The organism is Amycolatopsis sp. CA-128772 (genome assembly GCF_002904295.1).
GTDB lineage: Bacteria > Actinomycetota > Actinomycetes > Mycobacteriales > Pseudonocardiaceae > Amycolatopsis.
The window spans coordinates 55,138-112,808 of sequence record NZ_PPHG01000069.1 but is presented as its reverse complement, the minus strand read 5'-3'; the positions used below and the strand labels follow the sequence as shown (position 1 = coordinate 112,808).

Below are 57,671 nucleotides of genomic sequence, written 5' to 3'. Positions count from 1 at the left end.
GCGCTGGCGCACCACCACGGCCCGCGTGCTGGACGCCCGCCGCGGCGAGAAGGTCCTGGACCTCGCCGCCGGCACCGGCGTGTCCACCGTCGAGTACGCCCGCGGCGGCGCCTGGTGCCTGGCCGCGGACTTCTCGTTCGGCATGCTGCGCGCCGGCAAGCACCGGAACGTGCCGATGGTTGCGGCCGACGCGCTCAACCTGCCGTTCGCCGACGAGAGCTTCGACGCCGTGACGATCTCCCTCGCGCTGCGCAACTTCGTCGACACGAAGGCCGCGCTCACCGAGATCGCCCGGGTGGTCAAGCCGGGCGGCCGGCTGGTGATCTGCGAGGTCTCGACGCCGCCGTTCGCCCCGATCCGGTTCGTCCACCGGCGGTTCATGCTGAAGCTGCTCACCTGGGTCGGCAAGCGGACGTCGTCCAACCCCGAGGCCTACTCCTACCTGGCCGAATCCATGCTCGCGTGGCCCGACCAGCGCACGCTCGGCGAGATCATCGCGAGCGCGGGCTGGACCGACGTCGAGTGGTTGAACCTCACATTCGGCGTCGTGGCGATCCACCGCGCGCGAAAGCCCGCCTAAACTCGCGCGTATGAGTCGTCGCACCGCAGACCAGGACGCCGAAGTCATCGTCGTCGGCGCCGGACCCGCCGGGTCCACCGTGGCCACCTACCTGGCCCGCGCGGGCGTCGACGTGCTGCTGCTGGAGAAGACCGAGTTCCCGCGCGAGAAGGTCTGCGGCGACGGCCTGACCCCGCGCGGCGTCAAGCAGCTCATCGACCTTGGCATCGACACGAGCGAGGACGCCGGCTGGGTGCACAGCCGCGGCCTGCGGATCCTCACCGGCGACCTCACGCTGGAGCTCGACTGGCCGGACCTGACCAGCTACCCGCCGTACGGCGTTTCCCGCACCCGCCACGACTTCGACGACCTCCTCGCGAAGCTCGCCGTCAAGGCCGGCGCGCGGCTGTACGAGCGCACCACGGTCACCAGCGCGATCACGAACGCGAGCGGGCGCGTGGTCGGCGTCGAGGCGAAGGTCGGCCCGGAGCGGACGCCGGTGAAGTACTACGCGCCGCTGGTCCTGGCCTGCGACGGCGTCTCCGCGCGGCTCGCGCTGAGCGTCGGCATCCAGAAGAACGAGAAGCGCCCGATGGGTGTCGCGGTGCGCCAGTACTACAAGAGCCCGCGTCACGACGACCCGTTCATCGAGGGCCACCTCGAGCTGTGGGACCGCTCCGACCCGCGCGACCCGAAGCTGCTGCCGGGCTACGGCTGGGCGTTCCCGCTCGGCGACGGCACGGTCAACGTCGGCCTCGGCATGCTCTCGACGTCGGCGTCGTTCCGGAACACCGACTACCGCGCGCTGCTGCGCCAGTGGCTCGACGGGACGCCGGAGGAGTGGGGCTACCGCGAGGAGAACGCGATCGGCAAGGTCGGCGGCGCCGGCCTCCCGATGGGCTTCAACCGCACCCCGCACTACCGCGACGGCCTCCTGCTGCTCGGCGACGCGGGCGGCATGGTCAGCCCGTTCAACGGCGAAGGCATCTCGGCGGCGATGGAGTCCGCGCAGATCGCCGCGGAGGTCGTCGTGCAGGCGCTGGCGCGGCGTGAAGGGCCTTCGCGGGAGCGGGCACTGGAGGCGTACCCGCGCGCGGTCGGCGAGCTGATGGGCGGCTACTACCAGCTGGGCAACGTCTTCGCGAAGATCATCGGCAAGCCGAAGATCATGCACGCGTGCACCAAGTACGGCCTGCGCATCACCAAGCTCCTGCCGCTGGTCTACAAGGGCCTCTCCGGCTGCTACGACGCCAAGGGCGGCGACGGCATCGACCGCCTCATCGCAGCCCTCGCCCGCGCCACCCCCACCCCCCGCTGACCCCGGCTCTCAAACGCCCCCAATGTGGCGTTGGGTGCGTCAGATGCACCCAATGCCACATCGGGGCCGCTTCTGCGCGCGGACACACGGGTGGCCTAGCAAGTTGGCCGTGCGGTCAGTGGGATAGATCACAGGTCAGCGCCCGTTTTGTCCGGCCGGAACGCGATCTTGGACGCCTTTCGCGCAGGTCGCGCGCGCGGTGTTGCCGAGCCGTGACAACGATGGCGCCGGAACTTAGGCGACCCTTATAACACGGGGTACTAGGGACAAGAGTGTGAGTCGCGTCCTAGACTCCCCCCATGCTTTGTGAATCCCTTCACATCCGCGACGAGTGGCTTGTGAACTATTTCACAAGCTCGCAGTGTTGTCCCTCCCGGTCCAGCCACGGGCCGTAAGGAGACCCTGACCCTCGGCGGTGTGACCCAGGTCCCTTAGGGTGCCGACGAGGCCCAGCGGTTCCCCACCACAAGCTCAACCGCAGCGGCGCGGAAAGGATGGCGAAGACCCCGTGCTGACGTTGCTGACCCGGACCGACACGGTGCAGCTGGCGCAAGAGGCCCCGAGCCTGAAGCCCTACCTGCCCATCGTGATCTTGTTCGTCCTGGCGCTCGGTTTCGCCGTGCTGTCGGTCCTGCTCGGACCGCTCGTCGGCCCCAGCCGGTACAACAGGGCCAAGCTGGCCGCCTACGAATGCGGCATCGAGCCGTCCCCGCAGCCGCTCGTCGGCGCCGGGCGGATGCCGGTCGCGTACTACATCACCGCGATGCTGTTCATCCTGTTCGACATCGAGATGGTCTTCCTCTACCCGTTCGCCGTGCAGGCGGACGCGCTGGGCACCTTCGGCCTGGTGGAGATCCTGCTGTTCATCGCGACGGTCGGCTTCGCGTACGCCTACGTGTGGCGGCGCGGCGGCCTGGATTGGAACTAGACCCATGGGCCTCGAAGAGAAACTCCCCAACGGCATCCTGCTGGCCAGCCTCGAAGGTCTCGTCAACTGGGCGCGGAAGAACTCGATGTGGCCGGCCACCTTCGGCCTCGCCTGCTGCGCGATCGAGATGATGACCGTCGGCGGTTCCCGCTACGACATCGCTCGCTTCGGCATGGAGCGCTTCAGCGCGACACCGCGGCAGGCCGACCTGATGATCGTCGCCGGGCGCGTCACGCAGAAGATGGCCCCGGTCCTGCGCCAGATCTACGACCAGATGGCCGAGCCCAAGTGGGTGCTCGCCATGGGCGTCTGCGCCTCCTCCGGCGGCATGTTCAACAACTACGCCGTGGTGCAGGGCGTGGACCACATCGTGCCGGTCGACATGTACCTGCCCGGCTGCCCGCCGCGGCCGGAGATGCTGCTGGACGCGATCCTCAAGCTGCACGCCAAGATCCAGGACGAGCCGATCAACGCCCGCCGCGCCGCCATCCGCGCGGCCAGCGGGGCCCGGACCGAGCTCGTCGCGTCGTCGATCAAGTACGCGAAGAAGTAGAGCGATGACTGAGAACCCCCAACCCGGCGAAGAGCAGTCGAGCGCCGAGCGAGCGGAAACCGGCCTGACGGCGAAGGGACCGGGCTCGGCCGAAGCGGTCGTGACCGGCCGCGAACGCCAGGGCATGTTCGGCGTCCAGGGCAGCGGCGACACCTCCGGCTACGGCGGCGTCCGGCTCCCGGCCTACAGCCCGGCGCCGGCCGAGCGCCCGTACGGCGGCTGGTTCGACCAGTTCGCCGACGAGTTCTACGCCGCGCTGGCCGAGCGCAAGATCCCGGCCGAGGCGATCCTGCAGACGACGGTCGACCGCGGCGAGATCACCTTCTACGTCGCCCGCGAGCACCTGCCCGCGATCGCCAAGACCCTGCGCGACGACGGCGGTCTCCGCTTCGAGCTGCTGTCGTCGGTGTCCGGTGTGGACTACGGCGTCGACGTCCCGCAGCGGCTGCACGCGGTCTACCACTTCACGTCGCTGACCTACCGGCGCCGGATCCGGCTCGAGGTCACCCTCGACGTCGAGGACGCGCACGTGCCGTCGCTGGTGGAGACCTACCCGACCGCCGACTGGCAGGAGCGGGAGACCTGGGACATGTTCGGGATCGTCTTCGACGGTCACCCGGCGCTGACCCGGATCCTGATGCCGGACGACTGGGACGGCCACCCCCAGCGCAAGGACTACCCGCTCGGCGGGATCCCGGTCGAATACAAGGGCGCGGAGATCCCGCCGCCGGACCAGCGGAGGTCGTACTCGTGAGCACCGAGAACCTGTCCGACGTCACGACCGGCACCAGCACCACCGAAACCGGCAGCGACAGCACGGACAACGCGAACTACGCCGACTCCCGCGACACCACCGAAGGCCGCGTCTACACGGTCTCCGGCGGCGACTGGGACGACGTCATCGCCGACGCCCAGCACGACGAGCGCATGGTCATCAACATGGGCCCGCAGCACCCGTCGACGCACGGCGTGCTCCGGCTCGTGCTGGAGATGGAGGGCGAGACCGTCACGCAGCTGCGGTCGGTCATCGGCTACCTGCACACCGGCATCGAGAAGAACTGCGAGTACCGGACCTGGACCCAGGGCGTCACCTTCGTGACGCGGATGGACTACCTGGCCCCGCTTTCGACGGAGATGGCGTACTGCCTCGGCGTCGAGAAGCTGCTCCGGATCGAGGCCCCGCGGCGCGCGCAGCTGCTGCGCGTGCTGCTGCTGGAGATCAACCGGATCGGCTCGCACCTGGTCTACATCGCCACCGGCGGCATGGAGCTCGGCGCCACCACCGCGATGACGCTCGGCTTCCGCGAGCGCGAAGAGGTGCTGCACCTGCTGGAGCACCTGACCGGCCTGCGGATGAACCACGCGTTCATCCGCCCCGGCGGCCTCGCGCAGGACATGCCGGCCGACTACCGCGAGAAGGTCACCGACTTCGTCAAGACGATGAAGCAGCGCCTTCCGTTGTACGACAAGCTGTTCACCGGGCAGCCGATCTGGCGCAACCGGCTCAAGGGCGTCGGGTACCTGCCGGTCGACGCGTGCCTCGCGCTCGGCGTCACCGGCCCGGTGCTGCGGTCCGCCGGTCTCCCGTGGGACCTGCGCAAGACCGAGCCGTACTCCTGCTACGACGAGTTCGACTTCGACGTGCCCGTGGACAACGGCGCCGACTGCTGGTCGCGCTACCTGATCCGGGTGCACGAGATGCACGAGAGCCTCAAGATCATCGAGCAGTGCCTGGAGAAGCTCGAGCCGGGCCCGGTCATGGTCGAGGACAAGAAGGTCGCGTGGCCGGCGCAGCTGTCGATCGGCAGCGACGGCATGGGCAACTCGCTCGAGCACGTCAAGAAGATCATGGGCCAGTCCATGGAGTCCCTGATCCACCACTTCAAGCTGGTCACCGAGGGCTTCAAGGTGCCGGCCGGCCAGGTCTACACGTCGGTCGAGTCGCCGCGCGGCGAGCTGGGCGTGCACCTGGTGTCCGACGGCGGCACCCGGCCGCTGCGGGTCCACGTGCGCGAACCGAGCTTCGTGAACCTGCAGTCGATGCCCGCCATGGCCGAGGGCGGCCTGGTCGCCGACGTGATCGCCGCCATCGCCTCGATCGACCCCGTCATGGGGGGAGTGGACCGATGACCACAGCAGTGCCCGAGCCGGGCCCGAACTACTCCGCGACGACGCACGCCGCGGCCGGGCCCGACACCGACGTCGTCGCCATCGCGCCGGATCCGGAAGTGGCCGCCGGCATCATCACGGAGACGCCCCTCGAGGACATCTTCGACGCCGACATCCACGCCAAGGCGCAGAACCTGATCGCGCGCTACCCGATGTCCCGGTCGGCGCTGCTGCCGCTGCTGCACCTCGTGCAGTCGGTGCAGGGGTACGTCAGCCAGGAGGGCATCGCGTTCTGCGCGCAGCAGCTCGACCTGTCCGACGCCGAGGTCAGCGCGGTCGCGACGTTCTACACGATGTACAAGCGCCGCCCGTGCGGCGAGCACCTCGTGAGCGTCTGCACCAACACGCTGTGCGCGGCCATGGGCGGCGACGCGATCTACAAGAAGCTCCAGACGCACCTGGGTTCCGAAGCCGAACCGCTGGGGCACAACGAGACCGCGGGCACGCCGAACGAGCCGGGCTCGATCACCCTCGAGCACGCCGAGTGCCTCGCGGCCTGCGACCTCGCCCCGGTCATCCAGGTCAACTACGAGTACTTCGACAACCAGACCGAGGAGAAGGCCGTCGCGCTGGTCGACGCGCTGCAGGCGGGCAAGAAGCCGGCCCCGACGCGCGGGGCGCCGCTGACGAACTTCAAGGGCGCCGAACTGCAGCTCGCCGGGTTCTTCCCGGAGGACGAGCGGACCTACCGCGCGGACGTCGACGGCCCGTCGCAGGCCGTCGAGACGCTGCGGGGCGCGCAGCTCGCGCAGGACCGCGGCTGGGTCGCCCCGGTGGCGTCCGATGTGCCCTTGCCAGAAGTGGAGAAGAAGTAATGGCCGACCCCATTACCCCCGTCCTCACGAAGCGCTGGCTGTCGCCGAACTCCTGGCAGATCGGCCAGTACGAGGCCCTCGAGGGCTACACCGCCGTCCGCAAGGCACTGGCCGGGACGCCGGAGCAGCTCGTCCAGCTGGTCAAGGACTCCGGGCTGCGCGGCCGCGGCGGCGCGGGCTTCCCGGCCGGCATCAAGTGGTCCTTCATGCCGCCGAACTTCGACAAGCCGCACTACCTGGTGATCAACGCCGACGAAGGCGAACCGGGTACCTGTAAGGACATCCCGCTGATGATGGCGGACCCGCACTCGCTCATCGAAGGCTGCATCATCGCCTCGTACGCGATGCGGTCCAACCACTGCTTCATCTACGTCCGCGGCGAGGCACTGCACTGCATCCGGCGCCTCAACGCGGCCGTGCGCGAAGCCGAAGCGGCGGGCTACCTGGGCGAGAACATCCTCGGCTCGGGCTTCGACCTCAAGATCACCGTCCACGCCGGCGCGGGCGCGTACATCTGCGGCGAGGAAACGGCGCTGCTCGACTCCCTCGAGGGACGTCGTGGCCAGCCCCGGCTCAAGCCGCCGTTCCCGGCCGCCGCGGGTCTCTACGCCGCGCCGACCACGGTGAACAACGTCGAGACCATCGCCAGCGCGCCCTACATCGTCAACGCCGGCTCCAGCTGGTTCCGCGAGATGGGCCGCGAGAAGTCGCCCGGCCCGAAGATCTACTCGATCTCCGGCCACGTCGAGAAGCCCGGCCAGTACGAGTGCCCGCTCGGCACCACGCTGCGCGAGCTGCTCGACATGGCGGGCGGCATGAAGGACGGCATCCCGCTCAAGTTCTGGACCCCGGGCGGCTCCTCCACCCCGATGTTCACCGCCGAGCACCTCGACGTTCCCCTGGACTTCGAAGGCGCGGCGGAGGCCGGGTCGATGCTGGGCACCACCGCCGTCCAGGTCTTCAACGAGACCGTGTCGGTGCCGTGGGCCGTGATGAAGTGGACCCAGTTCTACGAGCACGAGTCCTGCGGCAAGTGCACGCCGTGCCGCGAAGGCACGTACTGGCTGGCGCAGATCCTCGAGCGCATGGTCGAGGGCCACGGCACCGAGGAGGACATCGACACCCTCCTCGACGTCTGCGACAACATCCTCGGCCGGTCCTTCTGCGCCCTCGGCGACGGCGCGGTGTCGCCGATCACCAGCGGCATCAAGTACTTCCGCGAGGAGTTCCTCGCGCTGTGCGAGAAGAACCGGCACGAACAGACCAAGCCCGAACTCGTGGGAGCGCAGGCATGACGATCGCCCCCGACAAATCCGAAACCACCGAGACGCCGGTCCCCGAAGGCCACGTCAAGCTGGTCATCGACGGCGAAGAGGTCATCGCCCCCAAGGGCGAGCTGATCATCCGCACGGCCGAACGCCTCGGCACGGTCATCCCGCGGTTCTGCGACCACCCGCTCCTCGACCCGGCGGGCGCCTGCCGCCAGTGCCTGGTCGAGGTCGAGATGGGCGGCCGGCCGATGCCCAAGCCGCAGGCGTCCTGCACGATGACCGTCGCCGACGGCATGGTCGTCAAGACGCAGCTGACGTCCGGCGTCGCGGACAAGGCCCAGCAGGGTGTGATGGAGCTGCTGCTCATCAACCACCCGCTGGACTGCCCGATCTGCGACAAGGGCGGCGAGTGCCCGCTGCAGAACCAGGCGCTGGCCCACGGCCGCACCGAGTCCCGGTTCGTCGACACCAAGCGGACGTTCCCGAAGCCGCTGCCGATCTCGACGCAGGTGCTGCTGGACCGCGAACGCTGCGTGCTCTGCCAGCGCTGCACCCGGTTCTCCCGCGAGATCGCCGGCGACCCGTTCATCGAGCTCCTCGAACGCGGCGCCCACCAGCAGATCGGCACCGCGGAGACGGCGGACGTGCTCGACCTCGCGTCGCGGACGACGTCCGGCCAGCCGTTCCAGAGCTACTTCTCCGGCAACGTCATCCAGATCTGCCCGGTCGGGGCCCTGACGAGCGCGGCCTACCGCTTCCGGTCGCGCCCGTTCGATCTGGTGTCCTCGCCGAGCGTCTGCGAGCACTGCTCGTCCGGCTGCGCCGAGCGCACCGACTTCCGGCGCGGCAAGGTCCAGCGCAAGCTGGCCGGCGACGACCCGGAAGTCAACGAAGAGTGGATCTGCGACAAGGGCCGCTTCGCCTTCCGCTACACCGGCGCCGAGGACCGCATCCGGCGGCCGCTGGTCCGCAACCGCGAGACCGGTGCGCTGGAAGAGGCGTCCTGGACCGACGCGCTGCGGATCGCCGCGGCGGGCCTCACCGAGGCCCGTGGCAACGGTGGTATCGGCGTCCTGCCCGGTGGCCGGCTGACCGTCGAGGACGCCTACGCGTACTCGAAGTTCGCCCGCGTCGCCCTGCAGACGAACGACGTCGACTTCCGCGCCCGCCCGCACTCGGCCGAGGAACTGGCCTTCATCACCTCGCACGTCGTGGGCGTGACCCCGGAGTCCGGCGTCACCTTCGGCGAGATCGAGCGGGCCCGCACGGTCCTGTGCGTCGCGTTCGAGCCCGAGGACGAGGCTCCGATCGTGTTCCTGCGGCTGCGCAAGGCGGCCCGCCGGAACCGCACCCGGGTCGTCCACCTGGGACAGTGGACGACGTCGTCGGTGCGCAAGACGTTCGGTGAGCTGCTCGCCTGCGTTCCCGGCCAGGAGGCCGCGGCCGTCGAGGGCATCGCCAAGCACGCGCCGGACCTCGACGAGGCCCTGCGCGGCGAAGGCGCCGTGGTCCTGGTCGGCGAGCGCGCCGCCGCGGTCCCCGGCCTGTTCGCCGCCCTGCACGACCTGGTCGAGCGCACCGGCGTCCGGCTCGCGTGGATCCCGCGCCGCGCCGGTGACCGGGGCGCGCTGGAAGCCGGCTGCGTCCCGTCGCTGCTGCCCGGCGGACGCCGGGTCGGCGACGACGCCGCCCGCGTCGCCGTGGAAAACGCCTGGGGCGTCCCGCTCCCGGCCACCCCGGGCCGCGACACGACCGACATCCTGCTGGCCGCTTCGGCCCGCGAGCTCGGCGGCCTGGTCGTCGGCGGGGTCGACCCGTACGACCTGCCGGACCCGGACCTCGCGCTGCGCGCGCTGGACACCGCCGGGTTCGTGGTCAGCCTCGAACTGCGGCACAGCGCGGTGACCGAGCGCGCGGACGTGGTGCTCCCGGTGGCCGCGTCGGACGAGAAGTCCGGCAGCTACCTCAACTGGGAGGGCCGCACCCGCCCGTTCGACACGACGATCGAAGGCACCGGCGCCCTGCCGGACTGCCGGGTGCTCGACACGCTCGCCGTCGAGATGGACGCGGACCTGTTCACGCAGACACCGGCCGCCGCCCGCGGGGACTTCGAGAAGCTGGGCCAGGCTTCGGCGCTGCGCTGGAGCCACGTCGCCGCCGAGGTCGCGCCGCCCGCGACGCCGGGCGACGGCCAGGCGGTCCTGTCGACCTGGCGCCAGCTGATCGACAACGGATCCCTGCAGGACGGCGAGCCGCACCTCAAGGGCACCCAGCGCACGCCGGTCGCGCGGCTGTCCGCGACGACCGCGGCCGGGCTGGGCGTCACGGTCACGGTGAGCACCGAACGCGGTGCGATCACGCTCCCGGTGGAGATCGCCGACCTGCCCGACGGCGTCGTGTGGCTGCCGGGCAATTCGGACGGCTCCGCCGTGTTCAAGACGCTCGGTGCCGGCCACGGCGCTGTGGTGAACCTCGCTGGGGGTGAACAGTGACACCGTTGCTGACCGAAGCCGCTGTGGGCAGCGTGCCCGACGCGGCGACGCGGGCGGCGCTGCTGGCCGACGACCCGTTGTGGCTGATCCTGCTCAAGTGCGTGGTCATCCTGCTGATCGGGCCGATCCTGACGATCTTCCTGATCGTCTGGGAGCGCAAGGCGGTCGGCCGGATGCAGAACCGGCCCGGCCCCAACCGGGTCGGCCCGGGTGGCTACCTGCAGTCCCTGGCGGACGCGATCAAGCTGCCGTTCAAGGAACAGATCATCCCGGACACCGCCGACCGCAAGGTGTACTTCCTCGCCCCGGTCGTCTGTGTGGTGCCGTCGCTGATCGCGCTGTCGGCCATCCCGTTCGGGCCGGTCGTGTCGATCTTCGGCGAACGGACCGTCCTCCAGCTGCTCGACCTGCCGGTCAGCGCGCTGGTGATCCTGGCCTGCTCCTCGATCGGCGTCTACGGCATCGTGCTCGCCGGCTGGTCGTCCGGTTCGCCGTACCCGCTGCTCGGCGGCATGCGCAGCGCGGCGCAGGTGATCTCCTACGAGATCGCGATGGGCCTGTCGATCGTCGCGGTGATCCTGCAGGCCGGGTCGCTGAACCTGGCCGACATCGTCGCCCGGCAGCAGCCGGCGTGGTTCCTCTACCTGGTCCCGAGCTTCGTGATCTACCTGATCTCGATGGTCGGCGAGACCAACCGGGCGCCGTTCGACCTCCCGGAGGCCGAGTCGGAGCTGGTCGGCGGGTTCCACACCGAGTACAGCTCGATGAAGTTCGCGATGTTCTTCCTCGCCGAGTACGTCAACATGGTGATCGTGTCGGCGTTCGCGACGACGCTGTTCCTCGGCGGCTGGATGGCCCCGTGGCCGCTGTCGCTGATCGGGAACAACGTGCTCAACACCGGCTGGTGGCCGGTGCTGTGGTTCTTCGCGAAGATGTTCGTCCTGCTGTTCGGGTTCATCTGGCTGCGCGGCACGCTGCCCCGCCTGCGCTACGACCAGTTCATGCGGCTGGGCTGGAAGGTCCTGGTCCCGCTGAACCTCGTCTGGATCGTCATGGTGACCTTCGCGAAGGTCATCACCTGGAACACCGCGACCATCATCATCGCCGCGGTCGCCATCTTCATCGTCGTCGCGCTGTTCTTCTACGTCCGCGCGTCGGGCCGCGAAGAGGAGAGCGAGTCGATCCCGGTCACCGGCGGCGGCTTCCCGGTCCCGCCGCTGGACCTCAAGGTTCCGCAGACCACCCCGCGTCAGAAGGCCCTGGCCAAGGCCGAGGCGAAGGCGGCCCGCCGCAAGCCGGCGGCCGTCGGTACCGCAAAGGAAGGAGCGCAAGATGGGGTTTCTTGATCCCGTCAAGGGCTTCGGCGTCACCTTCGGGATGATGTTCAAGAAGGTCGCCACCGAGGAGTACCCGGAGGCCGGCGCGCCGGCCGCGCCGCGGTACCACGGCCGGCACCAGCTGAACCGGCACCCGGACGGCCTCGAGAAGTGCGTCGGCTGCGAGCTGTGCGCGTGGGCGTGCCCAGCGGACGCGATCTTCGTCGAGGGCGGTGACAACACCGAGGAAGCCCGGTTCTCCCCGGGCGAGCGGTACGGCGCGGACTACCAGATCAACTACCTGCGCTGCATCGGCTGCGGCCTCTGCATCGAGGCGTGCCCGACCCGGTCGCTGACGATGATCAACTTCTACGAGCTGGCCGACGACGACCGCCAGCGGCTGATCTACACGAAGGAGGACCTGCTCGCCCCGCTGCTGCCCGGCATGGAGCAGCCGCCGCACCCGATGCGGCTCGGCGAAAACGAGCAGGACTACTACGTCAACGGTCCGCAGCTCGAAGCACGCTTCTCAGCTGAGAGCTCATCAACACAGCTGGCTCGCGGGGAGGGCGTCAAGTGATCACCGCTCTCCTGGCCGCCGCGCCGAACGCGTCGGCGGGTGTCTCCACCGGCGAGGCGATCGCGTTCTGGGTCCTCGGCCCGGTCTCGCTCCTCGGCGCGCTCGGCATGATCTTCTCCCGCAACGCCGTCCACTCGGCGCTGTGGCTGGTGCTGACCATGCTGAGCCTGGGCGCGCTGTACATGATCCAGTCGGCGCCGTTTCTGGGCTTCACGCAGATCATCGTCTACACCGGCGCGATCATGATGCTGTTCCTGTTCGTGCTGATGCTGGTCGGCCGGGAGAGCTCGGACTCGGTCGTCGAAGTCCTGCGTGGCCAGCGGCTGGCCGCGACGGTGCTCGGCATCGGGATGGCGGCGCTGCTGGCCACCGGCATCTACCGGGCGCTGGAGAACGTCACCCCGGCCGTCCCGCTCGACTCGACGACGTCGGCGGGCGGCGGTCCCAAGGGCCTCGGCAAGCTGATCTTCACCGACTACCTGTTCCCGTTCGAACTGACGTCGGCGCTGCTCATCACCGCCGCGATCGGCGCGATGGTGCTGGCCTTCACCGACCGGCACGGCAAGGGCGGCAAGCTGTCGCAGCGGGAACTGGTCCTGCTGCGCTTCCGCGGCGAGCACGACCGGCCGTCGCCGCTGCCCGGCCCGGGTGTCTTCGCCACCGCCAACTCGGTGGCGACGCCGGCGCTGCTGCCGGACGGCTCGGTCGCGCCGGAGTCGCTGTCGGCGATCATCGAGTCCACCTCGGCGATCGAGCTGGCGAAGGAACGCAAGCTCGTCTCGGACCAGGGTCCGCACCCGGACGCGCACGCGCTGGTCGGCACCGAAGCTCCGGAGACCAAGGGGGAGAAGGAATGACCCCGACGTACTACCTGCTGCTGTCGGCGCTGCTGTTCGCGCTCGGCGCGGTCGGCGTGCTGGTGCGGCGCAACGCGATCGTCGTGTTCATGTGCATCGAGCTGATGCTCAACGCGGTGAACCTGTCGCTGGTCACCTTCGCCCGGATCAACGGCGGGCTCGACGGCCAGATCATGGCGTTCTTCGTCATGGTCGTCGCGGCCGCCGAGGTCGTGGTCGGCCTGGCGATCATCATGGCCATCTTCCGCACCCGGCGCTCGGCTTCGGTCGACGACACCAACCTGCTGAAGTACTAGGAGACCCCCGAGTGACCGCATCATCGTGGCTGCTGGTGGCCCTCCCCGGTCTCGGCGCGCTGATCCTGCTGCTGGCGGGTAAGCGGGCCAAGGCATGGGGGCATCTGCTCGGCTCGGCCACCGTCACGCTGGCCTTCGTCTACGGCCTGATCCTGTTCTTCACCGCGAACACCGGCACCACGACGGACACCAAGCTGTACTCGTGGATCCCGGCCGGCGCGCTGCAGATCGACTTCGGCCTGCGGATCGACGCGCTGTCGCTGACGTTCGTGCTGCTCATCACCGGCGTCGGCATGCTGATCCACTTCTACTCGATCGGCTACATGTCCGACGACGAAGGCCGGTACCGCTTCTTCGCGTACCTGAACCTCTTCGTCGCGTCGATGCTGATCCTGGTGCTGGGCAACAGCTTCGTGACGCTGTACATGGGCTGGGAGGGCGTGGGTCTCGCGTCCTACCTGCTGATCGGCTGGTACCAGGGCCGCCCGTCCGCCGCGACCGCGGCGAAGAAGGCGTTCTTGATGAACCGCGTCGGGGACGTCGGGCTCGCGCTGGCGATCTTCATCATGTTCAAGTACGCGGGTTCGACCGGCTACGCCGAAGTGTTCAAGGCGGTCGGCGACGGCAAGTTCTCGCCGGGTGCGATCACCGCGATGGCGATCCTGCTCCTGCTGGGTGCCTGCGGTAAGTCCGGCCAGTTCCCGCTGCAGGCGTGGCTCCCGGACGCGATGGAGGGCCCGACCCCGGTGTCGGCCCTGATCCACGCGGCGACGATGGTGACCGCGGGTGTCTACCTGGTGGCCCGGTCGAAGGACATCTTCAACGCCACCGAGGACGGCAGGCTGATCGTCACCCTGGTCGGCGCGGTGACGCTGCTCCTGGGGTGCATCATCGGCTGCGCCTACGACGACATCAAGAAGGTCCTCGCGTACTCGACGGTCAGCCAGATCGGCTACATGATGCTGGCGGTCGGCCTCGGCCCGGGCGTCTACGCGCTGGGCATCATGCACCTGGTCGCGCACGGCTTCTTCAAGGCCGGGCTGTTCCTCGGGGCCGGTTCGGTCATGCACGCGATGAACGACGAAGTCGACATGCGCAAGTTCGGCGGCCTCTTCAAGAAGCTGCCGATCACCTTCGTCACCTTCGGTCTCGGCTACCTCGCGCTGATCGGCTTCCCGCTCCTGTCGGGCTTCTACACGAAGGACGCCATCATCGAGGCGGCCTTCGGCCAGGAAGCCTGGCGTGGCTGGGTGTTCGGTCTCGCCACGCTGATCGGCGCGGGCCTCACCGCGTTCTACATGACCCGGCTGATGATGATGACCTTCTTCGGCAAGGCGCGGTGGGAGAACCTCAAGTCCGCCGACGGGCACGACTTCCACCCGCACGAGGCCAAGCCGATCATGTGGGTCCCGATGGCCATCCTGGCCGTCGGCTCGGTCGGCGCCGGCGCGTTCTTCGCGATCGGCAACCGGTTCGCGACCTGGCTCACGCCCTCCGTCGGCGAGCTGGCGGAGCACCACGAACACGGGGTGCTCGCCGCGAGCCTCGTCCCGTGGCTGACGGTCGGGCTCTCGCTGGTGGGTGCGCTCATCGCGGTCCTGATCTTCCGTCGTGACGTCCCGGTCGAACAGCCCCAGCGGGTCTCGTTCGTCACCCGGGCCGCGCGCAAGGACCTGTACGGCAACGCCCTCAACGAGACGCTGGTCGCCCGCCCGGGCACCTGGCTCTCGCGGGCGCTGGTGTTCGTCGACAACCGCGGCGTCGACGGCGCGGTCAACGGCCTGGCCGCCGGACTCGGCGGCGGGTCCGGCCGGTTGCGGCGGCTGCAGACCGGCTTCGTCCGGTCGTACGCGCTGTCGATGCTGGGCGGCACGTTCCTGCTTCTGGCGGCTCTCCTGCTGGTGAGGTTCTCCTGATGACCTGGTTGCTCATCCTCATCCTGGTGCCGCTCGCCGGCTCCCTGGTGCTGGCGTTCCTCAAGGGGAACGACCGCGCCGCGGTGCTGGCCGCGCTCGGGTTCTCGATCCTCGAGTTCGTGCTGGTGATCCCGTTCTGGCTCAGCTACCACGCGGCCGGCCCCCGGCTGCAGATGACGTCGAGCTTCGACTGGATCCCGACGTTCGGCGTGCACATCGCGTTCGGCACCGACGGCATCGCGCTGATCATGATCGCGGTGATCGCGCTGCTGGTGCCGATCGTCGTCGGCGGCCTCGGCACGATGGACAAGCTCCCGCCGGGGCGCAGCGCGGGCGGGTTCCTGTCGCTGATCCTGCTGCAGGAGGCGCTCACGATCGGCGTGTTCGCCGCGACCGACGTCTTCCTGTTCTACGTGCTGTTCGAGATCATGCTGATCCCGATGTACTTCCTGATCGGTGGCTACGGCGGCGCGAACCGGCAGTACGCGGCGGTGAAGTTCTTCCTGTACTCGTTCCTCGGCGGCCTGATCATGCTGGCCTCGGCGATCGGGGCGTACTCGCTGGCGGCGGACAAGCTCGGCAAGGGCACGTTCGACTGGGCCACGCTGGTGACGGTGGTGCGCGAGGCGCCGCTGTCCACGCAGATCTGGCTGTTCCTCGGGTTCTTCCTGGCGTTCGCGATCAAGGCGCCGCTGGTGCCGTTCCACACCTGGCTGCCGGACGCGGCGGGGGAGGCGCCGATCGGCGTCGCCGTCCTGCTGGTCGGCATCCTGGACAAGGTCGGCACGTTCGGCTTCCTGCGCTACTGCCTGCCGATGTTCCCGGACGCGAGCAAGACGCTGGCGCCGCTGGTGCTGGTGCTCTCGGTGATCGGTGTCCTCTATGGATCCATCCTCGCCGCGGGGCAGCGGGACATGAAGCGGTTCATCGCCTACGTCTCGATCGCCCACTTCGGCTTCATCTCGCTGGGCATCTTCACGTTCAACGAGCAGGCGATGATCGGCTCGGCGACGTACATGCTGAACCACAGCCTGGCGACCGGCATGCTGATCGTGGTGATCGGTCTGGTGATCGCCCGCGGCGGGTCGTCGAAGATCTCCGACTACGGCGGCATGGCGAAGGTGACCCCGCTGCTGGCCGGGCTGTTCCTGCTCGCCGGCCTGTCGACGCTTTCGCTGCCGGGCACCAACTCCTTCGTCTCGGAGTTCCTGGTGCTCATCGGGTCCTTTGTGGACCAGCCGGTGTACACGATCCTCGCCACGGTGGGCATGGTCCTGGCCGCGGCGTACGTCCTGTGGCTCTACCAGCGGGTCTTCCAGGGCCCGGTCCGCGGTGACGCGCTCGTCGGCGTCGGCGGGGGCCCGGGCACGGCGATCGCGCCGGAACTGGGCGCCAAGAAGGCCATCCGCGACCTCGACGGTCGTGAGATCGCGATCCTCGCGCCGCTGGTCGTGCTGATCATCGTCCTCGGCTTCTACCCGAAGCCGGTGCTCGACACAGTCACCCCGACGGTGCAGCAGACGCTGTCCGCGGTCCAGGGAGGCAAGTAAAAGTGCTCGACATCCTCCTGACCCAGGCGGAGCCCCCGATCGCGACGCCGTCGGTCGACTACCCGGCGGTGCTGCCGGTGCTGATCGTCTTCGGCGCGGCGTGCGTCAGCGTGCTGGTCGAGGCGTTCGCGGCGAAGCGCTCGCGGTTCGGTATCCAGGTGGTCCTGAGCCTGGCGTCGATCGTCGCGGCCGGCGTCAGCCTGGTCATCTACGCGACGGGCAGCGCGCCGGCGGGCGGCGTGACGACGTTCAGCGGCGCGATCTCGATCGACCGCCCGGCCCTGTTCCTCTGGGGCACGCTGCTGGCGCTGGCGGTCGGCGCGGTGCTGCTGATTTCGGACCGCGTGGTCGAGCCGGGCGGCGCGCTGGTCGCCCAGGCGAGCATCCGCCCGGGCACGGTCCAGGACCGCGCCCAGACGGCGACGGTGATGCAGACCGAGGTGTTCCCGCTGACGCTGTTCGCCCTCGGCGGCATGATGGCCTTCACCGCGGCGAACGACCTGCTGACGATGTTCATCGCGCTGGAGGTGCTGTCCCTCCCGCTGTACCTGATGTGCGGCCTCGCGCGTCGCCGCCGTCTCCTGTCCCAGGAGGCGGCGGTCAAGTACTTCCTGCTGGGCGCGTTCTCGTCGGCGTTCTTCCTGTACGGGTTGGCCCTGCTGTACGGCTACGCGAACTCGGTGAAGCTGGGCGACATCGCGGCCGCGGCGGCCGGTTCGGACCGTTCGGACACGCTCCTGTTCGCGGGCCTCGGCCTCCTGGTGGTCGGCCTGCTGTTCAAGGGTTCGGTCGGCCCGTTCCACACCTGGACCCCGGACGTGTACCAGGGAGCCCCGACGCCGGTGACGGCGTTCATGGCGGCGTGCACGAAGGTGGCGGCGTTCGGCGGCATCCTGCGGGTGCTGTCGGTGGCGTTCTCGTCGACGTCGTGGGAGTGGCGCGGAGTCCTCTGGGGTGTGGCGATCATCTCGATGGTGATCGGTGCGGTGCTGGGCCTGACCCAGACGGACGTGAAGCGCATGGTGGCGTACTCGTCGATCGCCCACGCGGGCTTCCTGCTGGTGGGCGCGATCGCGATGACTCGCGATGGCTTGTCGAGCACGCTCTTCTACCTGCTGGCGTACGGCTTCACGACGCTGGCGGCGTTCGGCGTGATCAGCCTGGTCCGCGATTCCTCGGGCGAGGCGACGCACCTGTCGGCGTGGGCGGGTCTCGCCAAGCGCTCGCCGTTGCTGGCGGGCGTCTTCACGTTCCTGCTGCTGGCGTTGGCGGGCATTCCGTTGACGTCCGGTTTCGTCGGCAAGTTCGTGGTGTTCTCGGCAGCGCTGTCCGACGGAATGGCGCCGCTGGTGGTGGTGGCCCTGGTGTTCAGCGCGGTGGCGGCGTTCTTCTACCTCCGCGTGATCGTGCTGATGTACTTCTCCGAGCCGGCGGCGGACGGACCCTCGGTTTCGGTCCCGGGCTTCGGCACGGGAACGGCGATCTTCCTGGGTACCGCGGTGACGTTGGTGCTGGGCCTGGCTCCGGCGTTCGCTCTGGGCTGGGCGAGTTCGGGCGGTTTCGCTTTCTGAGGTTTTCCCTTCGGCCGCCACCCTGGTTTTATCGGGGGTGGCGGCCGAGTTTTTGGCTCAGTTGCCGCGGAGCACCGGGCAGGACACTGATGTAGCCGTCGTCGAGCGCGATCCCTACGCGGCCTTCTTCGAGGTCCAGGTAGCTGACGGTGGTGTCGTGGGCGTGAAGCTGCCCGATGCCGAGGTGGGGTCGCTGGAGAAGGGCGTCGAGCTCCTGCACTTCGCGGCTGCGGTCTTCGTCGAAGATGTCGCTTTCTTTGGCCTGGAACTCTTCCTGCGGCACCGAGAAGGGCTTGATGCCGGCCGGCTTGCAGGGCGGAAGCTTCGAGACGAGGGCGTCGGCGGGGTGGGTGTCGACGCTCTCGAGTTCGACGTAGTCCGCGCGGCAGACAAGGCTGACGGCGGTACGGCTGCGTTTTGCGATCAGGACGCCGATTTGCCCGGCGGTGTTTCGTGCGTGAGCGACGAATTGTTCGCCGGGGTGGTCGATGAGGTGGAGGACGTCTTCGAATTCGGGGGTGAAGCCGTCGCCTTGGATGAAGCCGAAGGGGCTGAGTTCTTCGAAGGCTTCCCGGTTCATTCTCGGGGTGGCGGAGGGCGGGATGTAGCGAAGCCCCTTCGCGAGGACGGGGTGCGGGTCACCGCCGCCGACGTTGCGCATGGCGGTGAGGAGGGTGGTGAGGGAGAAGGTGGCGATCATTTTTCTTTTCGCCGATCACCGGGGGCATGGGCTTTTCGATGAAGCCGCCGAAGGTTTCGTCCGGATCGGGGTTTTGCAGGTAGGGGGCTTTTTTCTTTTCGCGGTCTTCTTCTTTACCGCCGCGGCCGTTGACGGGGGCGCCCATGGGGAGGCCGTTGGCGCCTCGTGGGCCGGCGGTGGCGCGGGTGGGGCTGGGGAGGCGTTCCTCGGGGAGGCGGGCGCCGGTGGCGTTGCCGGGGGTGCGTGTGCCGGGCAGGTTCGTGCCTGGTTTACCTAGCCCGGTTCCCGTGTTGGTTCCCGTGTTGGTTCCTGCCCCGTTTCCTGGCCCGGTGCCGGTGCCGGTGCCGGTTCCCGTGCTGTAGTACCCGCTGCCGGTCCCGGGCCCGAAGTCACCCGAGAAGCTACCCCCGCCGGACCAGCCCCCGGACTGCCCGGTAGGCCCGAAAACATACCCACCCTGAGCGACGGGCGGCGTGGGGACATAGCTGTCAGCGTGGGTGGTACCGGCGTTCCCCGGCTGTGACGGCTGAAAGCTGCTGGGCGGCTGGACGGGTTTCAGCGCCTGATCCTGGCTCACAGGCCGATTCGCCGTCTGATCCCGGACGTCGTCGGTGGTCTGACTGGTGACCCGATCGGTGACGTGGTCCTGCCCGGGCCGGAAGGTCTCTCGGTCTTGCGAAGGCACCTGGGTATCCCGCGCCCAATCACCGGTATCGCTGGGCCCGGACCGACCAGTCATGGAAACGGGCGAACCGGAGTCCCGAAGCTCGGCGTATTGAGCGGGCATCTGCCCACCATTGTCAGTGGAGGCGGAGTGATAGGCCCGAAAGGCATCAATGTTCCCTTGGCTATCAGCCTGCCACCCGGCAACCTTGGAGGTGTACGAATCCCACCCATGCCCGGTGAGAACATTCCGAACATCATCGATATCGAGCTCAGGAGGCTGAGCAGCAACAGGCTTGACGGAGTACTTGGCAGTCCCAAAGGCATCCATCTGAGCCCCAACAGCCCCCTGAGCATTCCGAAGATGAACAGCATCATCAGCGGCGGCTTGAACGAGAGGAAGGGTGGCATCGGCGGCAGCGTCTCCGGCACGTCCTCGCCACCCGGACATGGTCTTGGCCCGAAGGGCACTGATCCGCTGAGCCCGTTCAACCATCCGATCGGTCAACTGACTGGCACCATCATGGGCGTCGGCCAGCGAGTTAATACCCTCGCCCCCGGTGATCTGCTCGTAGATCTGTGCCGCTGTCAACGGTCCTTCGGTAGCCATCATTTCCCTCCGCGGAGGTTGCTCAGGACATACGAGGCGACACCACGAGCTGCTTCGCATGGATCCTTTTTGCCGATGTTCTCTTCGGACTGAGTAACGCCGACGTCCACAGTCTGTTTGTCGCTCGTTCCTATCGCGATTTGGCAGCCACCTCGGCTGGCTCGGTCGTCAACGAGGCCGTAGGCGACCACCGGGTAACCGTCGACAGGTTCCAGAGGTAGGAAGAATTTGTACTTGGCCTGATAAACCCCGGTCAGACCGCGATCGTTGACCTTGTTGAAGATCACGAGTACGGCGGCTTGGGTAACCTGCGGTGGGTGGACGCTACAGCTGGGACCGCCGGGAGCGTTGAATACCGCCTTCGGCGTTACGCCGGCCCCAAGGAGTTCGTTGACCTGAATCGAGGTCAACGAGTCGCATGGTGCCTGCGCGAAGCGGCTGATATCGATCGGAACGTCGACCTTCGGCACGCCTGGGCCCGGTAGGTGATCGCTGGGAGTCGCAGCCGTCACGGAACTCGAGTTCGAGGGCGACGCAGTTCCAGTGGTGATTGCAGTGCATGCGCTGAGGAGCATCAGTGATGCGCAGAGTGGAGGAAGGACGCGGCGCATCAGAGACTGCCTGCAGTTGGCTTCAAATCCGCGACGCTGGCCTCTTCCGTGGCCGCGTATTTACCCAAAGCCGTCTTGCACCGCTGTGCCATCGAGCGACAGTACTGTGCCCGTGCGACAAGGGTCTCGTACAAGGCATCGCCGGATGCCCTCACGCGTTCGGCATTGCCATTGCTGGCGTATTCCGCGCCGGGTCCTTGGGCCCGCTGCAGCAGAGCGGCCCTGTTGAGGTCGTCTTCGAACTCGTTCGCCAGGTCGTTCCACTCGTGCATCAGGGCTCGCAGCGTCTCCTCGTCGTACTCGAACCCCGCGCCACCGTCCCCGCCCCCATAGGACCCCGGCACCGGCACCCCGTTCGGCCCCGGCAGTTGCCAATCCGGCTCATAACTCGGTCCCTCAGGCACGCCGCACCACCGTCGTCATCAGCTCTCCCCTAGCTTGCAGTGTGCTGCCTCCCGAGCACCCTGCGTATCCGACGCCGCCGACCTTACCAAAGTTCCCCCTCCGGAAAACCGAGGTCACGAGGGCCGCGGCGGTCCTCTCGGTGCTCTCCCAAGCCGCGGCCCTCGTGACGTCCGGACCCACCCCTCCATGACTGAATATCCGCCCGCCGGAGACGTCCGTTGCGTCCGGAATCTCCGGTCACCCTTTCGGGGATTGGGAACCACCCGGTGGGTGGGGGCGGCGGGTGTCATGTTCGTCACCGTTTCCGCTGGACAGCGGGTAAACGACCGCGCGAGGTTGCCACTACGCTCAAGAGGCAACCCGACCGGTGCACGAGTAGAGCGGAGCCGACGTGTCTGTGCCAACCCCAGCCCCCGGGGCGGGATCCCTCCCCGCTGCGCCGGGCGGCGCCCTCGACGACCTGCGGGCGTCGGTCGGGCTGCAGATCGCCGACGAAGCCCTGCTGCGGTCCATCGCCGGTGGGCTGGCCGAGGTCGAGAAGCTGCTGCGTGACGTCGTCCGCAGTGACGTCCAGGCCGTCAACGACGCCGCCCTGCACCTGGTCGAGGCCGGGGGCAAACGCTTCCGTCCCCTCTTCACGCTGCTGTCCGCGCAGTTCGGCCCCAAGCAGGACGACCACGTCGTGATCGCCGCCGCCGCGGTCGAGCTGGTGCACCTGGCCACGCTCTACCACGACGACGTCATGGACGAGGCCGACATGCGCCGCGGCGCCGAGAGCGTCAACGCCCGGTGGGACAACACCATCGCCATCCTGACCGGCGACTTCCTCTTCGCGCACGCCTCGCGCCTGGTCGCCGACCTCGGCACCGACGCCGCGCGGATCATCGCCGAGACCTTCGGCGAGCTGGTCACCGGCCAGATGCGCGAGACCGTCGGCCCCGGCCCGGGTGACGACGCCGTCGCGCACTACCTCACCGTGATCGCGCAGAAGACCGGCTCGCTGATCGCCACGTCCGGGCGGTTCGGCGGCATGATGTCCGGCGCCGCCGAGCAGCACATCGAGGCGCTGCGCCGGTTCGGCGACATCATCGGCACCGCGTTCCAGATCTCCGACGACATCATCGACATCGCGTCGCCGTCCGACGAGCTCGGCAAGGCGCAGGGCACCGACCTGCGCGAAGGCGTCCGGACGCTGCCGATGCTGTACGCGCTGGCCGACCCGGAGACCGACCCGCGGCTCACCGAGCTGCTGTCCGGCCCGATCGCCGACGACGCGCTCGTGCAGGAGGCGCTGGACCTGCTGCGCGTCAGTAGCGGACTCGATCGAGCACGCGTCACCCTTTCCGACTACGCTCAGCGCGCGCGAGCCGAGCTCACCGCGCTGCCCGCGTCACCCGCCCGGGACGCCTGCGAGTCGGTGGCCGACTACCTGGTCGCGCGTACGCGCTGATGCACTAAACAGGGGCAGGGAAAGATGTCCATATTCGGACAGGTCTGGCTGTGGAGCCTGGCGGCGTTCTTCGTCGGGGCAGTCCTCGCCTGGCTGGTGCTCGTGCTGCCGCTCCGCAAGAGCGTCCGCAAGCTGGAGAGCGCGCTGGCGCAAGCCCACGCCGACGCCGCGCGCACCCCGGCCAACGCGGGCGTCGAGGCGTTCTCCCGGCCGGAGCCGCGCTTCGAGCCGGAGCCGTCGCGCCAGGAGACCTCCTACCCCGGCACGCTGGTCGCCGCGCCGCCGATCCACCGCGACGACGTCCACGACGACATCGACCAGGACTTCGCCGAGCTGGACGCGCAGGTGCCCACGCGGGTGCCGCCGGAGCCCGAGCCGGAACCCCAGCCTGAGCCCGAGCTCGACGAGGACGACCCCTACCGGACCGCGGCCACCCAGTTCCTGACGCCGGAGCAGGAAGACGGTTACGAAGCTCCGGGGACCGAGTACCTGGTCCCCGACGAGGAGCCCGAGCCCGTTTCGCCGGCCCTCTCGCGGCTGGAGCAGCACGACTCCGACTCGTCGGCGGGCTCGCTGTTCCAGACCCCGGGGGAGGAGACGCCCGACTGGTTCGACCACGAGCCGCGGTCCCAGCGGTCGGCGTTCGAGGAGCCGGTGGAGCGCACGCGGTACATCGGCGAGCACCCCGGTTCGGTGCGCAAGGACGAACCGGAGGAGCCCGAGCCGCCGCAGTACGCCTTCGGGGGTGACGTCACCGACGGCGAGCTCGACGTGCCGGCGGAGACCCCGGCCGAGGCGACGCAGGTGCTGCCGAAGCGCCAGCCGCGCGAGGCGGTGCGCGGCGGGTTCGACGCGCCGCAGCCGATCCAGCCGTCGATGCGCACGGTCGAGCGGCGCGAGCCCGACCTGTCCGGCGCGCACAGCGGCTCGCTGTTCGAGCCGTCGGTGCAGCCGAACCAGGCGGCCGCCGGCATCGCGGCGCCCGAGCCGCCTCCCGCGCGGCAGGCGGCGGGCGACTCGGTGCCGCCGGGGCCCTTCGGTCCCGGTTCGGCGATGCCGCGCCCGGGTGGCGGGGCGCCCAGTGACAGCTTCGCCGTGAAGGCCAGCGTCACGGCGTTGCGCTACTGCACCGAGGAATCGACGCAGTTCCCGAAGATGGTGGCCGAGGTGTGGTTCCGGACCGCCGAGGACGCCGAACGGGTCGGGTTCCGGCCGCTCAGCTGAGTTCCTGGAACAGGACGAGCGTGGCACCGCCGGGATCGGCGGCCCAGCCACACGACCTGAAACCTAGGACGTGTGTCCCAAATAGGGCAACCCCGGAAACGCCGAAGGCCGCCACGCACCGGGCGTGGCGGCCTTCGTCAAGACGGAACTACGCGACCGTCCAGGTGTCCTTGCCGCGCAGGAGCGCCTGCAGGTCCGGCGTGCGGGCCGCGCGGGCCTCCTCGACCTGGGCGCGGGCGCCGTCGTCGTACGTCGGGCGCTCGACCTGGCGGAGAATGCCCGTCGGGACGTGGTTGAGGTTCTGGTCGCCCAGGCGGGACAACGCGAACGCGTACGACGTGTCCACGATCGCCGGGTCGTGCACCACGATGTTGTCCTCGCCGATGTCGGCGACCTTGGCGACGTCCAGACCGCCCCAATCGCCGCGCTTCACGCCGAACTCCTGGTTCGGGCCGAAGCGGATCGGCTCGCCCGCGCGCAGCGGGATCAGGCGGGCGGCAGCTTCATCGGCGTCCTTCAGGACGTCGAACGCGCCGTCGTTGAAGATCGGGCAGTTCTGGTAGATCTCCACCAGGGCCGAGCCGCGGTGCTGCGCCGCGGCCTGCAGGACCTCGGTCAGGCCCTTGCGGTCGGAGTCCATCGCGCGGCCCACGAACGACGCTTCCGCGCCGATCGCCAGCGACAGCGGGTTGAACGGGGTGTCCACCGATCCCATCGGGGTGGACTTGGTGACCATGCCCTGCCCGGACGTCGGGGAGTACTGGCCCTTGGTCAGCCCGTAGATCCGGTTGTTGAACAGCAGGATCTTGATGTTCACGTTGCGGCGCAGCGCGTGGATCAGGTGGTTGCCGCCGATGGACAGCGCGTCGCCGTCACCGGTGACGACCCACACCGACAGGTCCGGGCGCGTGGTGGCCAGGCCGGTCGCGATCGACGGCGCGCGGCCGTGGATCGAGTGCATGCCGTAGGTGTTCAGGTAGTACGGGAACCGCGACGAGCAGCCGATGCCCGAGATGAACACGATGTTCTCGCGCTTGAGGCCGAGCGTCGGCAGGAAGGACTGGACCGCGTTCAGCACGACGTAGTCGCCGCAGCCGGGGCACCAGCGGACCTCCTGGTCCGACTTGTAGTCCTTGGCCTTCTGCGGCTCGTCGGTGGTGGGTACAAGGTCCAGGCCGCCGACGGTGGGGAGCCCGATGTCGATTGCGGTCACTTCGCCGCCTCCGTAGCAACGCTGGTGATGATCTCCGAGAAGACGTTCTGCAGTTCTTCGGCCATGAACGCCATCCCGGCGACCTTCGTGTGCGAGTGGACGTCGACCAGGTACTTCGCGCGCAGCAGCAGCGCGAGCTGGCCCAGGTTCATCTCCGGCACCACGACCTTGTCGTAGCTGCGCAGGATGTCGCCGAGGTTGGCCGGCAGCGGGTTGAGGTGCCGCAGGTGCGCCTGCGCGATCGGCAGGCCGAGCTTGCGCACGCGCCGGCAGGCCGCGCCGATCGGGCCGAACGACGAACCCCAACCCAGCGCCAGGACGCGCGCCTTGCCGCCGGAGGGATCGTCGACGACGAGATCGGGGACGTCGATGCCGTCGATCTTCGCCTGCCGCAGCCGGACCATCTTGTCGTGGTTGGCCGGGTCGTAGGAGATGTGGCCGGTCTTGTCGGCCTTCTCCAGCCCGCCGATGCGGTGCTGCAGCCCCGGGGTGCCGGGGATCGCCCAGGCGCGGGCGAGCGTCTCGGGGTCGCGGACGTACGGCCAGAATTCGCCGGAGTCGTTTTCCGCGTTGGGCTCGGTCGCGAACTCGACCCGCAGGTCGGGCAGCGTTTCGACGTCCGGGATCAGCCACGGCTCGGAGCCGTTCGCGATCGCGCCGTCGGAGAGCAGCAGCACCGGGGTGCGGTACTTCAGCGCGATCCTGGTGGCCTCGACGGCCGCGTCGAAGCAGTCCGCCGGCGACAGCGGCGCGACGATCGGGACCGGCGATTCGCCGTTGCGGCCGAACATCGCCTGCAGCAGGTCGGCCTGCTCGGTCTTGGTCGGCAGGCCGGTGGACGGGCCACCGCGCTGGACGTCGATGACGACCAGCGGCAGCTCCACCATCACGCCGAGGCCGACGGCTTCGGACTTCAGCGCGACACCCGGCCCGGACGTCGAGGTGACGCCGAGCGCGCCGCCGTAGGACGCGCCGAGCGCGGCGCCGATGCCGGCGATCTCGTCTTCGGCCTGGAAGGTGATGATGCCGAAGTTCTTGTGCTTGGACAGCTCGTGGAGGATGTCCGACGCCGGCGTGATCGGGTAGGTGCCGAGCAGGATCTGCAGGCCGGAGCGCTGCCCGGCGGCCACGATCCCGTAGGCGAGCGCGGTGTTGCCGGTGATCTGCCGGTAGGTGCCCTGGGTCAGCTTCGCCGGGGCGACCTGGAACGTCGTCGCGAACGACTCGGTCGTCTCGCCGTAGTTCCAGCCCGCCCGGAAGGCGAGGATGTTCGCCTCGGCGATGTCCGGCTTCTTCGCGAACTTCTCGCGCAGGAACCGCTCGGTGCCCTCGGTCGGCCGGTGGTACATCCACGACAGCAGGCCGAGCGCGAACATGTTCTTGCAGCGCTCGGCGTCCTTCTTGCCGAGGCCGGTGTCGGCGAGCGCGCCCTGGGTCAGGGTCGACATGGCGACCCGGTGCACCTGGTACGGCGCGAGGGTGTCGTCGTCCAGCGGGTCCGTCGCGTAGCCGACCTTGGTCAGGTTGCGCTTGATGAACTCGTCGGTGTTCAAGATGATCGTGCCGCCGTGCGGGACGTCGGCGAGGTTCGCCTTGAGGGCGGCCGGGTTCATCGCCACCAGCACGTCCGGCCGGTCGCCGGGGGTGAGGATGTCATAGTCGGCGAAGTGCACCTGGAAGCTGGAGACGCCGGGGATGGTGCCCTGCGGCGCGCGGATCTCGGCGGGGAAGTTCGGCATCGTCGACAGGTCGTTGCCGAACGCGGCGGCTTCGGACGTGAAGCGGTCGCCGGTCAGCTGCATGCCGTCACCCGAGTCGCCCGCGAACCGGATGACCACCCGGTCCAGCTTGCTGATCTCGGTCGGCCTGGTTGCGGCGAGCGAGCCGTGGCCAGCGCCGTTGCCGTTCGCACTCGTGCTCATGGGTCAGGGATTCCCTCTCTCCCGACGGTACGGCTTCCGTTCGCCTGCCGGTGCCGCGGCTGCGCTCACCAGGTGTACTCCCGAGGTTAGCTCGCCCCCAACACCGATGTTGGTAGTGTCCCGGCTGTTGGGCGACCTCATCGGTGCTCTCTCATGTCTCTTCGCTGGTCCGCCAGATACCTGTAACCGATGGTAACGGGTAGCCGTGGTGGTGCGTTGTGATGCGTGTCTCCCGAGCACGGTAAGACTTCCGGCTCGAATCACGACCGAGAACGGATCCGGGCCCGCATCAGGGAAAGCCGCTCGGCGAACTCCGGCGAGGCGAGCGACGCCAGCTGCGGCGTGATCTCGACGTCGACGGCGTCGGCGTGCGCCGCCAGGCCCGCGGTGGTGCGCAGGCTGCGCTTGGTGGCGATCAACGCCTCGCGCGGCGCGGCGACGGCGGGGTGAGCGAGCTCACGCGCGGCGGTCAGCAGTTCGTCATGGCCGCCGTCGACCACGCGCAACGCCAGCCCGGCGCGCACCGCGGCTCCGGCGTCCAGTGGCTGCCCGAACAACGTCATCGCGGCGGCCTGCTGCGGGCCGGCGAGCCGCTGCGTCATCCAGGTCATCCCGCCGCCGGGGTGCAGCCCGAGCTCGAGGAACCGGGCGACGAACTTGGCCCGCGGCCCGGCCAGCCGCACGTCGGCGGCGAGGGCGAGGTTCAGCCCGGCCCCCACGGCCGCACCCCCGACGGCGGCGATGGTCGGCAGCGCACAGCGCGCGACGGCGAGGAAGCCTTCGTAGATGGCGCGCAGGCCGGCTTCATCGGCCTCGGCGAGCGCGGCCAGGTCGGCCCCGGCGCAGAAGGCGGGCGGCGTCCCGGTGACGACGACGGCGTGCACGGACTCATCCCGTTCCGCAGCCTCGACGGCGGCGGCGAGCTGCGCGGAGAGTTCGAGGGTCAGCGCGTTGCGGCTGCCGGGAGCGTCGACGGTCAGCAGGGCGACGCCGCCGGCGTGCTCGGTGACGATGCTGTCGGTCATGGGCTCAGGGTGGCACGGTCGGGTGGTGGCGGGTTCTTGGGGGACGAGCCGGGGTGCTGGTCAGGGGCATCGTCGTGGCGGGCAACCTGCCGGCGGTGCGGGCTCTGGGCGGCTGAGGGTGGGCCGCCGCCGGAACTGCCGATGAACTGGCGTGGCTCGTCGCAGGTCAGCCGCGCCGGGTGGGGTGGTAGGTCAGGACCTGTGTGTGGCCGTGTTGTGGTTGGCGTAGCCGTCGAGCGTGGAGAAGATGTCGAAGGTGTAGGTCACGGTGTCTCCTCGGGGGGAAGCGGGCCAGGTCTCACCCTCCTACGAACAGCGCCGCCCTGATCCGACACCGGCGCTCACTGCTCCGGCGTCGGGGGCCTCTCCAGCAGCCGCGAGAGCACCACCGTCGACACCGTCCGGTCCACTATCTCCAGCCCGCGCAGGCGCTCCAGCGCCGTCTCCAGGTGGTGGATGTCCGCCGCCCGCAGGTGGACGATCGCGTCCGCCGCGCCCGAGACCGTGTACGCCGCCACCACCTCCGGCAGCGGTTCGAGGCGCGCCCGGATGCGGGCCGGCGTGATGTTGCCCTGGCACGTGACCTCGACGAACGCCTCCGTTCCCCAGCCCAGGGCCTCCGGGTCGACCACCGCCGTGAAGCCGCGCAGGATGCCCGTTTCGAGCAGCCGGTCGACCCGCCGTTTCACCGCCGGCGCCGACAGCCCGACCACCTTGCCGATCTCCGCGTAGCTGGAGCGCGCGTTCGCCACGAGACACGAAACGATTCGCTGGTCGATGGTGTTCACACGCAACATCTAGCACAGATACGCGCAGCGAACAGCGATTGATTGCGATATTAGGCGCCCCTTACCCTGCAATCATGCAGGCGATGCGCGTACCGACCACCCGTCGATACCTGATGTGTTCCCCGCGTCACTTCGCGGTGGATTACGTGATCAACCCGTGGATGGACCCGACCCAGCCGGTCAGCGCCGACGTCGCCGTCGCGCAGTGGACCGAGCTGCGCGACACCTACCGCCGCCTCGGCCACACCGTCGAGGAGATCGAGCCCCAGCCCGGCCTGCCCGACATGGTCTTCGCCGCCAACTCCGGCACCGTCGTCGACGGGCGCGTGCTCGGCTCGCGGTTCCGCGCGCCGCAGCGGGCCGCCGAGGCCGAGCACTTCCGCCGCTGGTTCGTCGAGCACGGCTACCGCGACATCACCATGCCGGAGAAGATCAACGAGGCCGAGGGCGACTTCGCCTGGACCGGCGCGCTGCTGCTCGCCGGCACCGGCTTCCGCACCGACCCGGCCGCGCACGCCGAGGCGCAGGAGGTCCTCGGCGTCCCGGTGGTCTCGCTGCAGCTGGTCGACCCGCGCTACTACCACCTCGACACGGCCCTGTTCGTGCTGGCCGAGGCGACGGACTCGACCCGCGCGCACATCGCCTACTACCCGGACGCGTTCTCGGCGGGCTCGCGCCGCGTGCTCGAGCGCCTGTTCCCGGATGCGGTGCTCGCGACGCGGGAAGACGCCGAGTGTTTCGGCCTCAACGGCGTGTCCGACGGCCGCAACGTGGTGCTCCCGGTCGAGGCCACCCGGTTGGGTGAACTCCTCGCCGGGCGCGGTTACGAGCCGGTCTACGTCGACATCGCTGAGCTGCGGAAAGCCGGCGGCGGCCCCAAGTGCTGCACGCTGGAAATCCGCAAAGGCTAAATAACGGCAAAATCATGTAACTCACCCGTTTGCCAGTGCGATTAATCGAAGTAGCAAAACGACTACTCGCGGTGGCAGGCGGTGGGAGTGGTGACAGTGATCTTCGCCATGCATGGGGCGGGACGGCCGGCGCGCCAGCTCGACCCGGGCGAGGACGAGCACTGGCTGACGGTCGACCAGCTCGAGGAGGTGCTCGACCGCGCGGCAGACCGCGAGGACGTTCACCTCACGTTCGACGACGGCAACGAATCCGACGTCGAAGTCGTGCTGCCGCGGCTGGTCGAGCGCGGGCTGACGGCGGAGTTCTTCCCGCTGGCGGGCCGGCTCGGGCAGCGCGGGTACCTCGACCGCGACGGCCTGCGCGAACTCGCCCGGGCGGGGATGCAGATCGGTTCGCACGGCTGGGAGCCCCGCGACTGGCGGCGGCTCGACGACCGCCACGCCCGTCGCGAGCTGACGGAGGCGCCGAAGCTCCTCGGCGACCTGTGCGGCCAGCCGGTGCGGCGGTATTCACTGCCGTTCGGCGCGTACGACCGCCGGGTGCTGGCCAGGCTGCGGCAGGCGGGCGCAACGCGGGTGTACACGAGCGACGGCGGCACGGCTCGCCGCGACGGCTGGTTGCAGGCCAGGACCGAGCTCCGGCACGACCTCGACGGCGAGCGGCTGGACCGGGGTGCTTTCGGTGGGGGCCCGGCGGACGCACTGGGTGAACCGGCTGGTTCGGCGGTCTGCTCGGTAGGTGTGGGTGGGTGGCCGAGTCCGGCGGGTTCGGGCGAGGCCGTGCTCTGGCGTCGGATCAGCCACCGCGGCGTCCCGGCCAACGGGACACCGCGCAAACCCCTCCTCCCCACCTCACCCCGATGAGCAGCCTTTTCGGCAAATTCGGCCACCTGATGGGAAATTCCCGCACCCGCAGGGCTTGAACGCGCTCTCGCCCGGGTGCATCCTGGTGCCCCGCCGCCGTAAGGAAAGTTTCCTAACTAAAGGGAGCACCAGGAATGCGGAAACTGATCCTGCTCGCGACGCTCGCGCTGGCCGCGGCCGTGATGCCGTCGGCGCTCGCGTCGGCGTCGCCCGCCCCGGCCGCCGTCGAAGCCGCCCCCACCGCGGCCCAGCTGCTCGCCAAGACCGGCAGCTGCAACCAGATCTCGAACGGCAAGTACAAGACCGACGAAGACGCTTCGAGCAAATCCGTCGCCGTCTGCGACGCCAACGGGGCGGTGTTCTGGAAAGCCGACATGGACATCGACTGCGACGGGCAGCGCACCTCGCAGTGCAACGAAAACACCGACTGCTGCTACCAGGACGACACCGCGTTCCACCAGTCCGACGGCAAGCCGCTCAACGCCGCGAAGCTGCCCTACATCGTCGTGCCGAGCTCCAGCAGCATCTGGAAGTACTCCTCCTCCGGCCTCAAGGGCGGCGGCTCCTGCGCGGTGATCTACAACGGCAAGGTCGAGTACGCCGTCATCGGGGACACCGGCCCGACGCAGATCATCGGCGAAGCCTCCTACGCGACCGCGAAGGACCTCGGCATCAACCCCGACCCCTCCAACGGCGGCACCGACTCCGGCGTCACCTACATCTGCTTCAAGAACTCGACCGTCTCGCCGATCGAGAACCACGCCAACGCGGTGAGCAAGGGCCAGAGCCTCGCCACCACCTTCGTGAACAACAACTGACGCAACCGATTCACCGGCCGGCGCCGGATCGTGGTCCTCGTCCACGGTCCGGCGCCGGACCGTGACCCGAATTTCACCTGAATCCCTTGTGTCTCACGGCCGTTTCACGCCGTCCCCCGTTCGCCGCGCCCGCGGTAACGATCCAGGGGTGCCCGCCGACCAACTTGAGGGTCGCGCGGAATAGCGGAGGTTTGGCGTGAAGATCAGTGTCTTCGGGCTCGGTTACGTCGGTTGTGTCTCCGCCGCGTGCCTGGCGGGGCAGGGGCACCGGGTGGTCGGCGTGGACGTCAACCCGGTGAAGATCGACCTCATCACCCAGGGCAACGCCCCGGTGGTCGAGGAGCGGATCGGCGAACTGACCGCCGAGGTCGTCGCGAGCGGCGCGCTGAGAGCCACGACCGACGTCGCCGAGGCGGTCGCGGACAGCGAGATTTCGCTGATCTGCGTCGGGACGCCGTCGGCGCCGAACGGCAGCCTGTCCACGGTCTACCTCGAGCGGGTCGCCGAGGAGATCGGCGAGGCGCTCGCGAAGAAGAGCGAGCGGCACACCGTCGTCTTCCGCAGCACGATGCTGCCCGGCACGTGCCTGGACCTGCTGGTCCCGATCCTGGAAAAGGCCTCGGGCCGCACGGCGGGCGTCGACTTCGGCGTCGCGGTGAATCCCGAGTTCCTGCGCGAGGGCACCAGCGTCCGCGACTTCTTCGACCCGCCGAAGACGGTGATCGGCGAGATCGACGCGGCCAGCGGGGACGCCGTCGCGGCGCTCTACGAGGGCCTGCCCGGCCCGGTCTTCCGCGTGCCGATCCCGGTCGCGGAAATGACGAAGTACGCCGACAACTCCTTCCACGGCCTGAAGATCGGCTTCGCGAACGAGCTCGGCGCCGTCTGCCGGGCGCTGGGCCTCGACTCGCACCAGGTGATCGACGTCTTCCTCGCCGACACCAAGCTCAACATCAGCCCCGCCTACCTGAAGCCGGGATTCGCCTTCGGCGGCTCGTGCCTGCCAAAGGACCTGCGCGGGCTGGTCTACGCCGCGCACCGCGCCGACGTCAGCGTGCCGATCCTGTCGCACGTGCTGGCGTCGAACGACGAACACCTGCAGCGGGCGTTCGACCTGGTCGCGCGGACCGGCAAGCGCAAGGTCGGGCTGTTCGGCCTGTCGTTCAAGCCGGGCACCGACGACCTGCGCGAGTCGCCGCTGGTCGAGCTGGCCGAACGGCTGCTCGGCAAGGGCTACGACCTGAAGATCTACGACGCCAACGTCAGCCTCTCCCGGCTGATGGGCGCCAACCGCGAGTACATCGAGAGCAGGCTCCCGCACCTCGGCCAGCTGCTGGCCGGGTCGGTCGGCGAGGTCGTGGACCACGCCGAGGTTCTGCTCGTGGGCACCAAGGACCCGGACGTGCTGGCGGCCCTGCCGCACGGCCGGTCCATCGTCGACCTCGTCCGCCTGCCCGACGCCGCAGAGCGTCGCCTTGAAGAGGGATACGCCGGCCTTGCCTGGTAAAGCGCTCATCCTCGTCGAAAACCTCTCCGTCCCCTTCGACCGCCGGGTCTGGCAGGAGTCCACGACCCTGCGCGACGCCGGGTGGGAAGTCCACGTGATCTGCCCGCAGGGCACGAAACGCGACACCGAGGCCGAAGCCGTCGTCGACGGCGTCCACATCCACCGCTACCCGCTGAAGGCGGCGACCGGCGGGCCCGCCGGCTACCTGCAGGAGTACGGCACCGCGCTGTGGCACACGCTGCGGCTGGCCCGCAAGATCGGCCCGGTCGACGTCGTCCACGCCTGCAACCCGCCGGACCTGCTGTACCTGGTCGCGAAGGTGCTCAAGCGCCAGGGCGCGCGGTTCATCTTCGACCAGCACGACCTCTGCCCGGAGCTGTACCTCTCGCGGTTCGACCGCGGGCAGGACCTGCTCTACCGCGGGGTCTGCGCGCTCGAACGCGCCACCTACCGCGCCGCCGACGTCGTGATTTCGACGAACGAGAGCTACAAGCAGGTCGCCCGGATCCGCGGCGGCAAGAAGCCCGAGGACGTCTTCGTGGTGCGCAGCGCCCCGGTCGTCGAGCGGTTCCACGAGGTGCCGGCCGAGCCCGAGCTGAAGAAGGGCAAGCCGTACCTGCTCGCCTACCTCGGCGTGATGGGCCCGCAGGACGGCGTCGACTACGCCCTGCGCGCGCTCGCGAAGCTGCGTGACGAGATCGGCCGCACCGACTGGCACGCGGTGTTCGTCGGCTCGGGCGACGCGTTCGACGACATGGTCGCCCTCTCGGCGAAGCTCGGGCTGGCCAACCAGGTCGAGTTCACCGGCCGGATCTCCGACGAGGACCTGGTCCGCTACCTGTCCACCGCCGACGTCTGCCTGTCGCCGGACCCGCTCAACCCGCTCAACGACGTCTCCACGATGAACAAGGTCATGGAGTACATGGCGATGAGCAAGCCGATCGTCTCGTTCGAACTGCGGGAGGCCCGCGTTTCCGCAGGTGACGCGGCCGTGTACGCCCCGGCGAACGACGAGTCGGCGTTCGCGAAGCTGGTCGCCCAGCTGCTCGACGACCCGGAGGAGCGCACCCGGATGGGCAAGCTCGGCCAGGCCCGGGTGGCCGGTCCGCTCTCCTGGGAGAACTCCGCGAAGGCCCTGCTGGCCGCGTATGAGCACGCTGTGAAGTCTTGATCGCCGTTCGGTCAAGAACCCACCGAACGTGTAACCAATGCTCCCGGTCTTACGACGGTTCGGGTAACCGGCCGATCAACTGAACCCGTTCGGCGTACCCGTCTCAGGAATGGAGAGCCCGCCGTTGACTGACGACACGGTGCGCCTGGCCCTGGTCGGGCAGGTCCTGCGACGACGATGGCGGCTGCTGGCCGCCCTCGCCGTCCTGGGCGCGCTGGTCGGCGCCGGAGCGTCGATCCTGTTCTCACCCGGCTACAAGACGACCTCGGGCGTGCTGCTGCAGGGCCCGCGCCAGGCCGACGAGCTGCTGACCCAGGCCGAGATCGCGACCGCCTCGGTCGTCCTCGACCGCGCCGCCGCCGTGCTGCCGTGGCACCCCAGCGGTGCCGACCTGAAGAAGCAGGTCAGCGCGGCGGTGGCGCAGAGCAACGTCGTGACGATCACCGTCTCCGCCGACACCGCCGAGCACGCCCAGCAGCTCGCCGACCAGGTCGCGCAGCAGTACGTCAAGTACTCCACGCAGCTGGCGAGCAACTCCGCCGACGCCTCGGTGCAGCTCGCCCAGGAACAGCGGGAGTCGCTGCGCCAGCAGGTCAAGCTGACCACGGAGAAGATCAGCGACCTCGCCAAGAACGTCGGCGGGAACCTGACCGTCGAGAGCGTCCAGGTCCGCACCCAGCTCGAGGGCCTGCGGACGTCGCTGGAGCAGGCGATCAACGACCTGAACCAGGCCGACCTGGCCACCGGCGTCGGCAACACCGTGGTGCTGGGGCCGTCCCAGCGCCCGACGTCGCCCGCGGCCCCGACGATGACGCAGTTCGTCGCCGGCGGCGCGGTGCTGTTCTTCCTCGTGGGCGTTTTCGGCCACCTGTTCACCGCCCGCGCCGACCGGCGGCTGCGGGGCGAACCGGAGATCGCGTCCGCGCTCGGCGCGCCGATCCTCGCCGGGGTCGACGTCGCGACTCCGCAGGGCGACCGCCTGCCGGCGAACGGCCTGTTCGGCAAGGTCCGGCGGCTGCTCGGCGGCGACCGGCCGTGGGTGCTGCCGCCCGTCGCGACCTCGGCCGACGAGGTCAACCGCGACATCCGCTACCGCCGGGTGCTGGCCCGGCTGGCCACCGGCCCCGCCGACGTCCTGCTGCTGGTGGCCGACGACGACGAGACCGGCCGCCTGGCCGCCGGCCAGCTCGCCGAGCTGGCCGACCGGCTTTCCGTGCCGCTGCGGATCTTCGAGTACTCGGCCGAGCGGCCGACGGTGCCGGACGCGACCGCCGACTCGGGTGTTCTGGTCGTGCTCGGCTCCGGCACGCGCACCGCGTGGCAGCTGATCCGGCTGGCCGAAGCCTGCACCGACGGGAGCCAGGAGATCGTCGGCGCGGTCCTCACCCACGCCGTCCGGCCGGCGGCGCCCGAGAAACCCGAGCCCGCGGCGGAAGCCCCCGAGAAAGCCCTGGCAGGTTCGGCGTGACGACTTCCTCCGAAACTGCATCCTCCGGGGCCAAGCCCCGAACCCCGGCCGGGGGGCGAGCCCCCCTGGACCCCCCAACCGCCGGCGGCACGGCGCCGCTTTTCGACCTTTCGCGGCTGTTCATCGCCATCCGGCGGCGCAAGCGCGTCTGGCTCGCGACCGCGCTGCTCGGGCTGATCGCCGGCGCGGCGGTCGCGGTCGCGCTGCCCGCGCCGCCGACCGCGGTGGCCAAGGTGATCGTGGTCCACCAGGACGACTCGCCGACCGACAGCGGCACGCTGATGCGCACCGACGTCGCCGTGCTGCAGACGACCCAGATCGCCGAAGGCGCGCTGAAGAAGCTGGGCAGCACCGAAACGCCCGAAAATTTCATGAAGAACTACGCGGGACTGGGCCTGACCAACAACGTCCTGCAGATCACCGTCAAGGCGAAGAGCAACGAAGCGGCCGTGGCGCAGGCGCAGGCGCTCGCCGACACGTTCATCGCCGACCACGTCAAGCGCAGCCAGGCGGCCGCGGCCGCCCAGTCGCAGGCCATCCTCGACCAGCGCAAGAACGCGCAGGACGAGCTGGCCAAGGTCGAGCAGCAGATCGTCGAGGAGGAGGGCAAGGGCCGCCAGGCCAGCCAGCCCACCCTTGAGAACCTCTACAGCCGCCGGGCCGCGCTGACCGCGCAGATCTCGGACTTCACCTCGCGCGCCCAGCAGGCCGGCATCGGCAGCCCGCAGGTCGCCGCAGGCACCCAGATCGTCGACGCGCCCCGCGCGCTGCCCAAGGCGTTCCTCAAGACCATCGCGACCGACGCCGGTGTCGGCTTCGCACTCGGCCTGTTCCTCGGGCTCGCGCTCGTCGCCGTCGGCGCGGTGTCGCGTGACCGGCCGGTGCTGCGCCGCGAGATCTCGACGCACCTCGGCGCGTCCGTGATCGCGCAGCTGCCGTCGAAGCTGCGCGGCCCCGCCCGGCTGTGGCGGCGCTCGCGCGCGGTCTCCGAACGCAAGCGCGTCGCCACCACGCTGGTCCGCCTGGTCAAGCAGGACCCGCGGCCGGTGTCGCTGCTCGAACTCGGCGCGCCGGCGGTCGTCGCCGCGCTCGCCCTCGACATGGCCGGGGAGCTGGCCGGCGACGGCACCGTGAGCGTCGTCGACGACCTGCCGGGCGAGGACGTCCGCAAGCTCGCGCAGGAGACCGGCAGCGAGGTCACCGTGGTGGGCGCCGGGGACGCGGCCGGCGAGCTGCGGGTCGGCGTCGGCACGGTGTCGCCGGGTACGGCCTGGACCGACCTGGAGCACCTCGGCAAGGAAACCGTGCTGGTCGTCAAGGCCGGGCACGCGAACACGCTGTGGCTGCACACCGTCGCGCGGCAGCTCGCCGACCAGGGGATCCCGGTCATCGGCGTGGTGCTGGTCGACCCGGACCCGCGCGACAAGTCCGACGGCACCCTGTGGGACGGCCTGCACACGGCCCTGCGCGGCCGCGGCGCCGAGGTCCCGGCGGCGCCGCCGGCTCCGGCCGAGCGCGAAGACCGCCTGGACGAGCTGGTCGCCCGCGTCGCCGAGCGCGTCGCCAAGACCGAGCAGCCGACGCGCCGGTTCGCCCCGGTGCGGCCGGTGATCCCGCCGGTCGTCACCCACCCGAAGCCGCCGGCGTCCCCGCTGCCGGCCCCCGGCACGGTCAGCGTCCCGGACCACCTGAACGCGCCGACGAAGAAATTCGCCCCGGTCAAGCCGCCGAAGCGGCCGACGCCGTTCAAACGCGACCACGGCGAACCGGCCCACAAGGGCGAACTGAACGCCGGACTCGAGCCAGAGAAGAGCGCGGAGGTCTCCTGACCCCCGCCGCGACCGAAGGGGAACGCACCCGAGATGTGCGGCATCGCAGGCACCTACCTCTGGCCGGACGGCGGGCCGCTCACCGACCGGCTGACGAAGACGCTGGCCCACCGCGGCCCGGACGGCTCCGGCCGCTACGAGCACCGGGCCGGCCCCGGCGAAGTCCACCTGGGCCACCGGCGGCTGTCGATCATCGACCTGTCCGAGACCGGCGCCCAGCCGATGGTCCTCGACGGGCTCGCGCTGAGCTACAACGGCGAGCTGTACAACGCGCCGGAGCTGCGGGCCGAGCTCGAATCCGCCGGCGTCCGCTTCCGGGGGACGTCCGACACCGAGGTGCTGTTGCAGGCGTGGCGGCGCTGGGGCACGGACTGCCTGCCGAAGCTGCGCGGGATGTTCGCGTTCGCGCTGTTCGAGGAGGGCACCGGGGAGCTGTTCCTGGTCCGCGACCAGCTGGGCATCAAGCCGCTGTTCTTCGTGCAGCGCGGTGGCGGGGTCGTGTTCGCCTCCGAGCTGAAGGCGATCGCCGGTGAGCTCGGCGGGTCCCTGCAGGTCGACAACGCGGCGTTGATCGCCTCGCTGCTTTACTACTGGGTGCCGGACAGCCGGTGCGCCTACCAGGGCGCGGAGAAGCTGCAGCCGGGCACGTGGCTGCGCTGCCGCCCGGACGGCCAGGTCGACCGCGGCCGGTTCTGGTCGCTGCGGGAGGTCGCCGAAGAGGGCGCGGCGTTCGACGGCGAGATCGACCTGCACGAGGTGATCGCCGAGTCGACGGCCAAGCACCTGCTTTCCGACGTCCCGGTGGCGACGTTCCTTTCCGGCGGGCTGGACTCCAGCTACCTGACGGCGCTGGCTGCGCGGTCGCAGCCGGGGATTTCCGCCTACACCATCGGTTTCCGGGCCGAGGACGCGAAGTTCGAGGCCATGCCGGACGACCTCAAGTACGCCCGGATCGTGGCCGAGAAGTTCGGCGTCGACCTGCACGAGATCGAGATCGCGCCGCAGGTGCTCGACCTGCTGCCGAAGATGACCTACCACCTCGACGAGCCGATCGGGGACCCGGCGGCGATCAACTCGTTCCTGATCTGCTCGGCCGCGCGCGAGGCCGGCGTCAAGGTGATGCTGTCCGGGATGGGCGCCGACGAGCTGTTCGCCGGGTACCGCAAGCACCTCGCCAACCTGATCGCGCTGCGTTACCACAAGGTGCCGAGCGCGGTCCGGCGGCCGGTCGAGTCCATTGTGGACCGCCTGCCGGTGGCGTCGGCCACGCGCGGGTACCGGTCGGTGCGGTTCGCGAAGCGGTTCCTGTCCTTCGCGGGCCTGCCCGAGGAGACGGCGTTCCGGCGCAGCTACACGATGTACGACCGCGCGGAGCTGCTCTCGCTGGTCAACCCGGATCTGGCCGCTGACGTCGACTCCGTGTTGACCGAGCACGCCGACACCTACAACGACCAGGCGCTGGACGACTTCGTCAACCGGATGTGCCTGGCCGACTCGCGGATGTTCCTGCCCGGGCTGAACCTGACCTACACCGACCGTTCGACGATGGCGGCGTCCACCGAGGTCCGGACGCCGTTCGTCGACGTCGAGGTCGTGCGGGCGGCGTTCAAGGTTCCGGGGAACAAGAAGATCGTCGGCCGCGCCGGCAAGGTCGCGCTGAAGAACGCGGCGCTGAACATCCTGCCCAGCGAGATCGTGCACCGGCCGAAGGGCCTGTTCAGCGCGCCGCTGCGGGCCTGGATGAGCCGCGACCTGGCGCCGCTGGTGCGCGAGGTCGTCAACGACGGCGTGCTCGTCACGTCCGGCCTCCTGCAGCGTGAGGCGTTGCAGCGCATGGTCGCCGAGGACGCCGCCGGCCAGGAGGACCGCGGCAAGCACCTCTGGCACGTCTTGACTCTTGAGTATTGGTACCGGAACGCGATGTCTGGAGCGGGAGCGAAGTGAAGCAGGTAGTCCAGAACTACAAGAGCGGGGAACTGGCGCTCCTCGACGTGCCCGAGCCGGCCTGCAAGCCCGGTGGTGTGCTGGTGCGGACGGTGTACTCGCTGATCTCGACCGGCACCGAGATGATGAAGGTGTCCGAGGCGAGCATGTCCCTGGTGGGCAAGGCGAAGGCGCGGCCCGACCAGGTGGCGAAGGTGATGCAGAGCGTCGCCACCAACGGGCTGTCGGCGACCTACCGCAAGGTGACGTCCAAACTGGACTCCTACACCCCGCTCGGCTACTCGCTGTGCGGCATCGTGGAGCAGGTCGGCGACGGCATCACCGACGTGGCGGTCGGCGACCTGGTGGCCTGCGCGGGCAACGAACACGCGCTGCACTCGGAGCTCAACTGGGTGCCCAAGAACCTGTACTCGAAGGTGCCGGCCGGCGTCGACCCGCGGCACGCGGCGTTCGGCACGGTCGGGTCGATCGCGATGCAGGGCGTCCGCCGCGGCGAGCCGCAGATCGGCGACGTCGCCCTGGTGATCGGGCTCGGCCTGATCGGCCAGCTGGTCGTGCAGCTGCTGGCGTCGTCCGGCGTGCGCGTGGTCGGCGTCGACCCGGACCCGGAGCGCTGCAAGCTGGCCGAGAGCCTCGGCGCGCTGACCTGCGCGCACCCGGCGTCCGGCATCGTGGACACGGCGGTGGACGAGCTGACCCACGGCGCGGGCGTCGACCAGACGTACCTGGCCGCCGGTGGCAACACGAACGACCCGGTGGAGCTGGCCGCGAAGCTGTCACGCGACCGCGGCCGCGTGATCGACATCGGCAAGTGCAAGCTCGACCTGCCGTGGAACGCCTACTACGAGAAGGAACTGGACGTCCGGTTCTCGCGGTCCTACGGCCCGGGCCGCTACGACCCGTCGTACGAGCTCGAAGGCCGTGACTACCCGATCGGCCAGGTCCGCTGGACCGAGCGCCGCAACCTCGAGTGCGTGCTGGACCTGATCGCGCGCGACCGGCTGGATGTCGAGCCGCTGATCACGCACGTGTCGGACTTCTCTTCTGCCGTCGACACGTACAAGTCGCTGAACGAGGGCGCTTTGAAGGCGGTGGCGGTGCTGTTCCGCTACCCGGACGCGGTCGCCCGGACGGAGCCGGTCGTGACGTCGGCGCGTGTCGCGGTGGCGTCGTCTTCGGCTGCCACTGCCCTTCCGGCGGGCCAGGCCGTCCGCCTGGGCTTCATCGGGGCGGGCAACTACGCGTCCTCGATGCTGCTGCCGCACCTGGTCGATCGGCCCGACGTCAAGCTCGAGCACGTCGCGACGACGTCGGCGCTGTCGGGCGCCAACGCACGGCGCAAGTTCGGCTTCGCGGCGGCGTCGACGGACATCGACAACGTTCTGGGCGACTCCTCGATCGACGCGGTGTTCGTCGTGACGCGGCACAGCTCCCACGCGGAGCTGACCCGCCAGGCGCTGCTGGCGGGCAAGGCGGTGTTCGTCGAAAAGCCGCTGGCGCTGTCTCCGGAAGAGCTGCAGAAGGTCCTGGACGCGATCGAGGAGTCGGGCAACGACCGCCTCCAGGTGGGCTTCAACCGCCGTTTCGCGCCGCTGCTGCACGAGGCCCGCGACCAGTTCGGCCCGCGCGTCGGCCCGGCGACGGTCCGCTACCTGGTCAACGCGGGCCGCCTCGACCACGGCAGCTGGTACAACCAGACGGCCACGGAGGGCTCCCGCTTCGCGGGCGAGGGCGGCCACTTCATCGACACGGTGAGCTGGCTCCTCGACGCCGACCCGGTCTCGGTGTACGCAACAGGAGACGTCCAGGTGACCCTGACCTACCCGGACGGCTCGACGGCGGTGATCACGTACGCCGAGACGGGCTCGTCGGGCTTCCCGAAGGAGACCTTGGACCTCACGGCGGACGGCAAGGTGCTGAAGTTCGACGACTTCGTCCGGGCATCGGTGTACGCCCGCAAGAAGTGGGCGAGCTCCCGCCTCCCGAAGGGCCGCGACAAGGGCCAGGCGGCGGAGGTCAACGCGTTCCTGGAGGCGGTCCGGACGGGCTCGCCGATGCCGATCCCCCTGGCGTCCCTGGCGGCGACGACACTGGCGACGCTGGCCGCGCAAAGCAGCGTCGCGAACGCGGCGCCGGTGCGCATCGAGCTGCCGCGGAAGACGGGCGCCCCGGCATGACGAGCCGGGACGCGGTGCCGGGGGAGGCGGATGCCTGGGCGGCCGCCGCGCCGGCCCGGCGGGCAGCGTCGCGGGAGGCGGGCGCACTGGTCCGCCTGGCGGTGCCGCGGGTGGTAGGCGCCTCGGCGGGCGCCGCGCCGGCTCGGCCGGCGGTGCCGGGGGAGGCGGGCGCGCTGGTCCGCCTGGCGGTGCCGCGGGACGCGGCCGCTCCGGTACGGCTGGCGGTGCCGCGGGAGGTAGGCGCCTTGGCGGGCGTCCGCCGGAGCGTCGCCTTGGCGGGCGTCCGCCCGAGCGTCGCCCTGGCGGGCGCGCCGGTCCGGCCGGAGCCGGGGGTCGTCGCATGATGGGGCCCGGCTGGTACCTGCGCCGGCTGTCGCGGATGGGGCCGGCTGAGGTTGTCGGGCGTGCGCGGCATGCCGTTGTCCAGCGGCAGTGGCGGTCTTCGCTGCCCACGCCGCCCGACTGGCCGTCGCACCCGCGCTTCACCTCGGCGCTGCCCGCCGGCGTGCTGGGGAAGGTTTCCGGCGAAGCTGGTTCGCGGCTCGTGGCCACCGCCGATGAGCTGATGGCCGGCCGCGCCGAGTACTTCGGGGTGGACCGTTCGGACTTCGAAGCGCCGGACTGGTTCCTCGACCCGAAGACCGGGCGCCGCGCGCCTTCGGATGTCTACGCGTTCGATGTGCCGTACCGGTCGGAGGACACGGTCGGTGACATCAAGCAGATCTGGGAGCCGTCGCGGCACCAGCACCTCACCGTGCTGGCGGCGGCCTACGCGCTGACCGGGACTTCGGCGTACGCCTCCCGCGTGGCCGAGCACCTGCGGTCGTGGTGGGCGGCGAACCCGCCGTTGCAGGGGCCGCACTGGGTGAGCGGCATCGAGCTGGGCATCCGGCTGTTGTCGTGGGTCTGGACGCGCCGGCTGCTCGACGGCTGGCCGGGTGCCGCGGAGCTGTTCGAGGACAACCCGGACTTCCAGCTCCAGCTGTGGCACCACCAGAACTGGCTGGCGACGCTACGCAGCCACGGCTCGTCGGCGAACAACCACGTCATCGCGGAGGACGCCGGGCTGCTCGCGGCGGCGTGCGCGTTCGGCTGGTTCCCGGAGTCGGCGGGCTGGCGCTCGGCGGCGATGCGCTCGCTGGACGTCCAGCTGGCACGCAACACCTTCGCGTCGGGGCTCAACGCCGAACTGGCGTCCGAGTACCACGGCCTGGTGTTGGAACTCGGCCTGGCGGCGGCGGTCGAGGCCGACGCGGCGGGCACACCGGTGCCGGAGTCGACGTGGGACGTCCTGCTCCGGATGACGGACGCGCTGGCGTCCATTGTGGACAACCGGCTGCGCCCGCCCCGCCAGGGCGACGCCGACGACGGCTTCGGCCTGATCGTCGACGGCACCTCGACCGACCGCTGGGCGTCCCTGCTGGCGACGGGCGAAGTCCTGTTCGGACGCCTGGACTGGTGGCCGCCGGTGCCGGGCGACGACGTCCGCACGGCGCTGCTGGCGTCCCTGGCTGCCCGGACCCCGCGGGCTTCGGGCGGTCGCCCCGGCCGCCGCCCGGCGCACCTGCGTGACGCCGGGATGACGATCCTGCGGTCCGGCCGGCTGTGGGTCCGCTGCGACGGCGGCCCCCACGGCTTCCTGTCGATCGCGGCGCACGCGCACGCGGACGCGTTGTCGCTGGAGGTCCGCCACGACGGGGTGGACATCCTCGCCGACCCGGGCACGTTCTGCTACCACGGCGAGCCGCAGTGGCGCTCGTACTTCCGGTCGACGCTCGGGCACAACACACTCGAGCTGGACAACCGTGACCAGTCGGTCTCGGGCGGCCCGTTCCTGTGGACCCGGCACGCGGTGACGAAGGTGCTCGACGTGCACACGCCGGACGCGGGCCCGTCCCGCTGGTCGGCGGCCCACGACGGCTACGCACCGGCGCTCCACCGCCGCACGGTGGAGCTCGACGGCGACGTGCTGAGCATCGTGGACGAGGTCCTCGGCGACGGTGACCCGGGCGCGGCGCGGCTGGCGTTCCACTTAGGCCCGGCGGTGACGGTGATGCTCGACGGGACCACCGCGCGGCTCCGCTGGGTCGCCGATCCCGATCCCGCCGGACCTTCGGAGGCCGCCGCGGTGACCGATCCGCTGGTCGGCCGCGTGTCCGGGTCACTCGGCGGGACCGCCGTGCGCACCGCCGTCATGGAGTTGCCGGCCGGGCTCTCGTGGACCGTGCACCGGGGAGACACCGAGCCGCCGCTCGGCTGGTATTCCGCGGGGTTCGGCCGCAAGGAGCCTTCGACCACCCTTGTCGGCTCCGGGACTCCCGGACAGCTCACCACCCTGCTCCACTTCAGTTAGGACCCGCCCGTGACAGCCCGCCGCTTCCGACTCCGCCGTGCCGTGCCCCTGCTCGGCGTCCTGCTCACGGCTGTGGCGTGCTCCGGCGGGCCGGACTCCGGCACCGGCCCCGCCGGGGCCACCTCCGCACCCAGCGGGTCGGTGGCCGCGGTCTGCGACAAGGAACCGGCCGGCCCCACCGCGGCGCCGGCGGGAGCTGTGGTCATCGACCCGGCGGTGCCCGGCGACCTGGCGGTGAAGACGCGCTCGGCCAACGCCGGCACGACCTTCTGGCTCAAGCCGGGCAAGCACATCCTCGGCGACGACAAGTACGACCAGGTGTCCCCGAAGGACGGTGACGTCTACATCGGCGCCCCCGGCGCGGTCGTCGACGGCCGGAAGATCAATCAGTACGCCTTCACCGGGCACGCGGTCAACGTCAAGATCACCTACGTGACCGTGCAGGGCTTCGCCGCCCCGCACGACGAAGGCGTCGTCAACCACGACTCCGGCGACGGCTGGGTGATCGAGCACTCGACCATCCAGGACAACGACGGCGCCGGCCTGATGGCGGGCGCGCGTCAGCAGGTGCGCGGCAACTGCCTGCGCCGCAACGGCCAGTACGGCATGAACGCCTACTCCGGCGGCACGCCGATCACCGCGCTGGTCGTCGAGGGCAACGAGATCGCCGGCAACAACACCGGCGACTGGGAAGCGAAGATCGACGGCTGCGGCTGCAGCGGCGGGGTCAAGTTCTGGGACGTGAACGGTGCCGACGTGCGCGGCAACTGGGTGCACGACAACCGCGGCACCGGGCTGTGGGCGGACACGAACAACAACGACTTCCTCATCGAGGGCAACCTCATCGAGAACAACGATAGCGCCGCGCTCATCTACGAGATCAGCTACAACGCGATCATCCGCGACAACACGATCCGCAAGAACAACTGGGTCGACGGCCGCCGGTACGCCGACAAGAGCGACAACTTCCCGACGTCGGCCGTCTACATCTCCGAGTCCGGCGGCGAGCCGCGGATCAAGGCGCGCACCGCCAAGATCGAAATCTCCCGCAACTACCTGGAGAACAACTGGTCCGGGATCACGCTGTGGGAGAACGCCGACCGGTTCTGCAACAGCCCGGCCAACACCTCCTCCGGCGACTGCACCCGGCTGGTGCCGGCCGTCAAGCAGTGCGCGGCCCCGGCGATCACCAGCGGCGCGCTCCTGGCCGACTGCCGTTGGAAGACTCAGCACGTCGACATCCACGACAACAAGTTCGTCCTCGACCAGGCCGTCGTCGGCTGCCAGGCCTCCTGCGGCCGGATGGGCCTGCTGTCCAACTTCGGCAGCTACCCGGACTGGTCGCCGTACCGGGGCGACGATGTGCAGGAAGCAATCACGTTCAAGCAGGACAACCGTTGGCACGACAACAGCTACGCCGGCCCGTGGACGTTCATCGCCTACTCCGCCGACCGCGTCCTCGAGATCGGCGAATGGGAAGGTGCGCCGTACTCGCAGGACACCGGCAGCACCTACAGCGTGCAGGGCGGGGGCTGACGTGGCGACGCGCACCGGAACGGCCGGCATCCGCGGCGAAGCCACCCCCGAACCCGCCTCCTCGACGCCGAAGTGGGCGGGCCTGGCCTGGGCCCTGCTGATCCTCAACACGCTCGGCTCGACGGGCGCCAAGACCGTCCTCCCGTTGCCGCGGTCGGTCAGCCAGCTGGTGACCATGGGTTCGCTGATGACGGCGTTCGTGATCGCGCTGGTGCTGAACAAGCACCTGCGGATCCGGCCGAGCGCGTACCTCCTTCTGTTGACGGGCCTGCTGGTGTCGAGCATCCTCTCCAGCGCCGACCTGCAGGAGGGCGCCGGCGCGTTGTTCCGGTGCTTCCGGCTGACGGTGTTCGTCTCGACGCTCTGGCTGCTTACCCGCTGGTGGGACGGTGGTTTCGCCTTCGTCCGCTACCACATCCGCACCTACGCGGTCGTGCTCGCGTCGGTGGCGCTCGGCTTGGCCATCTCGCCGGGCAACGCCATGCCGGACATCTACGGCGGTCGCCTTTCGGGCGCGATCTGGCCGCTCACGCCGCCGCAGATCGGCCAGTACGCGGCCGTCATCTCCGGGCTCACGCTCCTCCTCTGGTTCGGGCGCCGCACGACGTGGCGCAGCGCGCTGGCGATCGTGGTGCCGGTGGTGGGCCTGCTGATGCTCACGCACACGCGCACGGCGACGCTCGGCCTGATCGCCGGCCTGGCGGTGGCCTTCCTGTCGATGGTGCTGACCAGCGCCCGCGCGCGGAAGGTGTTCGCGTGGACGGTCGGGGTCGGCGGAGTCGCCGGCATCGTGCTCGCGGGTGCGCTGCAGACGTGGTTCCTCCGCGGGCAGAGCGCGGACAACTTCTCCAGCCTGACCGGTCGTGCGAAGGTGTGGGACGCGCTGCTGGACGCCCCCCGGACGCCGTTGGAGTACATCTTCGGCGTCGGGCTGACGGACAAGTCCTACGACGGCCTCCCGATCGACAACAGCTGGCTCGCGATCTACCACGAACAAGGCTTCGTCGGTATTGCGCTGGTCGCCGGGTTCCTCCTCACGCTGGTCGTGGTGGCCGTGCTGCGGCCGCCGTCGCTGGCTCGCGCGTGCGCGATCTTCCTGATCACCTACTGTATTTCGGCCTCCTACACCGAAGCCGGCCTCGGCGACGCGTCGCCGTACCTGCTGCACCTGGCGGTCGCCGCGTCGCTGCTGGTCCGCGGGGTGCCGCAGTCCGACGAACAAGCATTCATCCCGGCGAAGGGGACAAGCGCGTGAAGGTGCTCGTGGTGCACAACCGGTACCGGTCCGAGCAGCCGAGCGGGGAGAACAACGTCGTCGACGCCGAGGTGACGTTGCTCGCCGAGGGCGGTCACCAGGTGTCGTTGTTCGAACGTCGCAGCGACGACATCGGGGCGATGCCACTGCCCCGCAAGGCGGCGGTGCCGCTGATGGTGCCGTGGAACCCGGCGGTGCGGAAGGAGCTCGCCGGCCGCCTGCGCGCGTCGCGCCCGGACGTCGTGCACATCCACAACACGTTCCCGCTGCTGTCGCCGTCGGTGGTCGCCGCGTGCGCGGACGCGGGCGTGCCCGCGGTCGCGACGCTGCACAACTACACGATGGTCTGCCCACCCGGCACGCTCCACCGCGACGGCCGCATCTGCACCGAGTGCGTCGGCGGCTCACCGCTGCCGGCGGTGAAGCACGGCTGCTACCGCGGTTCGTCCGCGGCCACGGTCCCGATGGCGGCGAGCATGGTCGCGAACCGGCGCCGGTGGTGGACGGGCATCTCCCGGTTCTTCTGCATTTCGGCGGCTCAACGTGACCTCCTGGTGTCGGCCGGGATGCCCGGCGAGCGGATGGCGGTGAAGCACAACTTCGTCACCGACCCCGGCGTCCGCCGCACCGGCGACGGCAAGCACGTGCTGTTCCTCGGCCGGATCACCGAGGAAAAGGGGATCGGGCTGCTGATGCAGGCGTGGGACCGCCTCGGCGGCGCCCTGGGCGTGCCGCTGGTCATCGCCGGCACCGGTCCGATGCAGGACGAGGTCGCGGCCTGGGCGGCCGGGCGTCCCGACGTCTCGTACGTCGGCCTCCAGAACAAGGCGGAGTGCCGGGCGCTGACCGCCGACGCCGTCGCGGTGGTCGCCCCGTCGACCTGGCTCGAGGCGTTCGGCCTGGTGGTGGTCGAGGCGATGGCGGCCGGAGTGCCGACGGTGGCGGCGGCGCACGGCGCGTTCCCCGAGCTCGTCGACGACGGTGTCACCGGCCTCCTGCACGCACCGGACGACCCGGCCTCGCTGGCCGAGCGCCTGCGCGCGGTGACCGGCGACCGGAACCGCGAAATGGGCGACGCGGCCAGGGTCCGGTACGAGAAGGACTTCACCCCGGCGGTCGGGCTGGACCGGCTGATCGCCGGGTACGAGGCGGCGATCGCCGGGTGAGGCAGCTCGTCCGGACGGCGCCCCCGGCCTTGCCGGCGGCGCTGCGCACCCCGCTGGCGATGTCGGCAGCGCTGGCGACAGCGGTCGTCGTGGCGCTCGGCATCCTCCACTTCCACGACTCGGGCCTGACCGGGCTCGACGCGGCGATTCTGCCGTCGGTCGACGGGGTCCAGCCGCCGTGGGGCTACCTCGCGCTGGTCTTCGACTTCGGCGGCGAGCCGGTGGGGTCGGTGATCCTGGTGGCGCTCCTCGCCGGGATCTGTTTCCTGCTCAACCGGGTGCGGACGGCGGTGCTGACGGTGCTCGGGGTGGTGGTCACGGTGGCGGTGACGACGGTCCTCAAGCCGATCGTCGGCCGCACCATCCACGGCGAGTTCCTGTCGTACCCGAGCGGCCACACGGCCATGGCCACGGCGCTCGCGCTGGTCGTCGCGCTGCTGCTGACCGACCGGCTGGGGCTCGGGCGCGGGGCCGCGGTGGTGCTCGCGCCGGGGTTGGCGCTGGTCGCCGGGGTGGCGATGGGGTGGGCCGAGGTGGCGTTGGGTGCCCACTACCCGACGGATGCCGTCGGGGGTTTCTGCACCGCGTTGGCGGCGGTGCCGGCGACCGCGTGGCTGCTGGATCGAGTCGCGGACCGGCTCTGAGGCAGGGACGTTCGATTCCCGGCCGACCGGGTCATGAGGCCGGGTCGGCCTCCGAGAGGTGTCGATCCTCGCGCGGGTCGTTCGTCGGTCGGGAGACCCACCTCCGAAGGAGACCCCCATGATCCAGGACATGATCGCCGCCGAACGGCGGGAAATCGCTGTGCTCCTCGGCGAGCTTCCGCCATCCGGCTGGGACTCGCCCACCCTGTGCGCCGGGTGGCGGGTGGCCGAGGTGGTCGCCCACATGACCATGCCGTTCCGGTTTTCCACCGGGCGGTTCCTGCGGGAACTGCTCAAGTCCGGTGGCCGCTTCAACGCCATGGCCGACCGCGTGGCCGGGCGTGACGCCGCCGAGCTCTCCCGCGAAGCGCTCATCGCCTCGTTGCGGGACAACGCCGGCCACCCGTGGCGGCCACCGGGCGGGGGCGCGGTCGGCGCGCTCAGCCACGACGTGATCCACGGCCTGGACATCACGACCGCCCTGCGGCTGGATCGGCGGGTTCCGCCGGAACGTCTCGAGGCCATCTTCACCGCGATGAAACCGAAGCAGGTCAAGTACTTCGGCGCCGATCTCGCCGGCATCGCGCTGCGCGCCGACGATCTCGACTGGTCGTACGGCACCGGCACGCCATTGACCGGGGCGGCGCAGGATCTCTTGCTTGTCCTTTCGAACCGGCGGTTGCCCGCCGGACGTCTTCGCGGCGAGGCGAGTGCGCGCTTCACCGCGGCCTGAAGGGCCTGGTGGCACTGGTAAGTCGGAGCGGTCATGTCTCCGACGGTACCGAACACCCGTGCGAACGCCATCGCTGGAAAGGGTGAACCGGTCGGTGTCCGAAATCCTCCGCTCGCGACTTTTACCCTATGGCGCAATGGAAAACGGCTTGTCGGCGGGAGGTTGCGCCGGAAATTGTCGGAGCCGTCGTGCAAGGTGGAATTCAGCAGCCGGCGGTCCCGCCGGTGAACGAAGAGCACTCGTCCTGCGAGTAGGGCTTTGCCTGCCAGCCCGCGGGGTCGACCGTCTTGGAGGTGTCATGCACGACGAAGGTCCACGGCCCCGTGTACGAGTTGTCGTGCCAGCGGTTGCCCTGCCCGAAGGTGATGGCCTCCTCGACCACGGTTCCCTTGTAGGGCGACCAGTCCGGGAACGTCCCGTAGTTGGACAGCAGCGCCATCCGGCCGCACAGGCTCGTGCAGCCGATCTTGCCCGCGTCGAGCCGGAAGGTGTTCCCGTGGACCTCCACCCGCTGCGTCTTCCAGCGGCAGTCGTCGTACGCCGGGTGCTTTTCGATGGTGCCCGCGGCGCACGAAGACTTCGGCGCCGTCTTGGTGCAGTAGCCCGAAGAGGTGTTCGCCGGGCTGTTGCAGAAGCGGTCGGCGTTCTCCCACAACGTGATCCCGGCCCAGTTGTTCTCGAAGGTGTTGCCGGTGATGTCGACGGCCGACGTCCGGGCCGGCACGCGCGGCTCGCCGCCCGATTCCGAGAGGTACACCGTCGCCACCGGGAAGTTGTCGCCGCGCGCCGCGAACGTACGGCCCTGCACCAGGCTGTTGCCGCGGAAGGTGTTGCCGCGCAGCACCAGGTTGTAGCTGGTCTCGTAGAACAGCGCCTCGGAGTCGTTGCTCTCGAACAGGTTGTCCTCGACGAGAAAGTCGTTGTTGTTCGTGTCGGCCCACAGGCCGGCGCCGTGGTTGCCGTGGACCCAGTTGCCGTGGATGTCGGCGCCGTTCACGGCCCAGAACTTCGCGCCGCCGCTGCACCCGCAGCCCGGCACCTTGGTTTCCCAGTCGCCGGTGTTGTTGCCGGTGATCTCGTTGCCCTCCAGCACGAGCCCGGTGATGCCGTCGCCCGCCTGGTACGCGTTGAGCCCGTACTGGCCGTTGTTGCGCAGGCAGCTGTGCCGCACGACCTGGCCGGCGCCGGCCATCAGCCCCGCGCCGGCGTTGTCCTCGATGGTGGTGTTCTCGATGAGCCAGCCGTTGCCGGAGTCGTGGTTGACCACGCCCTGGTCCTGCAGCGCGGCGAACCCACGGATGGTGAGGCCGTGGATCTCGACCTTGCTCGCCTGCTGGGTGAAGGCCGCGCGGTTGACGCCGCGGCCGTCGAGGATCGCGCCCGGTGCGCCGAGGTAGACGTCGCCGTCCTTGGGGACGACCTGGCCGTACTCGTCGTTCCCGAGCGTGTGGGTGCCCGGCCGGAGCCAGAATGTCGTGCCGGCCGGACGGGCGGCGGTCTTGGCCGAGAGGTCGCTGTCGACACCCGGCTCGACGGAGACGGCTCCCGGGGGCGGTTCCTCGTACGCCGTGGGCTGGTGGTCGCACACCGGTCCGGGTCCGTCCGCGGCGTGCGCGAGCACGGGGCACGCCACGGCGATCAGGAGCGAACAAGCAGCGACCATTACCACACGAGATCTGCCCATGGCAGGAAGTTACGCACGAACGGGCCGGAAAACAGTCACCCTCAAGTGTCCTCATCGGACCCAACGGGTGAATCCGACCCGCCCGTGCGGGAATCAGGCGTGTTTGCGGAACACGGGCTGCACCGGGCGCCCGCCCATCCACGGCGCCGGGTCGTTGGCGTCGAGAGCCTTCCGGTAGACCGTGCAGGCCTGCGCGACGACGTCGATGGTCTTGTCGATGTCCGCCTCGGTGAGCGCGGCGCTGACCACGAAGGACGGTCCGAGCACGCCGCCGCCGATCAGCTCCCGCAGGAACAGCGTCCGGTACGGCTGCGACGGCTTGAGCTCCTCGTCGAGCGTGCCGAAGACCAGGTTGCTGGCCCGGCCGCGGACCACCACGTGGTTCTCGACGCCCATCCCGGCCGCCACCTCGCGGACGCCGGCGGCGAGCCGGTCGCCGAGGGCGTGCATGCGGCCGATCACGTCCTCGTCGCGGTAGACGTCCATCACCGCCATCGCGGCGGCCAGGGAGTGGGTCTCGGCGCCGTGCGTGGTCGAGAGCAGGAACACCCGCTCACGGTCGGTGCGCAGGCCGCCCAGCTCCATCAGCTCTCGCTTGCCGGCCAGCGCCGAGACCGCGAAGCCGTTGCCGAGCGCCTTGCCAAACGTCGAGAGGTCGGGCGTGACGCCGTAGAGGCCCTGGGCGCCCTGGGCGGACCACCGGAAGCCGGTGATCATCTCGTCGAAGATCAGGACGACGCCGTGCCGGGTGGCGAGCTCGCGCAGGCCCTGCAGGTACCCCGGCGGCGGTTCCACCGCCGCGGCCGCTTCCAGGATCATGCACGCGATCTCGCCGTCGTGGCGCTGCAGCAGCTCCTCCGCGGCCTGCAGGTCGCCGTACGGGAAGGACACGACCGCTTCCGTCGTCTCGTCCGGGATGCCGGCGTTCATCGGCGTGGTACCGATGAACCAGTCGTCGGTGGAGAAGAAGGCGTGGTCGGCGCACTTGGCGACGAGCTTGCGGCCGGTGGCGGCGCGGGCCAGCCGGACCGCGGCGGTCGTGGCGTCGGAGCCGTTCTTGGTGAACTTCACCATCTCGGCCGTCGGCACGTTCTCCAGGAACCGCTCGGCGGCGTCGGCCTCGATGATCGACGGGCGGATGAAGTTGCTGCCCTTCTCCAGCTCGCCGCGCACCGCTTCGACGACTCTCGGGTGGGCGTGGCCGAGGCTGACGGCTCTCAGACCCGCGCCGTACTCGACGTATTCGTTGCCGTCCACGTCCCAGACGTGGCCGCCGCGGCCGTGGGAGATGACCGGGGCCATCCCTTCCGGGTACTGGTCCGAGCCCTTGGCGTAGGTGTGCGCTCCGCCGGGGATGACCCGGTTCAGCCGCTCGTCCGCCCGCCTGGAGCGGGGCAGGTTCGTTCCCATGTCGTGGCTCACCTCGTTGGTTTCAACGCCTCTTCCAGAGACGGTGCCCGTTCGTCCCGGTCACTGACCATTGTGACCGAGAGTGGCCAAGAAATGTCCAATTCAGGGTCTTTGTACGAAATCGTAATGTCTTCGGCAGGGTCGTGCGCCCGATCGATACGGTACGAAACGTCAGAGGGATCAGTGAGTGACTGGAATCCGTGCGCACACCCCGCCGGGATGTACACGGATACCTGGGTATCACCCGACAGTTCGAAGGTTTTGATATTTCGGAACGTCGGCGAATCCGGTCGGAGATCCACCACGACGTCGAAGACCGCGCCGTGCGAACACCGCACCAGCTTCGCTTCGCCGGCCCCGCCGCGCAGGTGCATCCCACGGACGACCCCTTTGCGGGACCGGGAAACGCTGTCCTGGACGAAGCCGTCCGGGTCGATGCCTGCCGACGCGATGACGTCGCGGTCGAACGTCCGGCTGAAGAACCCGCGCTGGTCCGCGTGCGGAGTGGGTTCGAACAGGTACGCGCCGTCGATCTCGGGCACCGGAATCGCCTTCATCGCCCACCCCCGAAGAGGGCCGCCGAAAGGGCGGCGAACTGGTCCTTGAGGCGTTGCGCGTTCATCTGGTTCCGTTCCAGGAGCGTTTGGCGAAGTTCTGGCGAACGGTTCTCGAGTTCGGTGAACTGTTCGACGAGCCGGTCGAAGCTGACGGTCTTCGCGCGCTGGGTGAAGCCGTCGAGGCCCATCTCCGCCATGAGGACGTCGTTCTTCGGTGCGTAGCCGATCGCCACGGTCGGTTTCGCGACCTTCAGGGCGCAGAGCACGTTGTGGTAGCGCGTGGCCACCACGCTGTCCACCGCGGCCATCTCGTGCATCAGCTCGTCCAGGGTCTCCGCCGAAGCCGCCGTCACCAGCGGGGAATCGGTCTGCTCGATGATCTCGTCGACGACCTGCCGGTCGATCTGGTCGCCGATGAACAGCCGGACGGGTCTGTCCTGGTCAACGAGCCACGCGACGAAACGGTTCATCGTGTCCACGTAGTGGCGGTAGATGCGGTCGGCTCCGGCCCGGTCGTCGTTGCCGCCGTAGTAGGCCATCACGCCGACGCCGACGGTGCCCGGCTTGCCGTCGGCCGCCGGAGTGGGGAGGGAGAACGCAAGGTCGGGGTAGACCTGGTCGGCGCTCGTGTCGACGCCCATGGCGCGCATGGCGTCGCGGGAGATGTCGTCGCGATAGGAGCGGTAGGCGGCGAGCCGGCCGGACCAGCGGACCAGGGTCCGGGTGGCCCGGGCGCTGATGTGGTTCGCGCCGACGCAGACGAGCGCCACCTTGGTGCCGAAGAGGCGCCCGGTGGCGGAGAGGAGGAAGAGCGAATACGGGAAACCCCATGGACGCAGCGGAAGCGTCGCTTCGAGGACACCCATGCCGGGCACGATGACGACGTCCTGCTTGCGGACCCAGGCCGCGGTGCGCGCGATGTCGACCAGCTTGCCGAAGCCCTTGAGGGCGACCGAGCGCAGGCCGGACGCCGTCTCGTACTCGGACTGGTTCCAGTGCAGCGGCGTCGTGTCGAGGCCGTACCGCTCGCGGACGAGCTCCGGGCCGCCGACCAGGGCGCCCAGCACCGCGTCAGGGTACTCGGCGCGCAGGTAGCCGAGCACGGCTTCGAGGGAACCGTCGTTGCCGAGGTTCCCCGAGCCGAGCAGCCCGAACACGCCGACGCGTGGCGCACGCTTCACGCCAACCTGCCTTCCCGGCCGGCCACGATCTCGTTCACCGTGGCGACGTCGGAGGCGGTCGGCGCGCGGTCCTCGACGCGCTCGCCGTGGCCGGAGCGGGCGCGGTTGGTGAGCCAGGCGCCGAGGTGGCCGAAGCACTCGCGCTTGTCGGCGGCCGAGATCGGTGCGCGCCGGATCAGGTCCGCGAACCCGTAGACGTACTCGCCGAGCAGGCGGACGGTGGGATTCCGGAGCCGGTTCGCGCGCCGCGGGTCCAGATTCGCGCACCGGCTCCGGATGGTCGGGTTGGCCCGTTCCGCGCGGCCGGGGTGGTCGCGGCGGAAGTAGAGCAGCTCGGGCACCTGGTAGAACGGGCCGTGGAGGGCCATCTCCGCCGAGTACGTGCGGTCGGCGTGGTGGTAGCTGTCGAGCGGCTTGACGCGGCGGAGGACGTCGGCGCGGATGACGCCGTAGAAGTCGTCGCCGCCCGGCTCGAACAGGACGCTGCGGAACCGGTCCGGCGCGTGCCGGGAGCCGGTGTCCAAGGTGTACTCGAGCGGCTGGACGATGCGGCCGTCGCCGTCGATGATCGCCTGGTCGCAGTGGGCGAGGATGATGTCCGGGCGCTCGTCGAGGGCCTCGATGCAGCGCTTGAGGAGGTCGCGGGCGTACAGGTCGTCGTGGGACACCCACTTGAAGAGCTCGGTGCGGGACACGTCGAACACGAAGTTGTGGTTCGGCGTCGCGCCGATGTTCTTCGGCTGGCGGACGTAGCGGATCCGCGAGTCCTTCTCGGCGTAGCGACGGCAGATCTCGTCGGTGCCGTCCGTGGAGGCGTTGTCCGAGATGATCAGCTCGAAGTCCTCGAAGGTCTGGCCGAGCAGGGCGTCCAGCGACTCGGCGAGGTACTCCTCGCCGTTGTACACCGGGAGGCCGAGGCTCAGCCGCGGGACGGTGGTCATGGAGTCCTCATTCCTTGATCGGCTCTTTGATCGGCTCGAACACCACGGTGGGCTCGTCGGCGCCCGGTGGCACGTACTCGCGCAACCCGGTCCGCAGCTGGAACCACCAGACGACGGAGCCGCTGAGGGTGGCCGTTGCGACACCCCACGCGGATCCCGCGGCGCCGCCGGCGAACGCGCCGGCGATGCCGAAGGTGACGTAGAACAGGGACGCGACCAGCTGGGAGCGCAGGCTCCGCTTGGCCGCGCCGAGCGCGCGCAGGCCGGCGGCCGCGCCCGTGGCGAAGCTGGCGCCGACCACGGCCAGGGTGACCGGGAGGATCAGCGGGGACGAGGAGTCCCACACCGAGCCCATCACCCAGCGGCCGGCGTGGTCGGGCACCAGGAGGAGCAGGCCGAGGCCCCAGCACAGGGCGGCGGCCGCCTGGCCGCCGCCGAGGATCATGCAGAAGTGCTTCAGGCGGTGCGGTGCCCGCTGGAGCACTCGCGCGCCCTCGGCCACCGTGACCAGAGACAACCCCATCAGCAGGGCGAGGAAGGGGCCGAGGAGCTGTTCGGCGCCGCGGACCGCGCCGACGGCGGTGATGCCGGCGATGGCGCCGAGGCCGTACGCGCGCAGCTGGGACGCGCCGCTGTTGCTGACGTTCTCGACGAGGTAGCGGACGCTCAGGTCGCGCTGGGAACGCAGCCAGCCGGCCAGCTCGCGCGGGTGCGGGAGGATGCCGGTCTGGAACCAGCCGTAGACCGCGGCGAGCGCGGCCGCGATGCCCCAGGCGAGCACGAACGCGACGACCGTGCCAACCCGGCCGGCGATGAACAGGGCCGGGAGCAGCGCGATGCCGCACACGAGGTCGTTGAGGAACGCCTTCTTGCCCTGGCCGCGGGCGAAGAACGCGAACCGCCAGGCGTCCTGCAGCAGCAGGCCGGGCAGCACGATGGCGAGCGCGATGAACGCGTTGCCGAGCGGGCCGCCCGCGGCCAGCCCGGCGACCAGGCTGATCACGCCGGTCACGCAGCCCACGGCGATCGCGGTGCCCGACGCGCTGGCCACGCCCGAACGCCACCGGCCCTCCGGGACGGCGCTGAACCGCACCATCAGCGGGTCGGTGGCGAGGCCGCGGGAGACGTTGAGCACCACGCCGTAGGTGACCCAGGCGAGGCTGAAGATGCCGAAGGCGAACGTGCCGAGCGAGCGGGCCACGTACAGGCCGACGGCGAAGTTGGTCAGGCTGGACACCGCCTGGTCGCCGAGGCCCCAGCTCAACCGTCCGGCCATCGCGCGGACCGCGCCCGAGGAGAAGATCGAGCGCGGTGCCCGGCGATGGTTGGCCACGTCGTTCACTCCTTGACCAGACCGGCGTCGTGGAGCGCCCGGGCCGCGACGTCGACGATGTCGAAGGGCAGGCCGGCGCGCTCCGCGATGTCCAAGAGCGAGTGCGAACCGTCGGAGAGGTTGAGCACCCACAGCATCGCCATCTGGGCCTGCTTGGCGTCGCTGCGGCCGCCGAGCGAGTCGTACAGCCCGCGCTTGCCGAGCTGCGGCTCGCCGTACGGGCTGAGGTTGACGTACCGGCGGTTGCGGTCCAGGACGCCGAACGCGTCCTTCAACGCACCCAGCGTGTCCTCCATGGCCGCGGGCGACACGAAACCCGGGTTGTCGGCCGAGGTGTGGTACTCGGGGTAACCCGCGTACGGCGTGCGCGTGAGGGAGCCGACGCCGAGGTTGAAGCCCGGTGAGCAGAACTGGCGCTCGTCGTAGCCGTACGGCGAGAAGTCGACGACGCGGTGTTCGCGCGAGCGCAGCACGTGCTGCATCACGCGGTCGATCTCGGCGTCGTCGCGGCGGGACTTCTTGTACGTCAGCGAGCCCGGGTCGCCCGCGCACGCCAGCACCAGCCCGTGCCGCACCTTCTCGATCCGGGAAGCGTTGCGAGCCAGCCACGTGATCGAGCCGATCGTCCCCGGCATGAACAGGAAGCGGTACGTGTAGTGCGGCTGGGTCAGGGCCAGCTGCTGCGCCAGCGAGACGGCCACCGCGATGCCGGCGAGGTTGTCGTTCGCCAGCGAGGGGTGGCACACGTGGCAGGACACGATGACCTCGTCGGTGACGCGCCCCGGGACGACGTGCTCGGCGTAGGTGAGCGAACCGTCGGCCAGTGTCGAGTCGATGACGACGTCGTAGTCGCCGTCGGGCAGCGCGTCGAGCTTCTCCTGCGCGAGGCAGAAACCCCAGGCCGGGGCGTAGTAGCTGGTCCGGTAGGGCACCCACGACGGCTGGTCCGGCAGCGTGTGCAGGTGCTCCCGCAGCTCGCTCAGCGGCATCCGTCGCGACACCGGGACGCTGTACCCGACGACGTGCAGGTTCGACTCCTGGAAGTCGATCACGCGCGTGCCGTCCGAAGAAGCGACGTACGCGTCCCGGATGTTCCACTCCTGCGGGATCGTCCAGTCCAGCACCGCCGTGCCGGTCGGGACTTCGTGCCGCTCCAGCGAGATGTGCTCGCCGATGATGTCCAGGGTCTGCCGCACGCCGTCGCCGGTGATGCTGCGGCAGATCGGGTACAGCCGCTCGACCAGGGCGTGCAGTTCCGCCCCGGTCCGCAGCTGCGGGGCCGCCACTAGCGCCGCCGCATGGTGTCGTCGACGCGGCCGGCTTCGCCCTCGCTCTTCAGCCAGGCGAGCCGGGTGAACAGCTGCTGGAACGACTCCCGGGTGAGGCC

The 57,671-nt window shown here is 69.9% G+C and carries 49 protein-coding genes and 1 pseudogene (2 of these 50 only partly in view); 34 read left to right on the top strand and 16 right to left on the bottom strand.

Features of this window, described 5'->3' with window-relative positions; all coding sequences use genetic code 11:
- The 16 genes from C2L59_RS24495 to nuoN form a co-directional block, all read left to right on the top strand.
- On the top strand, positions 1-580 hold the 3' portion of the coding sequence (locus C2L59_RS24495) for a demethylmenaquinone methyltransferase (protein ID WP_103351845.1). The gene continues 110 nt to the left of window position 1, outside the view; the window shows 580 of its 690 coding nt (coding positions 111-690); the start codon falls outside the window, past its left edge; the stop codon is at positions 578-580.
- Positions 581-590: 10 nt separating this feature from the next.
- Positions 591-1,877, top strand: a complete 1,287-nt coding sequence (locus C2L59_RS24490; protein WP_199199231.1) for a geranylgeranyl reductase family protein — start codon at positions 591-593, stop codon at positions 1,875-1,877.
- A gap of 508 nt (positions 1,878-2,385) precedes the next feature.
- The gene (locus C2L59_RS24485) at positions 2,386-2,805 is read left to right on the top strand and encodes an NADH-quinone oxidoreductase subunit A (protein WP_103351844.1); all 420 of its coding nucleotides are present in this window, start codon (positions 2,386-2,388) and stop codon (positions 2,803-2,805) included.
- A gap of 4 nt (positions 2,806-2,809) precedes the next feature.
- Positions 2,810-3,358 (top strand): NADH-quinone oxidoreductase subunit B family protein, encoded by a 549-nt coding sequence (locus C2L59_RS24480; protein WP_086863694.1) that lies wholly within the window; start codon positions 2,810-2,812, stop codon positions 3,356-3,358.
- Positions 3,359-3,362: 4 nt separating this feature from the next.
- On the top strand, positions 3,363-4,112 hold the full coding sequence (locus tag C2L59_RS24475) for an NADH-quinone oxidoreductase subunit C (RefSeq protein WP_103351843.1): 750 nt from the start codon (positions 3,363-3,365) through the stop codon (positions 4,110-4,112).
- Positions 4,109-5,488 carry an NADH-quinone oxidoreductase subunit D gene (locus C2L59_RS24470; RefSeq protein WP_103351842.1) on the top strand — a complete coding sequence of 460 codons (1,380 nt, stop codon included), beginning with the start codon at positions 4,109-4,111 and terminating at the stop codon, positions 5,486-5,488. Before C2L59_RS24475 ends, C2L59_RS24470 begins: the two co-directional genes overlap by 4 nt.
- Positions 5,485-6,342, top strand: a complete 858-nt coding sequence (gene nuoE, locus C2L59_RS24465; RefSeq protein ID WP_103351841.1) for an NADH-quinone oxidoreductase subunit NuoE — start codon at positions 5,485-5,487, stop codon at positions 6,340-6,342. The genes C2L59_RS24470 and nuoE overlap by 4 nt, the downstream gene beginning before the upstream one ends.
- A complete protein-coding gene (gene nuoF, locus C2L59_RS24460; protein WP_103351840.1) occupies positions 6,342-7,637 on the top strand; it encodes an NADH-quinone oxidoreductase subunit NuoF in 1,296 nt (431 codons plus the stop codon). Before nuoE ends, nuoF begins: the two co-directional genes overlap by 1 nt.
- Entirely contained in the window at positions 7,634-10,105 is a 2,472-nt protein-coding gene (locus C2L59_RS24455) for an NADH-quinone oxidoreductase subunit G (protein WP_103351839.1), read from the top strand. Before nuoF ends, C2L59_RS24455 begins: the two co-directional genes overlap by 4 nt.
- Positions 10,102-11,451, top strand: coding sequence for an NADH-quinone oxidoreductase subunit NuoH (gene nuoH / locus C2L59_RS24450; RefSeq protein WP_103351838.1), 1,350 nt, complete (start codon positions 10,102-10,104; stop codon positions 11,449-11,451). The genes C2L59_RS24455 and nuoH overlap by 4 nt, the downstream gene beginning before the upstream one ends.
- Complete coding sequence (gene nuoI, locus C2L59_RS24445) at positions 11,438-12,001, top strand: NADH-quinone oxidoreductase subunit NuoI (RefSeq protein WP_103351837.1); 564 nt, start codon at positions 11,438-11,440, stop codon at positions 11,999-12,001. The genes nuoH and nuoI overlap by 14 nt, the downstream gene beginning before the upstream one ends.
- Entirely contained in the window at positions 11,998-12,858 is an 861-nt protein-coding gene (locus C2L59_RS24440) for an NADH-quinone oxidoreductase subunit J (RefSeq protein ID WP_103351836.1), read from the top strand. The genes nuoI and C2L59_RS24440 overlap by 4 nt, the downstream gene beginning before the upstream one ends.
- The gene (gene nuoK, locus C2L59_RS24435) at positions 12,855-13,154 is read left to right on the top strand and encodes an NADH-quinone oxidoreductase subunit NuoK (RefSeq protein ID WP_003081840.1); all 300 of its coding nucleotides are present in this window, start codon (positions 12,855-12,857) and stop codon (positions 13,152-13,154) included. Before C2L59_RS24440 ends, nuoK begins: the two co-directional genes overlap by 4 nt.
- Positions 13,155-13,165: 11 nt before the next feature.
- Positions 13,166-15,070, top strand: coding sequence for an NADH-quinone oxidoreductase subunit L (gene nuoL / locus C2L59_RS24430; RefSeq protein ID WP_103351835.1), 1,905 nt, complete (start codon positions 13,166-13,168; stop codon positions 15,068-15,070).
- Positions 15,070-16,620 (top strand): NADH-quinone oxidoreductase subunit M, encoded by a 1,551-nt coding sequence (locus C2L59_RS24425; protein ID WP_103351834.1) that lies wholly within the window; start codon positions 15,070-15,072, stop codon positions 16,618-16,620. The genes nuoL and C2L59_RS24425 overlap by 1 nt, the downstream gene beginning before the upstream one ends.
- A 2-nt stretch (positions 16,621-16,622) precedes the next feature.
- On the top strand, positions 16,623-18,191 hold the full coding sequence (nuoN, locus tag C2L59_RS24420; protein WP_103351833.1) for an NADH-quinone oxidoreductase subunit NuoN: 1,569 nt from the start codon (positions 16,623-16,625) through the stop codon (positions 18,189-18,191).
- Positions 18,192-18,219: 28 nt separating this feature from the next.
- Here the strand turns inward: nuoN and C2L59_RS24415 are convergent, their stop codons facing one another.
- From C2L59_RS24415 to C2L59_RS24400, 4 genes are read right to left on the bottom strand one after another with little or no spacing between them, the layout of a single operon-like run.
- A complete protein-coding gene (locus tag C2L59_RS24415; protein WP_103351832.1) occupies positions 18,220-18,891 on the bottom strand; it encodes an ESX secretion-associated protein EspG in 672 nt (223 codons plus the stop codon).
- Positions 18,830-20,164: a hypothetical protein gene (locus C2L59_RS49155; RefSeq protein WP_233223654.1), complete on the bottom strand. Its 1,335-nt coding sequence runs from the start codon at positions 20,162-20,164 to the stop codon at positions 18,830-18,832. The genes C2L59_RS24415 and C2L59_RS49155 overlap by 62 nt, the downstream gene beginning before the upstream one ends.
- The gene (locus C2L59_RS24405) at positions 20,164-20,739 is read right to left on the bottom strand and encodes a DUF3558 domain-containing protein (RefSeq protein WP_199199240.1); all 576 of its coding nucleotides are present in this window, start codon (positions 20,737-20,739) and stop codon (positions 20,164-20,166) included. Before C2L59_RS24405 ends, C2L59_RS49155 begins: the two co-directional genes overlap by 1 nt.
- Before the next feature lie 35 nt (positions 20,740-20,774).
- Positions 20,775-21,179, bottom strand: coding sequence for a hypothetical protein (locus C2L59_RS24400; RefSeq protein ID WP_103351830.1), 405 nt, complete (start codon positions 21,177-21,179; stop codon positions 20,775-20,777).
- A 398-nt stretch (positions 21,180-21,577) separates the two neighbouring features.
- On the opposite strand from C2L59_RS24400, the gene C2L59_RS24395 reads away from it, so the two are divergent.
- Positions 21,578-22,630, top strand: coding sequence for a polyprenyl synthetase family protein (locus C2L59_RS24395; RefSeq protein ID WP_103351829.1), 1,053 nt, complete (start codon positions 21,578-21,580; stop codon positions 22,628-22,630).
- 24 nt (positions 22,631-22,654) lie between these two features.
- Positions 22,655-23,854, top strand: a complete 1,200-nt coding sequence (locus C2L59_RS24390; RefSeq protein ID WP_103351828.1) for a hypothetical protein — start codon at positions 22,655-22,657, stop codon at positions 23,852-23,854.
- Between the two features lie 148 nt (positions 23,855-24,002).
- On the opposite strand, the gene C2L59_RS24385 is transcribed toward C2L59_RS24390, so the two are convergent.
- The 4 genes from C2L59_RS24385 to C2L59_RS24370 form a co-directional block, all read right to left on the bottom strand.
- The gene (locus C2L59_RS24385; protein ID WP_103351827.1) at positions 24,003-25,067 is read right to left on the bottom strand and encodes a 2-oxoacid:ferredoxin oxidoreductase subunit beta; all 1,065 of its coding nucleotides are present in this window, start codon (positions 25,065-25,067) and stop codon (positions 24,003-24,005) included.
- Positions 25,064-26,989 (bottom strand): 2-oxoacid:acceptor oxidoreductase subunit alpha, encoded by a 1,926-nt coding sequence (locus C2L59_RS24380; RefSeq protein WP_103351826.1) that lies wholly within the window; start codon positions 26,987-26,989, stop codon positions 25,064-25,066. The genes C2L59_RS24385 and C2L59_RS24380 overlap by 4 nt, the downstream gene beginning before the upstream one ends.
- A 260-nt stretch (positions 26,990-27,249) precedes the next feature.
- Complete coding sequence (locus C2L59_RS24375) at positions 27,250-28,014, bottom strand: enoyl-CoA hydratase (protein ID WP_103351825.1); 765 nt, start codon at positions 28,012-28,014, stop codon at positions 27,250-27,252.
- Between the two features lie 341 nt (positions 28,015-28,355).
- Complete coding sequence (locus tag C2L59_RS24370; protein WP_033261465.1) at positions 28,356-28,802, bottom strand: Lrp/AsnC family transcriptional regulator; 447 nt, start codon at positions 28,800-28,802, stop codon at positions 28,356-28,358.
- Positions 28,803-28,876: 74 nt separating this feature from the next.
- Between C2L59_RS24370 and ddaH the strand changes: the two genes are divergently transcribed.
- The 16 genes and pseudogenes from ddaH to C2L59_RS24290 all read left to right on the top strand — a co-directional run bounded on the left by ddaH (position 28,877) and on the right by C2L59_RS24290 (position 49,178).
- Positions 28,877-29,713, top strand: coding sequence for a dimethylargininase (ddaH, locus tag C2L59_RS24365; RefSeq protein WP_103351824.1), 837 nt, complete (start codon positions 28,877-28,879; stop codon positions 29,711-29,713).
- Between the two features lie 108 nt (positions 29,714-29,821).
- Positions 29,822-30,452, top strand: a pseudogene (locus C2L59_RS24360) (polysaccharide deacetylase family protein).
- A gap of 259 nt (positions 30,453-30,711) precedes the next feature.
- Positions 30,712-31,395 (top strand): glycoside hydrolase family 75 protein, encoded by a 684-nt coding sequence (locus C2L59_RS24355; RefSeq protein ID WP_103351823.1) that lies wholly within the window; start codon positions 30,712-30,714, stop codon positions 31,393-31,395.
- A 196-nt stretch (positions 31,396-31,591) separates the two neighbouring features.
- Positions 31,592-32,902 carry a nucleotide sugar dehydrogenase gene (locus tag C2L59_RS24350; RefSeq protein ID WP_103351822.1) on the top strand — a complete coding sequence of 437 codons (1,311 nt, stop codon included), beginning with the start codon at positions 31,592-31,594 and terminating at the stop codon, positions 32,900-32,902.
- Positions 32,892-34,073, top strand: a complete 1,182-nt coding sequence (locus C2L59_RS24345; protein ID WP_199199230.1) for a glycosyltransferase family 4 protein — start codon at positions 32,892-32,894, stop codon at positions 34,071-34,073. The genes C2L59_RS24350 and C2L59_RS24345 overlap by 11 nt, the downstream gene beginning before the upstream one ends.
- Before the next feature lie 109 nt (positions 34,074-34,182).
- Positions 34,183-35,541 carry an exopolysaccharide biosynthesis protein gene (locus tag C2L59_RS24340; RefSeq protein WP_199199229.1) on the top strand — a complete coding sequence of 453 codons (1,359 nt, stop codon included), beginning with the start codon at positions 34,183-34,185 and terminating at the stop codon, positions 35,539-35,541.
- A 65-nt stretch (positions 35,542-35,606) separates the two neighbouring features.
- Positions 35,607-37,370, top strand: a complete 1,764-nt coding sequence (locus C2L59_RS24335; RefSeq protein ID WP_103351894.1) for a Wzz/FepE/Etk N-terminal domain-containing protein — start codon at positions 35,607-35,609, stop codon at positions 37,368-37,370.
- A 33-nt stretch (positions 37,371-37,403) separates the two neighbouring features.
- Complete coding sequence (gene asnB / locus C2L59_RS24330; RefSeq protein WP_103351821.1) at positions 37,404-39,314, top strand: asparagine synthase (glutamine-hydrolyzing); 1,911 nt, start codon at positions 37,404-37,406, stop codon at positions 39,312-39,314.
- On the top strand, positions 39,311-41,491 hold the full coding sequence (locus tag C2L59_RS24325; RefSeq protein WP_103351820.1) for a bi-domain-containing oxidoreductase: 2,181 nt from the start codon (positions 39,311-39,313) through the stop codon (positions 41,489-41,491). Before asnB ends, C2L59_RS24325 begins: the two co-directional genes overlap by 4 nt.
- Entirely contained in the window at positions 41,488-41,835 is a 348-nt protein-coding gene (locus C2L59_RS24320; protein ID WP_103351819.1) for a hypothetical protein, read from the top strand. Before C2L59_RS24325 ends, C2L59_RS24320 begins: the two co-directional genes overlap by 4 nt.
- Positions 41,832-43,844 carry an alginate lyase family protein gene (locus tag C2L59_RS24315; RefSeq protein ID WP_103351818.1) on the top strand — a complete coding sequence of 671 codons (2,013 nt, stop codon included), beginning with the start codon at positions 41,832-41,834 and terminating at the stop codon, positions 43,842-43,844. Before C2L59_RS24320 ends, C2L59_RS24315 begins: the two co-directional genes overlap by 4 nt.
- Positions 43,845-43,853: 9 nt before the next feature.
- Positions 43,854-45,380: a right-handed parallel beta-helix repeat-containing protein gene (locus C2L59_RS24310; RefSeq protein ID WP_103351817.1), complete on the top strand. Its 1,527-nt coding sequence runs from the start codon at positions 43,854-43,856 to the stop codon at positions 45,378-45,380.
- Positions 45,381-45,462: 82 nt separating this feature from the next.
- Positions 45,463-46,635 (top strand): hypothetical protein, encoded by a 1,173-nt coding sequence (locus C2L59_RS24305; RefSeq protein ID WP_103351893.1) that lies wholly within the window; start codon positions 45,463-45,465, stop codon positions 46,633-46,635.
- Positions 46,632-47,801, top strand: a complete 1,170-nt coding sequence (locus tag C2L59_RS24300; protein WP_103351816.1) for a glycosyltransferase family 4 protein — start codon at positions 46,632-46,634, stop codon at positions 47,799-47,801. The genes C2L59_RS24305 and C2L59_RS24300 overlap by 4 nt, the downstream gene beginning before the upstream one ends.
- Positions 47,798-48,445: a phosphatase PAP2 family protein gene (locus tag C2L59_RS24295; RefSeq protein WP_103351815.1), complete on the top strand. Its 648-nt coding sequence runs from the start codon at positions 47,798-47,800 to the stop codon at positions 48,443-48,445. The genes C2L59_RS24300 and C2L59_RS24295 overlap by 4 nt, the downstream gene beginning before the upstream one ends.
- A 118-nt stretch (positions 48,446-48,563) precedes the next feature.
- A complete protein-coding gene (locus C2L59_RS24290) occupies positions 48,564-49,178 on the top strand; it encodes a maleylpyruvate isomerase family mycothiol-dependent enzyme (RefSeq protein WP_103351814.1) in 615 nt (204 codons plus the stop codon).
- A 202-nt stretch (positions 49,179-49,380) separates the two neighbouring features.
- On the opposite strand, the gene C2L59_RS24285 is transcribed toward C2L59_RS24290, so the two are convergent.
- The 8 genes from C2L59_RS24285 to C2L59_RS24250 all read right to left on the bottom strand — a co-directional run.
- Positions 49,381-50,862 (bottom strand): right-handed parallel beta-helix repeat-containing protein, encoded by a 1,482-nt coding sequence (locus C2L59_RS24285; RefSeq protein ID WP_233223653.1) that lies wholly within the window; start codon positions 50,860-50,862, stop codon positions 49,381-49,383.
- A 93-nt stretch (positions 50,863-50,955) separates the two neighbouring features.
- On the bottom strand, positions 50,956-52,272 hold the full coding sequence (locus C2L59_RS24280; RefSeq protein ID WP_103351813.1) for a glutamate-1-semialdehyde 2,1-aminomutase: 1,317 nt from the start codon (positions 52,270-52,272) through the stop codon (positions 50,956-50,958).
- Positions 52,273-52,280: 8 nt separating this feature from the next.
- Positions 52,281-52,829, bottom strand: a complete 549-nt coding sequence (locus tag C2L59_RS24275) for a dTDP-4-dehydrorhamnose 3,5-epimerase family protein (protein ID WP_103351812.1) — start codon at positions 52,827-52,829, stop codon at positions 52,281-52,283.
- Entirely contained in the window at positions 52,826-54,010 is a 1,185-nt protein-coding gene (locus tag C2L59_RS24270) for a polysaccharide pyruvyl transferase family protein (RefSeq protein WP_103351811.1), read from the bottom strand. The genes C2L59_RS24275 and C2L59_RS24270 overlap by 4 nt, the downstream gene beginning before the upstream one ends.
- Positions 54,007-54,951, bottom strand: coding sequence for a glycosyltransferase family 2 protein (locus tag C2L59_RS24265; protein WP_103351810.1), 945 nt, complete (start codon positions 54,949-54,951; stop codon positions 54,007-54,009). The genes C2L59_RS24270 and C2L59_RS24265 overlap by 4 nt, the downstream gene beginning before the upstream one ends.
- A gap of 7 nt (positions 54,952-54,958) precedes the next feature.
- Complete coding sequence (locus C2L59_RS24260; protein WP_103351809.1) at positions 54,959-56,284, bottom strand: hypothetical protein; 1,326 nt, start codon at positions 56,282-56,284, stop codon at positions 54,959-54,961.
- Positions 56,285-56,289: 5 nt separating this feature from the next.
- Positions 56,290-57,570 carry a DUF4910 domain-containing protein gene (locus C2L59_RS24255; RefSeq protein WP_103351808.1) on the bottom strand — a complete coding sequence of 427 codons (1,281 nt, stop codon included), beginning with the start codon at positions 57,568-57,570 and terminating at the stop codon, positions 56,290-56,292.
- Positions 57,570-57,671, bottom strand: partial view of an NAD(P)-dependent oxidoreductase gene (locus C2L59_RS24250; protein ID WP_103351807.1) — the 3' portion only. 918 nt of this gene lie beyond the right edge of the window; only the last 102 of its 1,020 coding nucleotides appear in the window; its start codon lies off the right edge, out of view; it ends in the stop codon at positions 57,570-57,572. The genes C2L59_RS24255 and C2L59_RS24250 overlap by 1 nt, the downstream gene beginning before the upstream one ends.

What these genes read in the sequence shown, in the direction of transcription:
- C2L59_RS24490 (WP_199199231.1), top strand. Translation starts at nt 591, where the DNA reads ATGAGTCGTCGCACCGCAGACCAGGACGCCGAAGTCATCGTCGTCGGC.
- C2L59_RS24480 (WP_086863694.1), top strand. Translation starts at nt 2,810, where the DNA reads ATGGGCCTCGAAGAGAAACTCCCCAACGGCATCCTGCTGGCCAGCCTC.
- C2L59_RS24475 (WP_103351843.1), top strand. Translation starts at nt 3,363, where the DNA reads ATGACTGAGAACCCCCAACCCGGCGAAGAGCAGTCGAGCGCCGAGCGA.
- nuoE (WP_103351841.1), top strand. Translation starts at nt 5,485, where the DNA reads ATGACCACAGCAGTGCCCGAGCCGGGCCCGAACTACTCCGCGACGACG.
- nuoF (WP_103351840.1), top strand. Translation starts at nt 6,342, where the DNA reads ATGGCCGACCCCATTACCCCCGTCCTCACGAAGCGCTGGCTGTCGCCG.
- C2L59_RS24455 (WP_103351839.1), top strand. Translation starts at nt 7,634, where the DNA reads ATGACGATCGCCCCCGACAAATCCGAAACCACCGAGACGCCGGTCCCC.
- nuoI (WP_103351837.1), top strand. Translation starts at nt 11,438, where the DNA reads ATGGGGTTTCTTGATCCCGTCAAGGGCTTCGGCGTCACCTTCGGGATG.
- nuoK (WP_003081840.1), top strand. Translation starts at nt 12,855, where the DNA reads ATGACCCCGACGTACTACCTGCTGCTGTCGGCGCTGCTGTTCGCGCTC.
- C2L59_RS24425 (WP_103351834.1), top strand. Translation starts at nt 15,070, where the DNA reads ATGACCTGGTTGCTCATCCTCATCCTGGTGCCGCTCGCCGGCTCCCTG.
- C2L59_RS24415 (WP_103351832.1), bottom strand. Translation starts at nt 18,891, where the DNA reads ATGATCGCCACCTTCTCCCTCACCACCCTCCTCACCGCCATGCGCAAC.
- C2L59_RS49155 (WP_233223654.1), bottom strand. Translation starts at nt 20,164, where the DNA reads ATGGCTACCGAAGGACCGTTGACAGCGGCACAGATCTACGAGCAGATC.
- C2L59_RS24405 (WP_199199240.1), bottom strand. Translation starts at nt 20,739, where the DNA reads ATGCTCCTCAGCGCATGCACTGCAATCACCACTGGAACTGCGTCGCCC.
- C2L59_RS24390 (WP_103351828.1), top strand. Translation starts at nt 22,655, where the DNA reads ATGTCCATATTCGGACAGGTCTGGCTGTGGAGCCTGGCGGCGTTCTTC.
- C2L59_RS24380 (WP_103351826.1), bottom strand. Translation starts at nt 26,989, where the DNA reads ATGAGCACGAGTGCGAACGGCAACGGCGCTGGCCACGGCTCGCTCGCC.
- C2L59_RS24375 (WP_103351825.1), bottom strand. Translation starts at nt 28,014, where the DNA reads ATGACCGACAGCATCGTCACCGAGCACGCCGGCGGCGTCGCCCTGCTG.
- ddaH (WP_103351824.1), top strand. Translation starts at nt 28,877, where the DNA reads ATGCAGGCGATGCGCGTACCGACCACCCGTCGATACCTGATGTGTTCC.
- C2L59_RS24355 (WP_103351823.1), top strand. Translation starts at nt 30,712, where the DNA reads ATGCGGAAACTGATCCTGCTCGCGACGCTCGCGCTGGCCGCGGCCGTG.
- C2L59_RS24340 (WP_199199229.1), top strand. Translation starts at nt 34,183, where the DNA reads ATGGAGAGCCCGCCGTTGACTGACGACACGGTGCGCCTGGCCCTGGTC.
- asnB (WP_103351821.1), top strand. Translation starts at nt 37,404, where the DNA reads ATGTGCGGCATCGCAGGCACCTACCTCTGGCCGGACGGCGGGCCGCTC.
- C2L59_RS24320 (WP_103351819.1), top strand. Translation starts at nt 41,488, where the DNA reads ATGACGAGCCGGGACGCGGTGCCGGGGGAGGCGGATGCCTGGGCGGCC.
- C2L59_RS24315 (WP_103351818.1), top strand. Translation starts at nt 41,832, where the DNA reads ATGATGGGGCCCGGCTGGTACCTGCGCCGGCTGTCGCGGATGGGGCCG.
- C2L59_RS24290 (WP_103351814.1), top strand. Translation starts at nt 48,564, where the DNA reads ATGATCCAGGACATGATCGCCGCCGAACGGCGGGAAATCGCTGTGCTC.
- C2L59_RS24285 (WP_233223653.1), bottom strand. Translation starts at nt 50,862, where the DNA reads ATGGGCAGATCTCGTGTGGTAATGGTCGCTGCTTGTTCGCTCCTGATC.
- C2L59_RS24280 (WP_103351813.1), bottom strand. Translation starts at nt 52,272, where the DNA reads ATGGGAACGAACCTGCCCCGCTCCAGGCGGGCGGACGAGCGGCTGAAC.
- C2L59_RS24275 (WP_103351812.1), bottom strand. Translation starts at nt 52,829, where the DNA reads ATGAAGGCGATTCCGGTGCCCGAGATCGACGGCGCGTACCTGTTCGAA.
- C2L59_RS24265 (WP_103351810.1), bottom strand. Translation starts at nt 54,951, where the DNA reads ATGACCACCGTCCCGCGGCTGAGCCTCGGCCTCCCGGTGTACAACGGC.